This window comes from Desulfogranum aggregans (assembly GCF_055398265.1).
In genome coordinates, this window is sequence record NZ_AP042447.1 from 4,517,672 (window position 1) to 4,575,342 (window position 57,671).

General features: G+C 51.8%; 48 protein-coding genes, 1 tRNA gene and 1 pseudogene (2 of these 50 running past the window's edge). 41 read left to right on the plus strand and 9 right to left on the minus strand.

Annotation, left to right across the window (positions count from 1 at the left end):
• The 4 genes from ACZ52Z_RS19785 to ACZ52Z_RS19800 form a co-directional block, all read left to right on the plus strand.
• Positions 1-894 carry the 3' portion of a homoserine dehydrogenase gene (locus ACZ52Z_RS19785; protein ID WP_464268491.1) on the plus strand. Its footprint begins 417 nt before the window's first position, so the window shows 894 of its 1,311 coding nt (coding positions 418-1,311); the start codon falls outside the window, past its left edge; the stop codon is at positions 892-894.
• Between the two features lie 21 nt (positions 895-915).
• Positions 916-2,148 carry a cofactor-independent phosphoglycerate mutase gene (locus tag ACZ52Z_RS19790; protein WP_464268492.1) on the plus strand — a complete coding sequence of 411 codons (1,233 nt, stop codon included), beginning with the start codon at positions 916-918 and terminating at the stop codon, positions 2,146-2,148.
• Positions 2,141-2,599, plus strand: coding sequence for an acyl-CoA thioesterase (locus tag ACZ52Z_RS19795; RefSeq protein WP_464268493.1), 459 nt, complete (start codon positions 2,141-2,143; stop codon positions 2,597-2,599). Before ACZ52Z_RS19790 ends, ACZ52Z_RS19795 begins: the two co-directional genes overlap by 8 nt.
• Positions 2,600-2,652: 53 nt before the next feature.
• Positions 2,653-2,729, plus strand: a tRNA-Met gene (locus tag ACZ52Z_RS19800).
• Between the two features lie 483 nt (positions 2,730-3,212).
• Here the strand turns inward: ACZ52Z_RS19800 and ACZ52Z_RS19805 are convergent.
• Positions 3,213-6,473, minus strand: coding sequence for a PAS domain S-box protein (locus ACZ52Z_RS19805; protein ID WP_464268494.1), 3,261 nt, complete (start codon positions 6,471-6,473; stop codon positions 3,213-3,215).
• Positions 6,474-7,576: 1,103 nt separating this feature from the next.
• Here ACZ52Z_RS19805 and ACZ52Z_RS19810 point away from each other — a divergent pair.
• The 3 genes from ACZ52Z_RS19810 (at position 7,577) to hisJ (ending at position 11,313) form a co-directional block, all read left to right on the plus strand.
• On the plus strand, positions 7,577-8,905 hold the full coding sequence (locus ACZ52Z_RS19810) for an MBOAT family O-acyltransferase (RefSeq protein ID WP_464268495.1): 1,329 nt from the start codon (positions 7,577-7,579) through the stop codon (positions 8,903-8,905).
• Complete coding sequence (locus tag ACZ52Z_RS19815; RefSeq protein WP_464268496.1) at positions 8,880-9,908, plus strand: hypothetical protein; 1,029 nt, start codon at positions 8,880-8,882, stop codon at positions 9,906-9,908. The genes ACZ52Z_RS19810 and ACZ52Z_RS19815 overlap by 26 nt, the downstream gene beginning before the upstream one ends.
• Positions 9,909-10,527: 619 nt before the next feature.
• A complete protein-coding gene (hisJ, locus tag ACZ52Z_RS19820) occupies positions 10,528-11,313 on the plus strand; it encodes a histidinol-phosphatase HisJ (RefSeq protein ID WP_464268497.1) in 786 nt (261 codons plus the stop codon).
• 224 nt (positions 11,314-11,537) lie between these two features.
• On the opposite strand, the gene ACZ52Z_RS19825 is transcribed toward hisJ, so the two are convergent.
• The 6 genes from ACZ52Z_RS19825 to ACZ52Z_RS19850 form a co-directional block, all read right to left on the minus strand.
• Positions 11,538-11,999, minus strand: a complete 462-nt coding sequence (locus ACZ52Z_RS19825) for a universal stress protein (RefSeq protein ID WP_464268498.1) — start codon at positions 11,997-11,999, stop codon at positions 11,538-11,540.
• A 468-nt stretch (positions 12,000-12,467) separates the two neighbouring features.
• Positions 12,468-13,487, minus strand: coding sequence for a UDP-glucose 4-epimerase GalE (gene galE / locus ACZ52Z_RS19830; protein WP_464268499.1), 1,020 nt, complete (start codon positions 13,485-13,487; stop codon positions 12,468-12,470).
• An 801-nt stretch (positions 13,488-14,288) separates the two neighbouring features.
• A complete protein-coding gene (locus tag ACZ52Z_RS19835; RefSeq protein ID WP_464268500.1) occupies positions 14,289-15,293 on the minus strand; it encodes a hypothetical protein in 1,005 nt (334 codons plus the stop codon).
• On the minus strand, positions 15,290-15,979 hold the full coding sequence (locus tag ACZ52Z_RS19840) for an ABC transporter ATP-binding protein (RefSeq protein WP_464268501.1): 690 nt from the start codon (positions 15,977-15,979) through the stop codon (positions 15,290-15,292). Before ACZ52Z_RS19840 ends, ACZ52Z_RS19835 begins: the two co-directional genes overlap by 4 nt.
• A gap of 1 nt (position 15,980) precedes the next feature.
• A complete protein-coding gene (locus tag ACZ52Z_RS19845) occupies positions 15,981-17,150 on the minus strand; it encodes an ABC transporter permease (protein ID WP_464268502.1) in 1,170 nt (389 codons plus the stop codon).
• Positions 17,151-17,462: 312 nt separating this feature from the next.
• Positions 17,463-17,933: a nitrous oxide reductase accessory protein NosL gene (locus ACZ52Z_RS19850; protein WP_464268503.1), complete on the minus strand. Its 471-nt coding sequence runs from the start codon at positions 17,931-17,933 to the stop codon at positions 17,463-17,465.
• 387 nt (positions 17,934-18,320) lie between these two features.
• On the opposite strand from ACZ52Z_RS19850, the gene ACZ52Z_RS19855 reads away from it, so the two are divergent.
• From ACZ52Z_RS19855 to gspE, 13 genes are all read left to right on the plus strand, one after another.
• Complete coding sequence (locus ACZ52Z_RS19855) at positions 18,321-19,361, plus strand: molybdopterin-binding protein (protein ID WP_464268504.1); 1,041 nt, start codon at positions 18,321-18,323, stop codon at positions 19,359-19,361.
• Positions 19,362-19,453: 92 nt separating this feature from the next.
• Positions 19,454-22,168, plus strand: coding sequence for a delta-60 repeat domain-containing protein (locus tag ACZ52Z_RS19860; protein ID WP_464268505.1), 2,715 nt, complete (start codon positions 19,454-19,456; stop codon positions 22,166-22,168).
• 57 nt (positions 22,169-22,225) lie between these two features.
• The gene (gene gspG / locus ACZ52Z_RS19865) at positions 22,226-22,684 is read left to right on the plus strand and encodes a type II secretion system major pseudopilin GspG (protein WP_464268506.1); all 459 of its coding nucleotides are present in this window, start codon (positions 22,226-22,228) and stop codon (positions 22,682-22,684) included.
• Between the two features lie 15 nt (positions 22,685-22,699).
• Positions 22,700-23,251: a pilus assembly FimT family protein gene (locus tag ACZ52Z_RS19870; RefSeq protein ID WP_464270830.1), complete on the plus strand. Its 552-nt coding sequence runs from the start codon at positions 22,700-22,702 to the stop codon at positions 23,249-23,251.
• Positions 23,252-23,259: 8 nt separating this feature from the next.
• A complete protein-coding gene (locus ACZ52Z_RS19875; RefSeq protein ID WP_464268507.1) occupies positions 23,260-23,688 on the plus strand; it encodes a type IV pilus modification PilV family protein in 429 nt (142 codons plus the stop codon).
• A complete protein-coding gene (locus ACZ52Z_RS19880; RefSeq protein ID WP_464268508.1) occupies positions 23,669-24,352 on the plus strand; it encodes a PulJ/GspJ family protein in 684 nt (227 codons plus the stop codon). The genes ACZ52Z_RS19875 and ACZ52Z_RS19880 overlap by 20 nt, the downstream gene beginning before the upstream one ends.
• Positions 24,342-25,391 carry a type II secretion system minor pseudopilin GspK gene (gene gspK, locus ACZ52Z_RS19885; protein WP_464268509.1) on the plus strand — a complete coding sequence of 350 codons (1,050 nt, stop codon included), beginning with the start codon at positions 24,342-24,344 and terminating at the stop codon, positions 25,389-25,391. The genes ACZ52Z_RS19880 and gspK overlap by 11 nt, the downstream gene beginning before the upstream one ends.
• 24 nt (positions 25,392-25,415) lie before the next feature.
• Positions 25,416-26,885 carry a type II secretion system protein GspL gene (gene gspL / locus ACZ52Z_RS19890; protein ID WP_464268510.1) on the plus strand — a complete coding sequence of 490 codons (1,470 nt, stop codon included), beginning with the start codon at positions 25,416-25,418 and terminating at the stop codon, positions 26,883-26,885.
• Complete coding sequence (gene gspM / locus ACZ52Z_RS19895; RefSeq protein ID WP_464268511.1) at positions 26,885-27,427, plus strand: type II secretion system protein GspM; 543 nt, start codon at positions 26,885-26,887, stop codon at positions 27,425-27,427. The genes gspL and gspM overlap by 1 nt, the downstream gene beginning before the upstream one ends.
• Before the next feature lie 73 nt (positions 27,428-27,500).
• Entirely contained in the window at positions 27,501-28,433 is a 933-nt protein-coding gene (gspN, locus tag ACZ52Z_RS19900; RefSeq protein WP_464268512.1) for a type II secretion system protein GspN, read from the plus strand.
• Positions 28,409-29,215: a type II secretion system protein N gene (locus ACZ52Z_RS19905; RefSeq protein ID WP_464268513.1), complete on the plus strand. Its 807-nt coding sequence runs from the start codon at positions 28,409-28,411 to the stop codon at positions 29,213-29,215. Before gspN ends, ACZ52Z_RS19905 begins: the two co-directional genes overlap by 25 nt.
• Positions 29,216-29,327: 112 nt before the next feature.
• Complete coding sequence (gspD, locus tag ACZ52Z_RS19910; RefSeq protein WP_464268514.1) at positions 29,328-31,616, plus strand: type II secretion system secretin GspD; 2,289 nt, start codon at positions 29,328-29,330, stop codon at positions 31,614-31,616.
• A 45-nt stretch (positions 31,617-31,661) separates the two neighbouring features.
• A complete protein-coding gene (gspE, locus tag ACZ52Z_RS19915; RefSeq protein WP_464268515.1) occupies positions 31,662-33,356 on the plus strand; it encodes a type II secretion system ATPase GspE in 1,695 nt (564 codons plus the stop codon).
• Here the strand turns inward: gspE and gspF are convergent.
• A complete protein-coding gene (gene gspF / locus ACZ52Z_RS19920) occupies positions 33,346-34,572 on the minus strand; it encodes a type II secretion system inner membrane protein GspF (protein WP_464268516.1) in 1,227 nt (408 codons plus the stop codon). The two genes, gspE and gspF, sit on opposite strands and share 11 nt — an antisense overlap.
• Positions 34,573-34,764: 192 nt before the next feature.
• Here gspF and ACZ52Z_RS19925 point away from each other — a divergent pair.
• Positions 34,765-34,950: pseudogene (locus ACZ52Z_RS19925) on the plus strand (SelT/SelW/SelH family protein); the annotation flags it as partial.
• 33 nt (positions 34,951-34,983) lie between these two features.
• Here the strand turns inward: ACZ52Z_RS19925 and ACZ52Z_RS19930 are convergent.
• Positions 34,984-35,487, minus strand: a complete 504-nt coding sequence (locus ACZ52Z_RS19930) for a metal-dependent transcriptional regulator (protein WP_464268517.1) — start codon at positions 35,485-35,487, stop codon at positions 34,984-34,986.
• A gap of 268 nt (positions 35,488-35,755) precedes the next feature.
• Between ACZ52Z_RS19930 and recN the strand changes: the two genes are divergently transcribed.
• The 20 genes from recN to ACZ52Z_RS20030 form a co-directional block, all read left to right on the plus strand.
• A complete protein-coding gene (gene recN / locus ACZ52Z_RS19935) occupies positions 35,756-37,450 on the plus strand; it encodes a DNA repair protein RecN (RefSeq protein WP_464268518.1) in 1,695 nt (564 codons plus the stop codon).
• Positions 37,447-38,493: a thiamine biosynthesis protein gene (locus ACZ52Z_RS19940; protein ID WP_464268519.1), complete on the plus strand. Its 1,047-nt coding sequence runs from the start codon at positions 37,447-37,449 to the stop codon at positions 38,491-38,493. Before recN ends, ACZ52Z_RS19940 begins: the two co-directional genes overlap by 4 nt.
• Entirely contained in the window at positions 38,478-40,028 is a 1,551-nt protein-coding gene (locus tag ACZ52Z_RS19945) for a tRNA nucleotidyltransferase/poly(A) polymerase family protein (protein ID WP_464268520.1), read from the plus strand. Before ACZ52Z_RS19940 ends, ACZ52Z_RS19945 begins: the two co-directional genes overlap by 16 nt.
• Positions 40,016-40,660, plus strand: coding sequence for an SAM-dependent methyltransferase (locus tag ACZ52Z_RS19950; protein WP_464268521.1), 645 nt, complete (start codon positions 40,016-40,018; stop codon positions 40,658-40,660). The genes ACZ52Z_RS19945 and ACZ52Z_RS19950 overlap by 13 nt, the downstream gene beginning before the upstream one ends.
• A gap of 95 nt (positions 40,661-40,755) precedes the next feature.
• The gene (locus ACZ52Z_RS19955; RefSeq protein ID WP_464268522.1) at positions 40,756-41,505 is read left to right on the plus strand and encodes a YebC/PmpR family DNA-binding transcriptional regulator; all 750 of its coding nucleotides are present in this window, start codon (positions 40,756-40,758) and stop codon (positions 41,503-41,505) included.
• A 14-nt stretch (positions 41,506-41,519) separates the two neighbouring features.
• Entirely contained in the window at positions 41,520-42,005 is a 486-nt protein-coding gene (ruvC, locus tag ACZ52Z_RS19960; protein WP_464268523.1) for a crossover junction endodeoxyribonuclease RuvC, read from the plus strand.
• A gap of 111 nt (positions 42,006-42,116) precedes the next feature.
• The gene (ruvA, locus tag ACZ52Z_RS19965; RefSeq protein WP_464268524.1) at positions 42,117-42,740 is read left to right on the plus strand and encodes a Holliday junction branch migration protein RuvA; all 624 of its coding nucleotides are present in this window, start codon (positions 42,117-42,119) and stop codon (positions 42,738-42,740) included.
• A gap of 40 nt (positions 42,741-42,780) precedes the next feature.
• Complete coding sequence (gene ruvB / locus ACZ52Z_RS19970; protein WP_464268525.1) at positions 42,781-43,827, plus strand: Holliday junction branch migration DNA helicase RuvB; 1,047 nt, start codon at positions 42,781-42,783, stop codon at positions 43,825-43,827.
• Positions 43,828-44,242: 415 nt separating this feature from the next.
• Positions 44,243-44,782: a division/cell wall cluster transcriptional repressor MraZ gene (gene mraZ / locus ACZ52Z_RS19975; RefSeq protein ID WP_464268526.1), complete on the plus strand. Its 540-nt coding sequence runs from the start codon at positions 44,243-44,245 to the stop codon at positions 44,780-44,782.
• A 6-nt stretch (positions 44,783-44,788) separates the two neighbouring features.
• Positions 44,789-45,706: a 16S rRNA (cytosine(1402)-N(4))-methyltransferase RsmH gene (gene rsmH, locus ACZ52Z_RS19980; protein ID WP_464268527.1), complete on the plus strand. Its 918-nt coding sequence runs from the start codon at positions 44,789-44,791 to the stop codon at positions 45,704-45,706.
• A gap of 18 nt (positions 45,707-45,724) precedes the next feature.
• Positions 45,725-46,087: a hypothetical protein gene (locus ACZ52Z_RS19985; RefSeq protein ID WP_464268528.1), complete on the plus strand. Its 363-nt coding sequence runs from the start codon at positions 45,725-45,727 to the stop codon at positions 46,085-46,087.
• A gap of 15 nt (positions 46,088-46,102) precedes the next feature.
• Positions 46,103-47,944 carry a hypothetical protein gene (locus tag ACZ52Z_RS19990; protein WP_464268529.1) on the plus strand — a complete coding sequence of 614 codons (1,842 nt, stop codon included), beginning with the start codon at positions 46,103-46,105 and terminating at the stop codon, positions 47,942-47,944.
• 7 nt (positions 47,945-47,951) lie between these two features.
• Entirely contained in the window at positions 47,952-50,990 is a 3,039-nt protein-coding gene (locus tag ACZ52Z_RS19995) for a UDP-N-acetylmuramoyl-L-alanyl-D-glutamate--2,6-diaminopimelate ligase (RefSeq protein ID WP_464268530.1), read from the plus strand.
• Complete coding sequence (gene mraY / locus ACZ52Z_RS20000) at positions 50,980-52,059, plus strand: phospho-N-acetylmuramoyl-pentapeptide-transferase (protein ID WP_464268531.1); 1,080 nt, start codon at positions 50,980-50,982, stop codon at positions 52,057-52,059. Before ACZ52Z_RS19995 ends, mraY begins: the two co-directional genes overlap by 11 nt.
• 2 nt (positions 52,060-52,061) lie before the next feature.
• The gene (gene murD, locus ACZ52Z_RS20005) at positions 52,062-53,450 is read left to right on the plus strand and encodes a UDP-N-acetylmuramoyl-L-alanine--D-glutamate ligase (RefSeq protein ID WP_464268532.1); all 1,389 of its coding nucleotides are present in this window, start codon (positions 52,062-52,064) and stop codon (positions 53,448-53,450) included.
• Entirely contained in the window at positions 53,443-53,655 is a 213-nt protein-coding gene (locus ACZ52Z_RS20010; RefSeq protein WP_464268533.1) for a hypothetical protein, read from the plus strand. The genes murD and ACZ52Z_RS20010 overlap by 8 nt, the downstream gene beginning before the upstream one ends.
• Positions 53,646-54,740, plus strand: coding sequence for an undecaprenyldiphospho-muramoylpentapeptide beta-N-acetylglucosaminyltransferase (gene murG / locus ACZ52Z_RS20015; protein ID WP_464268534.1), 1,095 nt, complete (start codon positions 53,646-53,648; stop codon positions 54,738-54,740). The genes ACZ52Z_RS20010 and murG overlap by 10 nt, the downstream gene beginning before the upstream one ends.
• A 16-nt stretch (positions 54,741-54,756) precedes the next feature.
• Positions 54,757-56,139, plus strand: a complete 1,383-nt coding sequence (murC, locus tag ACZ52Z_RS20020; protein WP_464268535.1) for a UDP-N-acetylmuramate--L-alanine ligase — start codon at positions 54,757-54,759, stop codon at positions 56,137-56,139.
• A gap of 7 nt (positions 56,140-56,146) precedes the next feature.
• Complete coding sequence (gene murB, locus ACZ52Z_RS20025) at positions 56,147-57,076, plus strand: UDP-N-acetylmuramate dehydrogenase (RefSeq protein ID WP_464268536.1); 930 nt, start codon at positions 56,147-56,149, stop codon at positions 57,074-57,076.
• A 14-nt stretch (positions 57,077-57,090) separates the two neighbouring features.
• Positions 57,091-57,671, plus strand: the 5' portion of a protein-coding gene (locus tag ACZ52Z_RS20030) for a cell division protein FtsQ/DivIB (protein ID WP_464268537.1). The gene runs 370 nt beyond the window's last position; 581 of the gene's 951 nt are visible here — the first part of the coding sequence; the start codon lies at positions 57,091-57,093; its stop codon lies beyond the right edge, outside the window.

Sequence of the window (57,671 nt, forward strand, 5' to 3'; positions counted from 1 at the left end):
TCACTCAGGGAGGGGCTGGTGGCCAATAACATTCTCTCCATTATGGGGATTATGAACGGTACCGCCAACTATATTCTGACCAGGATGACGGAGGAAGGGGTGCCGTTTGATGAGGTGCTGAAGGACGCCCAGGAAAAAGGGTTTGCCGAAGCTGACCCCACCTATGATGTAGAGGGAATTGATACTGCTCACAAGCTAGCCATTCTGATGTGCATGGCCTACGGCATGAATATTACCCATAATGAGATCGTTACCGAAGGAATATCGCAGATAGAACCGCTGGATATTGAACTGGCGCGTGAATTCGGCTGTCGGATAAAGCTGCTCGCCATCAGTCGTAATCACGGCGATCACGTCGAGGCGAGAGTGCATCCGACCATGGTTCCGGAAAGCCACCTGCTGGCATCCATAAACGGTGCTTTCAACGCTATCCATTTTACCGGTGATACGGTAGGCGATGTACTGCTGTATGGTCTGGGCGCGGGCAAAGTGCCAACCGGAAGTGCGGTGGCGGCAGATGTTGCTGATATCGCAAGAAACATTGTTTCTGGTGCGGTCGGCAGGGTACCGCCGCTCGCTTATCTTCCCGAATATGTGCAGGAGCGGCGGGTTACCCCCATGGATGAACTGCTTGGGCCCTATTACTTTCGTTTCACTGTTCGTGATGAGCCGGGGGTACTTTCAGCTATCTCCGGCATCTTGGGAAAACACGGCATCAGTCTCGAGTCGGTGGTGCAGAAGGGAAGGGGCAAAGTGAATGCGGTGCCCCTGGTTATGCTTACCCACGATGCACAGGAATCGGCCGTCGAAGAGGCGCTGCGGGAAATTCGAGAGCTCGACGCGGTGGTTGCACCGGTGGTGAAAATTCGCCTGCTTGAAGATGAGCAGGCGTAACCAGGGAGGAGAATACTCGGTATGAAATATATTCTGCTGATCGGCGACGGCATGGGCGATGTTGCCGTGCCCCAGTTAAAGGGACAAACGCCCATGGAGGCAGCCGCAACCCCGATGATGGATCATCTGGCGCGCAACGGCGAGCTGCTGCTTGTGCGGACGGTACCAGAGGGGTATCCACCGGGAAGTGATGTCGCCAACCTCTCTTTGCTGGGGTATGAACCGGAAAAATACTATACCGGCAGGGCGCCCCTGGAAGCTGCCAGCATGGGAGTGGATATTGCCGAGGATGAATTGGCCTTTCGCTGCAACCTGGTTAATGTGGAGTGGCGTGACGACCGTTTGTTTATGATCGACTACAGTGCTGGCCATATTTCCACCGAGGAGAGCCGTGAGCTCATAGACGCTGTGCAGGCCAAATGCGGCACCGAGCAGCTGCGATTGTATCCCGGGATCAGTTATCGCCATCTTGCCGTGTATAAAGGGACCCTTCCCGAAAGTCTGCAGACTGTTCCGCCTCATGATCATATGGATCAGGACGTTACCGCTTTTTATATTGCTTACCAGCAGAACAATGCATTGTATCAGCTGATGCAGCAGGCCAGCGAGGTGCTGGCCGAACACCCGGTAAATCTTCGCCGTGCTGAGCAGGGAAAAGCCACGGCCAATGCGCTCTGGCTCTGGGGAGAGGGCAAACGACCGGCCATGGAGACCATCCCTGAGAGGTTTGCTGTAGAAGGCGGCATGATTTCAGCGGTAGACCTGCTGATGGGCTTGGGCGTGTTGAGCGGCCTGGAAGTGGTGCAAGTAGAGGGAGCGACCGGCTACCTGGACACCAACTATCAGGGCAAAGCACAGGCAGCGTTGGAGCTACTGAATCACAAGGACTTTGTCGTGGTCCATGTGGAGGCCCCCGACGAGACAGGTCACCAGGGATTGGTCGAAGGAAAGGTCCAGGCCATTGAAGATTTCGACCGTGAGATCGTCAGCCCAATAGTTGCGGAGATGGAAAGACGCGGTGAACCTTTTCGCGTCGTCGTCACCATGGATCACTACACGCCGCTGCACCGGCGCACCCATGAGGACTGGCCGGTCCCCATGGTACTTTACGATTCAAGGGGCGTGGAGTGCCCGTCACAGCGGCCCTATACGGAAAAGCAGGTACTTGAGGCAGTGGAAAAGAGTGGTCTGTGTCTGCCGTCTGGTGCGGCCTTTTTTCAACGGTTTATGGAGCGTGAGCCTGTCGATGAATAAGCGAATGACGATAACCCTCCGTGAACCGATCCATCGAACCACCTACCGGGTCATCTATGGAGATACCGATGCCGCCGGAGTGGTATACAACGCCAATTATCTTCGCTACTTCGAGATCGGCCGTACAGAGATGATGCGGGAGTGGGCCATTCCGTATAGCCGAATTGAAGAGATGGGCTATGTTCTGCCGATCACAGAGAGTTACCTTCGCTATAAGGCTCCGGCCCGTTACGATGATCTTTTGACCATTGCCACCTCCCTGGTGGAGGTGAAGAGTGTTTCCTGTCGTTTTCACTATGCGATTAACCGGGCGCAGAAGCAGGAAGGCGAGCAACTGCTGGTACGGGGCTTTACCACGTTAGCCTGTATTGACCGGCAGGGAAAGCTCACGCCTTTTCCGGAGTTACTCCGGGAAAAAATCACTGAATTGTCGAAGGAGGCGGATAAGTAATCATTTTGTAATTGACAATATCTCCAGCTATGGTACATTCTCTCGTCACGCGTCGCGGGGTGGAGCAGTTCGGTAGCTCGTCGGGCTCATAACCCGAAGGTCGGAGGTTCAAATCCTCCCCCCGCTACCAAGTACTTTCAAGGACTTAGTCAGTTTCTGGCTAAGTCCTTTTTTTTGGTTGTTAACATATTGTTAACTTTTTGCCGGTTACATCCTACTTTTTGGTTTATCCTGGGACGCTCTACAGTCCACTCGCACGGTCGCTTCTTCCTGCTTTCCGCAGTTATTTTCGCAACGGTACAACAAATATAATATCTTGTTTCAATAAGTTAGGCCTCGCGTCATACCTGGAAAAGGTATTGATTCGAGAATCTTCAATATCCGTTTTTGGATTTGGTTGATCAAGGCTTTCTCCACATGTGCCGGGCTCTTTCTTTTCCTTGCTGATCACGGGTGTACAGAGGGAGTATTAACTTCAAAGATTGATAGAATGTGAAGACCTTCTGTAGGGCAAAATTAAAGTTCTGCATAACTGGCTTACAATGAAAAATAGCGGAATTGTCAGTCCGAGTTGAGGCGATATTTTACCCCGACCAGTGACAAAAGTAGCATGTCAGCCCTCCAGGACTTCCCGCAGCTTCCTTGCCAGGTCCTTCATTGAAAAAGGTTTTTGAACGAAGTGCACGCCTTCGTCCAGCACGCCGTGGTGGGCGATGACGTTCGCTGTGTAGCCGGACATAAACAGACGTTTAAGATCCGGGTGATGGGAGAGAAGGTTTCCTGCTAACTCCCGGCCATTCATTTCTGGCATCACTACATCGGTCATCAACAGGTCGATCCGTCCCTGATATTCATAAGCCAGACGGATAGCCTCGCCAGGGGTAACGGCGGCTACCACTCTATATCCCAGCCTTTCCAGCATCGTGGTGGTCATTTCCAAAATAGCCGACTCATCCTCCACGAGGAGAATGGTCTCGTTTCCGTGTTCGGTGGGTAGTTCATGCGCATTTTCTGACGCTTCGGCTGATTTTGTACCATACACAGGTAAATAGATCTTAAATGTTGTTCCCTGGTCAGGTTCGCTATAGACGTTAATGAAACCGTTATTCTGCTTCACTATGCCATAAATCGATGCCAGCCCCAGACCGGTACCTAGGCCTTCTTCCTTGGTGGTAAAAAAAGGTTCAAAGATATGACTCAGAGTTTTTTTATCCATTCCGCAGCCGTCGTCGCTAACTGCGAGTAGCACGTAATTTCCAGGTTGAGATTCCAGGTGGTCATGGCAATAGTTCGTGTCAATGCCTTTTGCACCTGTTTCTATAGTGATCTTGCCCACTCCTTCAATGGCGTCTCGGGCGTTGACGCAGAGATTGGCGAGGAGCTGGTCGATCTGTGAGGGGTCGATCTTGACCGGCTGGAGGTTTCTGCCGGGGTGCCAGAACAGGTCGATATCCTCACCAATCAGCCGACGGAGCATAGTGAGCATCCCCTCCACTGTGTCGTTTATATCTATGACCTTGGGAGCAATGGTCTGCTTGCGGGCAAAGGCCAGCAGCTGTCGTGTCAGGTCGGCTGAACGCTCGCCGGCTTGGTGAATCCTTTGCAGGTCGGCATACAGTGGCGATGCGGGATCGATTTTCTCGAGGGCCAGCTCGGCATAGCCGAGAATTACGCCCAGCATGTTATTGAAGTCATGAGCCACGCCGCCGGCCAGACGGCCTACGGCTTCCATTTTCTGAGCCTGTTGAAGCTGGGCGCCGAGACGTTCGCGCTCTTCCTCGGCCTGCCTTAATTGCGTGATGTCTGTAATCATCGACAGCATCACCTGTTTGCCGGAAAGAATGACACTTTCGGCCGACCAGAGAGCGATGATAGTTTTTCCTGACTTGGTCTTGAATTGGATGGGCTCATCTCTGAAGCGGCCATTGGAATGAAGCTTGGCAACAATACGGTCGCGTTCTCCGGGATCGTCCCAAATGCCTACCTCCTTGGAAGTTCTACCGATTTGCTCCTCTCGAGTGAACTCAAGCATCTTGATCCAGCGGTCGTTGACATCGATAAATAAACCGTTATCGACTTCCGATAGAACCAGAGGTGCGGGGCTATATTGAAATGCGGTAGCGAAGCGCTTTTCACTCTCCCTCACCACCTGCTCGGCCCGCTTGCGTTCGGTCAGGTCCACGTCGATACAGAACATCTCCTTCTCGCCACGATGATTGGAGATCATGACGTGATTAGAGTAGACCTGAAGACGCTCGCCGCTCTTGTTAAGAAGTTCGATCTCGCCGGAGGGCATCACAACCTCCTGGTCGTGCCATCGCCGGGTCCCTTCTACTACTGCTTGTCGCGATTCTTCGGGAATGATCAGCTCCTCGAGAGTCCTGCCCAGGGCCTCGTCGTTCGTATAGCCATAAAGCTTCTCGCTGGCGGGATTCCAGAAGATGACACGGCGGTCCTTGTCATATCCCTGAATCGGGACGCCGTCCACCGAGTTGAATACCGCCTGCAAGCGCTGTTCGCTTTCGCGCAGGGCGAGTTCAGCCTTCTTGTTCTCGGTAATATCCTGAATCGTTCCAAGCAGACAATGGCCTGCCACCCCCTTTTTGGGTAAGGGTTCACATATTACATTGATCCATTTCTTTGATCCAGAAGGCAGCCTGAGGTGCAATTCGATGTTATAGGGTGTTCCGTCCTCTATCGCCCCAGAGATAGCGGAACTAAAGACTTCGAATTGCTCAGGGGAATAGATCTTGGGGTAGTCGGTCAGCGGAATTGGGCCAAGGGTTGGATCGCGCTCGTAGATCCGGAAAACCTCATCCGACCACTGCGGGACACCAACCATCGGGTCGAAAAACCAATTGCCAACCTTGGATATACGTTGCGCAAGTTGTAGCTCCGCAGCAACTCGTTTGAGTCTCTCTTGCACTTGCTGGCGCATGAAATATGCTCCGAGCATTTCCGCGGTCATCCAAAGCAGCGTGACCTCCGAATCCTGCCAATCGCGTGGATAGCGAGTTTCGTCGAAACCGATAAATCCCCACCATTTCCCATCAACAATGAGCGGAAGAACCAATATGGATAGGATTCCCTGGAATTCGAGGATTTCACGTTCGTCATTAGGGAAATCAGCCACGTGTCCCCGGATGTTGGTCCCGGCTGCCAAGGCTTCGACCCAGCGTTCGAAGCCTTGCGAGTAGACTACATGCTGTAAAACCGGGTTGTCGATCTCTGGCCTTATACCGGGTGCGCATACCTCAAAGACCTGCCTCGTACAAAGGCCGTCATTGGGGTCGTAAAAGTTTTCGAAGATATAGACCCTGGATACCCGAGTGGCTTCGAGAAGAGATGCCAGGGCTTTAGGGACTGCATATTCAGAGGTTTGTTCGCCTACAAGGCACGTTGATACTTTGGCGACGGCCTGTTCGAATCGTAATTGCCGCTTGAGTGCCTCTTCTGCCTGTTTGCGTTCGGTAAAATCACGCTCCACCGATAGAACGCATTTCTTTTCATCAATTTCAGTTAACTTGAGATTGACTTCCATCCAAAAAAGTTCACCGTTCTTTTTTTTACATTGCCATTTAAATAGTTGTGGATTTCCATCTGCTGCTTTTCTAATGTAATCTACAGCCTCTTTTTGAATATAAGGCGGTTCACCAGAGCTAAGCGTTCCTATATCCAAGTTTAAGATTTCTTCCTTAGTGTAACCCAACAGTTGGCAAACTATGGGATTAACCAAAATAATTTTTCCCGTTTTTATTTCGAAAACAATTATTGCATAGTTAATAGAGTTTATAATATTCTGGTGAAATAAAGCAGTTTTTTTTACAGCTTCAATCTCTTGTTTAAGCTCTTCATATGTGGATTTGGTAGACATGATAAAACCTATAATATTTCCATAAAAAAAGTTACAGATACTTACATTATTATTAATCGTAATAAAATACAAGTATAGCATAGATATTTTAAAGGCTATTAGAGGTAGCTCTCGGCCTGATTTTACTAGCGGGGGAGAATTGCAGAAGTATCAGTCAGTGGACGACTTGGTTTTTACCTTACTGGTCGTAGAATGAAGAAGCCACAATTAACTGAAATGGTTAGGTGTTTCTTGTCATGCCGAGATAAATCCGCAACCTCGGGAGTTCTCTGCTGGACAGAAATTGCTTATTACCAGCCAGTGGGTGCGTAGCTGCAGTGGATGCAAGTCCCACCTGCCCAAAGCTGAGCAAACAGGTCTGTAGAGAAACCTGTGGGTAAGCCCAGTTAAGTGAGTTCAAAACCAGATGGATCAAGGATGCAGGCTCTGTATTGAGCCCCGATAAATCTATTGTCGCGGCCTTGTGATAGCTTCCAGCAGTAAGGAGGTAAAAGCCGACGGTTTCAGTAAACCGGAAGGCAACAGACCTGTGGGCACCATGGCCAGTGTGCAGGTCGCCACCGGGATCAAAGACCAGGGCATGCATTAACAGGGGTAGTGTGGGAACTCTGGAGAGCCATTTGTATCTTTGTATAAATGACGGTGAGGGAGGCCGTGGAAACTTCCAGGCGCGTAAGACGAGAATACCCTGCCGCTTGTACGTGTTTTGACTATTTCAAGGAACACGAAAGTAGATGGGAGTGCAAGGTGCCGGGTGCGGAGAGCGAAAAAAGGACGATCTTGGGATTAGGCTGTTTTTCCCGGAGCCTTGCCCATGGATACTGGAGTATTCGCTGGAGTAAATGTGCGGAAGAATGTCGTTGAACATGGTAATCTGCAATGCAGATTGCCCGAGTGTTTTCACATATATTGAATGGGTACGCTCTATCGTGCGTTAAGGTCACATTGGCATCGAGTGAAAAATGAGGCCATACGGGAAGTAAGGAGATGTGGCGGAAGGTTGAGTCGCGCAGTATATGATATTTAACTCTTTAACATTTCTGTTTTTTTTTGCTGCAGTACATTGTGTCTATGCCCTTTTGCAATCCTGGGAAAAGCGGAAGGTGCATCTCTGGCTTTCCAGCTATATTTTTTATGCTGCCTGGAATCCACCCTTTGTTTTTTTGCTTTGGATTTCAACGCTCATTGACTGGTTTTGCGGGCAAAAAGTAGCCACGGCGGCAACAGCACGCCGAAAAAAGTTTTTCCTGGCCCTCAGTCTAGCTGTCAATCTCGGCATGCTGGGCTATTTCAAATATGGTGGTTTTCTGCTCGAAACGTTTGCTGCATTCCTTCAAGCGACAGGGTTGGACTATCAGCCTGCAGCACCTAATATCATTTTGCCTGTTGGTATTTCCTTTTATACCTTTCAGTCGCTTTCATATACGCTTGATATATATCGAGGCCGGTTGGAACCCTGGCCTAAATTTACCGATTTTGCCTTTTATGTAACCTTCTTTCCTCAACTCGTTGCCGGTCCCATCGTTCGGGCCGTTGATTTCCTGCCGCAGTGTCTGGAGCCAAAGAGGGCGACTCCCTATCAAATGGGTTGGGGCTTGTCGCTCCTGGTGGTAGGGCTTTTTGAAAAGGTGATCCTTGCCGATAAAGTGATGGCTCCGATTAGTGATACTGTATTTGGCAACCCAAAAGGCGCTGGGACCTTGGATGCCTGGAGCGGTGCTTTCAGCTTCGCCGGTCAGATCTTTTTTGATTTTTCCGGATATTCACTGTGTGCTATCGGAGTGGCTATGACTTTTGGTTTTGTCCTTCCCGACAATTTTCGCTTCCCTTATGCTGCTATTGGTTTTTCAGATTTCTGGCAGCGGTGGCATATTTCTTTATCTTCCTGGCTGCGAGATTATCTCTATATATCGCTTGGCGGAAATCGACGAGGCGACCTGCGTACGTTCGCTAACCTGATGACGACCATGCTGCTCGGTGGTTTATGGCACGGCGCTGCCTGGACCTTTGTGGCCTGGGGAGGATTGCAGGGGGTGTATTTGGTAGGGGAGCGGTATCTTGTGTCGATTTTAGGAGATATTGCCTTTTTCCAAACAACGGTTGCCAGGGCATTCCTTGGTTTGTTGACTTTTGTTTTGTTCTGTATCGGCATGGTGTTATTTCGTGCTCGCGAGTTTGGCGATGCCTTTACTCTGTTGTGGGCCATGTTTATTCACCATAAACAGCAACTACTTTCCCATGCCGAGACATTACAGGTGATGCTGCCTCTGGGGGTATTGCTCGTTGGCCAGGCGTTGATGCGTGACAGCAGTCTGGAAGAGGTAGCAGCCAATATACCTGGACCGCTGAGGTTTTTGCTTATGATGGGAGCTCTGTTGATCTTGAGTCTTCATTCCGGAGGGGAGCGTGCTTTCATCTACTTCCAATTCTAGCATTAGAGCCAGACACTATTTTGGCAAGTGGCACTGGTTAATCATCTGGCTGATGATTGCTTGTATTTATTTAGGCTGTATCGCTGGCTGGGAGATACACTGGCGTCTCCGCGGTTTCACTCCGAGCATTACAGATGATTGGCCAGTGTGGAGCCAGGTCCGGCGTCAGGCAAACCAACAGTCAAACTCCCTTGCTTTGATTGGTGCTTCGAGAATTTTGTTGGGCCTTGATCCCGAAATTGTTGAGGAGATGACTGACTATTCTGCTCATATGTTGGCGATTGACGGCAGTAACCCGCTTCCGGTTTTGGTTGAATTGAGCAATGATCCTGGTTTTATTGGCAAGGTTATCTGCTCCATCCCTTCCCTCTGGCTTGCCGGAGAGCTAAAAACAAAAGATGACAGGTCCGAAAAATGGTTACGTAAGTACAAAAAACAGTCATTGTCGTCAAAATTGGAAACGCGCTTGGCGCTGACGCTCCAGGGACAATTTGTTTTTCGCTACGGCGGTCTGGCCCCGGGACAATTGTGGGAGAAATGGCAGCAGGGCAGACCGGTCACTCCCCCTTATGCCCCTATGCGGGCAGACAGATTCCGGACAGCCGATTATTCCTTGGTTAATCTGCAATCATTACGTGATGCCAGGATTGAGCGCACCAGAGAATTACATCAGGAAGTACCCATGCTGGGACAGCAAGAGTTTATACAGCGTGTCGAAAGTATTCATAAAGCTGTAAAGCGTATTCGGCAAAGGGGGGGCGACGTTGCCTTTATCCGCTTTCCTTCCTGCGGAGAGGTGTGGGCCATTGAGGAAAAGACTGTTCCCCGCCAACGTTACTGGGATCTTTTGGCAAAGACGGTTACGACGCCTACAATACATTTTGCAGACTATGAAAAATTACAGGATTTCAGCTGTAACGATGGTTCACATCTCAGCTATAGTGATGCCCAAATATTTACCCGTGAAGTCATTACACTTTTACAGCGCCAATATTTCCTTTGATTTAAGTTGAGCTGCTGCAGACCATGTATTTTATTATTCACTTGAACTTGAAAGAGATAAATATTGCTAATGCATTCAAATAGTTGGAGATATTTTATCCTCGGGAAAGTACAGACTGTTCCATCAGCCCTCGACGCTCACCTCAGGTAAAAGCAGGAGCTGGCCGCTTTTTCCCGTGCTGCAGTCAGTAACCCGGACAACCCTGGAAAACGTGCATGTTCGGTTGTCAAAGTTCTGCTGCTGTGCGCGCTCTGTATGCAGGGCTATCCGTTCACCATTGCGAGGCGCGGTGATTCCTTCTTTGGCAGATGTCTTACAACAGAGTTCACTGGTATCCTGCCGCTGAGATTTCGCGCCTGATCAACCCGGTGAGATCGCTGAACCGATTATGCAGAGCTCGTCAAGGGTCAGGCCGAATTGGCTGGTGTACAGTTTGTCATCGGATTGTACTGAATGATTTGCTTCGTACATTCACCTCTTGAGTGAGTTTTTGCAGCAGGTGTAGATTCATATTTTTTGATATAAAGTAAGCCTATTGGCCACGTTTCATAGCATTTTTTTCTGATCAATCTTCACGGATTGAGGTTTCAGATTTCAACATCACTGAGGAGGGGGCAAATTGCAGATCGACATCCACAGCGATTATCATATGCACACAAGGTACTCCGACGGTACCGGCAGTATCGATGACATGGTTCATGCAGCCCTTTCCAAGAACCTTACCCAGATTACCATTACTGACCACATGCCGCTGCCCTTTCCCAATCGATATGCCATACAAGAACATGATATTGAGCAGTATCGGCTGGATACCCTTGTATTGCAAGAAAGATACGCGGAGGCGCTGCGCATCAATCTCGGCCTGGAAATGGAATTCATTCCTGGGTACAAAGCATGGATACATGATCTCGCCCATCGGAGTTGGGACTATTTGATTGTTTCAATACACCACTTGTCGGGAGGAGATGGATCCCTGAATCTGGTCAACGGTACTCGTGAAGAGTGTGAGGAGCTGATGTGTTGTTTCGACCATGACGGCAGGGCGTTGTGCCGGCAATACTATCAAACCCTTCAGGAAGCTGTGTCAACCGGCTGGTTTGATATCGTTGGCCACCTGGATGTGGTAAAAAAGCACAACCGCGGAAACCGCCTGTTTGATGAATCTTCCTCGTGGTACCGTCACCTGATCATTGATACCCTTGATATCATCAAGGAGCAGGGGATGAGCATGGAAATCAACACAGCAGGATTCAATCACGAGCCGGCAGAGCAGTATCCCAGCAGCTGGATAATCCGGGAGGCAATGCAGCGGGAGATAAAAATGGTTTTGGGTTCAGACTCTCATGTACCGGAAACGGTTGGTCAATGTTTTTCGGCGATCGGTACACTCGTCAACAGTGCATAGCGCTTGACTGTTTCACTACGTTTTAATCGAGATAATATGGAAATGAATGTACAGGGAGGGCTTATGCCTCCTTTTGTGCGAGTTCGCCCAAATATGCTGAAGGGACATTATCGAATGGATCATTTGCTGGTACGACAGGTGGTTTGTCAACGGGTGTGAAGAAGCAGGTTGCCAATAATCGTGACATCTAAGGGCTGCATTAATCCCCAGGAAGAGTCAGCGTGTCATGATGCATTACGCCCACTTGATCTCCCCTTCCAGTCCCTTGTTTCCATGCAACGTACCACCATCACGGTGCAGGTGGCATAGGCAACCACCCTTAGAGCGACACTGCCGATGGGACATTTCTCCGGGCGCGAATGGAAGGAACGGCGTCCAAGAACGATCAGATCAAGTTTTTCCGACTGCTGATACCTGATGATCTCTTCTGCTGCAGACTTTCCAAAAAATACGCGAACTTTTGCTCGGACTCCATGGCGCAACGCCACCTGCTGGTACGACCTGGCATGTCGAGTTGCCTCACGGAGGAGGGCCCCATCATTCTGGAGGCTGCTTTTGGATGCTTCACTATTTTCAGCAACGACCACAATGTCCATTTTCGCGTTTTGCTGCTTGGCAGTTTTGATGGCTTTTTTCAGGACAAAAGAAGCGTACTCAGATTGATCCAACGCAGCCATTATCTTCATAAATTGATTACCTGCAATCTGTTGCGGGAGCATTGACCTGGTTTCTCTTTTTTAGGTGTGTATGCATACCTCTCCCTCAACCACTCTCTTTCTGCTTGAGTGCAGGTTTTTGATCCAATTTAGTCGAGTGTAGAAAAACAATTATCAAGACCTGCCTGTGGGCGTATAAACAATGCGCTATAGATCGCACTCCATTGGCCGATTGACGCACCATCTGTATCGGAAGCCCGGTGTCAGGATTGGAAGAAGAGATGCTTCAATGGGCGAGTGTATCAATATGCTATTTCATTAAAATCAAGATATTGAATGCAATGTATTGCTGAAAACATGGGAGCGTACATATAGCAGGTCCCCCTTCTCTGCCACTGGAAGTTCAGGGCTTACTGCAGCAGGATTGGGTGCTGCTGCGGATCGACCGTCATCAGGAGGCCTTCAGAACAGCTGGGGCCTGTCCCAAGTGAAAAAAAGTTAAACGTCGCTATACCCTTGGGGGTTGTTGGATTGCCATTTCCAGGTATCCGCACACATTTCGTCAATGCCGTGCTCCGCGCTCCAGCCCAGTTCTTGTTTAGCAAGCCCAGGATTGGCAAAACACTGGGCAATGTCTCCAGCCCTTCGTGGGGCGATGCGGTAGGGCACCTTTTTGTTGCTTGCACGTTCAAAGGCCTTCACCATCTCCAGAACCGAATACCCATGGCCTGTGCCGAGGTTATAGGTTACCACCCCCGGGTTTTCAGCCAGTTTTTCCAACGCGCGTAGATGTCCGATTGCCAGGTCCACCACATGGATATAGTCCCGTACGCCCGTTCCGTCGGGGGTAGGATAGTCGTTGCCAAAAACCGAGAGTTCCTGCAACTTGCCAACAGCAACCTGCGAGATATAGGGCATCAGGTTGTTGGGAATACCGTTGGGGTCTTCACCAATAATGCCGCTTTTATGGGCACCTACGGGGTTAAAGTACCGAAGCAGCGCGATGTTCCACTGTGGGTCCGCCACTGCCAGGTCACGCAGAATTTCCTCTACCATTAATTTGGTGCGGCCATAGGGATTGGTACAGGAAAGCGGGAAGTCTTCGGTAATCGGTACAGAGGCGGGATCACCATAGACGGTGGCTGATGAGCTGAAGACTATATTTTTCATCCCAAAATCCGCCATGATCGAGCAGAGGTTGAGCGTGCCTGTGATGTTGTTGTGGTAATAGAGCAATGGTTTGTCCACTGACTCACCCACTGCTTTAAGGCCTGCAAAGTGGATAACAGCGTCGGCTTCTTTTACCTGGGCAAAGGTCTCTTTGAGGCTTTCTCGGTCAAGCAAATCGGTGACAAACAGGGAAATGGCTGTACCGGTTAATTGCTCGACTCGACGAACGGATTCCCGGTGAGCGTTGCTGAGGTTGTCGATGATGGTTACCCGGTGTCCGGCTTCAATTAATTCAAGACAGGTGTGGCTGCCAATATAACCCGCACCCCCTGTGACGATAATATGCATTAATAAGCTCCCAGAAACTGCAGAAGAACAGCAACACTGCCCATTTTTTCGCCTCCATCATTGTCTCAAGAACCAATTATGAGGAGAAGGTCAGGCAAGTGGTTGCCGGTGGTGATGATGGGGACCGTTTTTTCATGCTGAATCAGCATGGCATTATGTTTATTTTTTTTTGACTTTTTTTTCATCCTCTTTGTTGAAGGCGGTTTCTTTTTATCCCTGTCATAAGGATTGTCAACCTCATATTCGCATCCATCAAGAGACAGATCAAGATCTTCATCCTTTTCCAATGAAAAACGGAAGAGAAGATTTGGTGCTGGTTGATACCGGTTGAGCAAAGAATTTTTTGCTGATAGTGATCACCTCTTCGGAGGGTGAGGTCTATCTGGCTCTGCAGAGGGGGCTTCTCTTGGCGAGATGTGCATGGGAGAGAGCACGATGAGGCTGAAGGGTAGCGCCGTGAAGAAGGGCATTGAATGTTCCTGGGAGGTTGGTTCCAGGTTTTGTTTCAAGATAGCGTACTCGTTGAAGAGGAGCTTCCTAGCCTCTCTGGATTGAGTTGTATTCCTCAGATTGATGTGAGAACATTTCCCGCAGCAGCAGTCAAGTGGTTGCTTCTTTGGTGGAGAAAGGACTTTTCGTTCTGCGCTCTAAAATACGCTGTATGGGGGTGGAAACCGGTTTTCTGGCGTGCTGTTTTTTTCGCTTTGAATTCGTAATGATCACAGAACGCAGCGGGGTAAGGTGTTTGCTCTTACCTGTTAACCTGAACCGCTCTCAAGCGCTGTTTCCCCGATCCTGGCATCATGAAAATAGATTGAGCCGACTGTAGAATACGATGGCTGTTGCGAGCACGGTAAAACAAAAAAAGTGCAGCAAGCTTATGCCTACCCATTTGCGTGCCATTCTGTCGAGAATGGTCACCATATCAGGATAGTGGTTTAGGGGAAAGAAGAGCCCTGGTACGATGCCAAAAAAAACGCTGGAAAAAAGAAAAATATAGAGTGGGTAGCCAATAAAATGATATTCCCGTTGCAACATGTCGAACGGACACAGGTGGGTTGGTAGTTCGTAAATAGAGGGAGAAATAACAGATATCACTGTTATTAGGGCAACAAAGAGGTACGTTGCAGAGGAAAGAGACAGCACAATGCGCAGCAGCCGCTTCCTGCTGTACAGGCTCCATATCAGAAGCAAGAGGTGCAAGGCTGATGCAGCAATGAAGAGAAAAAGTATCGGTTTTGCCGGAAAGCCAGTTAAGGAGGCAATGGTTCTGTTGCTGGAACTGGCGAATAGAGAGCCGCAGCAAGATGTTATGATATCCGGCTGCAAACCGAGAAAGTAATTGAGCTGCAACCAGTAGTCCACAACGATACATGGCAGCAGCAGAAGTAGCAGGACGTATTTTAGTCTGACAAGCGGATAGCTGGGTGAGTATTGGTCTACGCCGTTAAGTTTCAGCCAGAAACCTGAGAGAAAAAAAAGTGCCAGCTTGGAAAGCAATGCATACCATCCCACAGGATTGGCATTAAGTGATCCGGTGGCGCACATAGCTCCAATGAAGAGGCGGTGTAAATCATCAGCGGTATAGACAAAAAGGATGGTCGATAACGCCTGTACTCCCAAAGAAAAGGCAGCGAGTGTGGAGATCAGGTAGGTTCTGCGCTCAAGCTTGACCTGTCTGGCTGAACTGCTTTCCCACTCCCACTGCCGGGCGATGGAAAGGCCAATGGCAGCAGCCAGTGTCAGGAGTGCCAGGGTAACGGAAGAGCCGATAAGCAGGGCGAGTATGCCGGGGTGAAGGATCACCTGGAAGAAACCTCTGCAACGCGACCGTTGCGCATGTGCACCGTTACCTCCACCAGTTCATGGGAAAACACCAGTGGGTCATGGGTAGCGATGATAACGGTCTTGCCCTGTTGCTGTAGCCTTCCGACTATCGACAAAAAGTTTTTGGCAAGACGTTCATCGAGGTGGGCGGTTGGTTCATCGGCAATAATAACCTGTGGTTCATTAATCAGTGCTCGTGCGATGGCGACCCGCTGCTGCTCCCCACCGGATAATTGTTTTACTGGCAGGCGAGCTTTGTGGTCAATATGCAAATTGACCAGGATGTTACCAGCCTTTTTTTTCATTTCAACAGGGCCAATATTGGTTGGATAGAGTGGTAACAGGACATTTTCCAGCACTGATAGATCCTTGAGAAGATGAAACTGCTGAAAAATAAAACCAAAACTTTCACGTCGCACTTTGGTCAGGAACCGCTCCGGCAGTTTGACCACATTTTGCCCGTCAATCGTTATTTTACCGGAAGTGGGACGGGCCATGCAGCCCACCAGGCTGAGTAGTGAGGTCTTGCCTGATCCACTCGGGCCGGTCAGAGCCACTACTTGCCCTCTGCTGATGGACAGGGAGATGTCTTTCAGGGCGACAGTCTCGTCGACCTTGTCTTGATTATAGATTTTTGTCACTGTTTCCAAGACAATATAGTTCACACTATTGACCTCTCATCACCGTGTCAGGATCAGTTACCGCGGTTTTCCAGATGGGTAGGACCGTGCAGGCCATATAGGGGGTAACCGTAAAAAAGAAAAGCAGTAGGACATGCAGCGGGTCAACGGTCGGGGTTAGGGCAAATGGGGGAAAGAGGACCGACCATCCTTTGAGGATCGCAGCAAGGAGCGGCGCACCAAAGACAAAGACATGGATGTACCCGATTATGATGCCGGTGAGCACTGCGCTAAGCGAAAGGAGCAATCCTTCCCAAAATTTAAGTACGATAACATCGCCAGTGTCCCACCCTATGGCCTTCAATATACCCATTTCCTTTTTTTCCTCTGCGCTAATACCGGTAGCCTTGTCCCAGGCAAGAATGCAGAAGGCGATGACCGCAGTACTGAAAACGGTAAGCATCATTCCGCTGCGCCAGTTGAAGACTGTGTCGTAGGTCCTCAGAATCTCTTGCTTTGTTATTGGCCGCGCATCAGGAAATAATCGTTTTACCTTGGCAGCTATGGTAGGCACTTCGCGACTGTTAGGTACCTGGACAGCTAGATCAGTCGCCATGCCCGGAGGGAAGGCAAAAAAATCGATGACAGCCTGGTCGGTGAGAACAACGAGGTCGTTGGTCAGTAAATTGGATGCGCTTTTGAAAATACCGCTGACATGGAAAAGTGTTCCCTGGTTGCGACTGTTGATCATGATTAGCTCTCCTGAGGTGCCGGCACCGCGAAGGGCCGCAACACCGCTGCCTATTGCACACTCCTCGGCGGATGTGGGAAGTTTTCCTTCGAGCAGGCGCAGTTCAGGGGGGCCTTCACCCGCTCCAATCAACGTGTAGTTGGCTTGTGCAAGCGCATCATAGTAGTATCCCCAGTATCGAGGCGACAGTTTGCTGACGCCAAGAATAGATTTTATTTCCTCCCCGTATGCTAACGGAATCAGTTCATGACGCCCTCCGGACAATCGTTGAACGACGAGGTCCGGGGTCGACTGCAAAATTGCGGCCGACTCCACGCGAAGCGAGTGGGTTGTGAAGAGAACCGAGGCAATGAGGGCAACAATTAGCACATAGGCGAACAGGATGGCTGCGCTTTTGTATCTACGGCGGACCAAGGAGGAGATGGCGAACTCAATGATGTTGATCTGCTTTTTCAACGGCGGCATCCTAAGGGGTTGATGGCGGTGCGATGATTGAACCTGCTGGAAAATGATCAAAGGCTGCCGGTGAATTTTGAAAGGCGGAGAAAAAATCAGCCTGGGAGGGATGCCTTGTGTAGCGTGCCTCGGTCCAGATGGCAAAATCGGTTAGCTGCAAGCGGGCAATAAGAACTTTTTTTTGTTTTAGGTCGGCTAGTTGTGAAGTTGGGAAGACAAAATTTTGACCATGGAGGGAAAGTATCAGCAGGAGAAAGAGTTCCATGCTAAGAGTGAGAATTACAATGATGCTTTTTCTCATGATGCGTTGGGCGGCTGCCTTTAACGAAGTGATCTAACCAATTCCACAGTAATTTGGTCAAAGGTGAGTATTTTTTCCCCGTTGTGGTCCGAGAAAAACTGTTGCGCTGCATCAAGGGTGGCAAAGGCGATAAATTCATGCCCCATGGGGCCTGTGACATCACTGCCAATGACAAAAACTGCTTTTCTGCCGTTTATCCATTGAAGCGTGTAATAATCTTTTACAAAGATACTGGCTAAAGACGTATCGGATTGGCCACCGTATTTTTTCGGTTCAAAGTAATAGGACAGCATATCTTTAATGCCGTCAAACATGACAATTTTCCCGTTAGGGTGCTCTATTTGGGTAATCCAGGCGGGATATTTGGCGACAAACATCCCGCAAACCGGACATTTTTCTCGTGGGGGGATATCGGTTACCGGTTCAGCGCAGACCTGGCTGCAAAAAAGGCTGCAGATCAGTATGAGGCCAAAGATACATTGACTGTACATAGTGGGCACCATTGTTGAAGCGGGAGAAACGCATGGTAAATCATGCAGGCTGCACGGACATAGGAATATCCGGGCTGGCCGCGCAAAGGTGTATCGCACCTATCATGCTGAATATACTGGTAGGATGGATTCTGTCAATACAGCTTTTTTCAAGGTTGAGGATTGTGAGGCGGAGTCAGAGAGGGCCAGCGATGGGCGGTGGCCGGTGAAGGCGTAGGACCGACCAGAAGGTGCTGACCTGCTGTCGGGAGTTGCTTTTTTTTCAGTAAGGGGTAGAGTTCTATGACCGCCGTCCGCTGACGGGTCGGGCACAAAAGAATATTGAACGAACAGGAGACCTCATCAGGCCGAAAAAGATGGTTGACTGCAGAGGATATTGATCGACAAATGGCAGATATATCACATAAACAATGTATTCCAGTGGACCAGGCTGTCGGGATGGTCCTCCCACATGATATTACGGAGATAGTTCGTGATGAATTCAAAGGGCGTGCTTTTAAAAAAGGGCATATCATCCGGCCAGAGGATGTGGCCCATCTTCGTCGCCTAGGGAAAGATCATATTTATGTTTTGCAGTTAACCGCCGAAGAGATACATGAGGACGAGGCCGCCCTTCTACTGGCAGAAGCACTGGCTGGTCCCGGCATTACTTTTGCAAGGGAAGTGGTGGAGGGGAAAATGTCGTTAAAAGCTGCTTGCGACGGTATCCTCTACATTAATCGCGATGCCCTGCTCCAGTTTAATATGCTCGGCGAGGTGATGTGCTCCACCCTGCAGTCCAATACCCCAGTCAGGTCAGGTGAGCAGGTTGCTGCCACCAGGTTGATTCCGTTGGTGGCCAGGAGAAGGCTGGTCAACAGGGCTGTTTCCATTGCCACCGTCGACCACGGGATAGTGCGAGTGGAGCCAATGCGAACCGTTCAGGCCGGTCTGGTGATAACCGGCAATGAAGTGTACTACGGACGGATAGAGGATAAATTTGAGCAGGTGCTGCGCGGAAAGATGGAAGCTCTCGGGTCTGCTGTCAGCAGCGTCGGGTTTGCACCGGATAATCCGCAACATATCGCGGCAGAAATACACAAACGGTTGGCTGACGGAGCAGAACTGATCATCACTTCCGGTGGAATGTCGGTCGATCCGGACGATGTGACACGGCAGGGAATTAAGGAAGCCGGGGCCTCAGATATGGTGTACGGAACTCCGGTTCTTCCCGGGGCGATGTTTTTGGTGGCCAGGATCGGTGAGGTGCCGGTCATAGGGCTACCGGCTTGCGGAATGTTTCATAATATTACCGTGCTGGATCTAGTGTTACCGCGCATTCTTGCCGGTGAGACCATCGGCCGAAGGGAGTTGGCGGAAATGGGGCATGGCGGCCTTTGCCGCAACTGCCGGCATTGCACCTATCCGGTGTGCAGTTTTGGTAAATAACTCGTTGTGTATTATATTTTCTCTAGTGTTTTGCTAAAGTATCAGAGCAACGGCATGATAACAGGAGAAGGTTTCCCAGGGAGACAGGTCTTATGTGGAACTTCAGACATATAGCATTGGTTGTCTTTTTGGCATGCGTACTGATTCTCAAGGTTGGCACCGTCGGAGGAGAAGGCTATTCTCTGGACAGGGGATTCGGGGATGACGGTCGGCTGGCTGAATCACCAGGCGGAATCAGCAGCCGCGGCTACACTGTCGTTTCCCAATCTGATGGCTCCATTTTGGTTGCCGGTTCACAGTCCAGTACCGCTGATCATGATTTTTCACTGATTCGCCTGCTTCCCGATGGAACCTACGACCCCACCTTCAACGGAGACGGCCGTGTGACAACCTCCATTGGCAGGGGAGATGATGAAATCTTCACCATCGGCCTGCTGAGCGATGGAAGGATCGTAGCTGGCGGTTACAGCCACAGTGGAAGTGACCGGGACTTTGCCATGGCCTGCTACATGCCCGATGGTACACCGGACATGGGCTTTGGTGAGCAGGGACAGGTGGTACTGCAGGTAGGAGCGAAAAACGAAGAAATTACCGCTCTGGTGGTCAGTGAGGAGGACCAGATTGTTTTTACCGGCGTTGCCGAGGGCACCAGTGGAAGAATCATGGTCCTCGGACGGATGAATGATGATGGAACGCTGGATGCAGGGTTCGGCGATCAGGGGCTGACACTGCTCGGCGTTGGAGAGGATGCCATTGCCGATGGAGTTCTCCTGCAGCAGAACGGACGAATAGTCGTATCCGGTTCCTCGCTGAATGAAGAGCGTTTGACTGCGGTATTGGTCGGTTTTTTCAGCGACGGTTCGCTGGACGATACCTTTGGGGTTGATGGCGTAGCCATCCCATCCGATGACTTTGAGGTTTCAGCAGGATACGGCATGGCCGAGGACGAGGAAGGAGAAATTTACCTGGCCGGTTCAGGGGGAACGGAGGATGGTCCCCGGGAGGCAGTACTATTCCGGTTTACCGAAGACGGGCAGCCTGATCAGACGTTTCATCAGACCGGCTACTCCGTCATCTACTCGGGCTCCGAAGATTCCGTTATGTATGACGTAGCCATTGTCGACAGTGGCAGCAGCGTGATGGTAACCGGTTTCGCCACTGATGCAGGAAAACGGAGTCTGCTGGTTGGTTCGTATAGCACTGCATCAGACGGACAATTATCAACGGTATCTCATGACGAGGCACCTTCGGTTGTACCTGTCAGTGTTTCCAGGCTGATGCTTGTGCCGGGAACGGTGGAAGAAGATTTTTCTCTTGAAGATGCCCCGGGGATTCAGATCCTTGATTCCTTTAAGGCTTTTAAGGCGCAATCCGTTACCGATGACGCCGTGCTGGAGCCAGGAGCGGCTGCCGTTTACCGTGGAAAGCGGACCCAGCAGGAGGAAAGCGATGGCGGGCTGTTTGCTCAGACCATTGAGCTGCTTGCATCGCTCTTTGTAAGTGAGGCCGTAGCAGCCGAGCTCGATAACGAGACGGTCGCTGAGGAGAGCGCCAATGTCGAAGTATTGATCTTGCCGGCAGGTGGGGACGCTGCCGGTAACGGCATTACCGTTCTTGAAAGTGGTGAGGTTATCGTTGTGGGGACAACCACCGACCAGAATGAGACCGATACCCTGACTGTGTCCAAGTTCGCTTCATCTGCAGTGGATAGCAGTACGATGGTGACCTCCCTTGCTGATGATGCGTCCCCTCTTATTCAGACAACCCTGGTGACCGAAATTACCCGCACCAGCGCCCTGACAGGCGGAACAATTCTTTCAGGCCTCGGGACGGTTACCCAGAAAGGGGTGGTCTTTAGTACTGCTCCCTATCCGCAATACAAAGGAGATGACGACAACGACGATTCGGATGACAGTGACGTTTTTTCAACAACAATCACCAATCCAGGAGAAAGCGAAACGCTGGAGAGCGGTAATTTTACCCTCTCAGCCAGCACTACCCTTACGAGTCAATGTGGGTACAGTGACAGCAACATCTCTTTTGAGCAGATGGCGTCTTTTTCTCAAACAGGCAGCACTGCCCATAGTACGTCACTCTCCCTTGAGGATGGTGATTACGTGTATTACGTCCGATGCCAAACATCTGATGGCGATGAGTCGGTGGATTCGGTTGCCTTTACGGTGGATATTGCGGGCATTGGACAAACAACCACGATGATGCGTGAAGCGCTGGAGGCGAGCGGGAATTTTTTTATCAGCAGTGCCATGGCGGAGGAGACTGATGAAGACGGCAACGGCCTGTTTCAATCTTCCAATGATACTTCTTTTGTTGAAGAAGGTGAGACAGATGACGGCAGCCGTACCGGACCGTATAGTTCCATTCTCAAGGATTTGAAGCCAGGGACCATCTTTTATGTCCGAGCCTATGCAATCGCTGGCGGAGCGGTCTATTATGGCAATCAACTGCAGTTCCGGACCAATGATTCCTGTTTCATAGCTACAGCCTCTTTTGGTTCCCTTTTTCATCCAGCGGTAAAGGTCCTGCGTGATTTTCGCGATCAGTACCTGATGAGCGCGGAGTGGGGACGCCGTTTTGTGAGCTTCTATTACGACGTTTCTCCGCCGATTGCCGATGTTATCAGGGCAAACGAGCTGCTGCGTTATTGGGTTCGAATGGCGTTGTTGCCATGGATTGGTTTTTCCTGGCTCGCACTGCATCTGGGACTGTGGCTGGCAGTTGCGGTGAGTGCCACTGTAGGATGCCTGGCCTGCTACGGTGGCTTTCACATGCATCGACGCGGGTACTGAAATTATTTTATAACGTTTTTTCGCCATTGAACGGCGCAATAATAAGGAGTTACACAGATGATGGAAAGGAAACAGGCTTGGCTTGTCAACACCAGCCAGGGCTTTACCCTTATAGAATTGATGGTGGTCATGGTCATTCTCGGGGTCCTGGCAGGGCTGATTGTTCCCCGGATTATGGACAGGCCGGAGGAAGCAAGGCGGACCAAGGCGGCCATCCAGGTTCGTTCATTGGAGCAGGCGCTCAAGCTCTACAAGCTGGATAATGGGCAGTACCCCTCTACAGAGCAGGGATTACAAGCCCTCGTTGAGGCGCCGTCAGTAGGAAGGCTGGCGAAAAAATGGCGGGATGGTGGTTATCTTGAGAAAGGAAAAGTGCCGCTTGATCCGTGGGAGAATGATTTTGTTTATATCAGTCCCGGTCTGCATGGTGATTTTGACCTGATCAGCTATGGACCGGATAATGAACCGGGTGGGGAAGGGATTGATGCTGATATCAACAATTGGGAATTGGAGTAACATACTCTGTCCCCTCTGTTTCGTTCACAGACCGCCGGTCGCTCGGGCGGCTTTACCATGTTGGAACTGGTTCTGGTCATGGTCCTGATCGGTATAACCATGGCCTTTGCCGTACCGCGTCTGTCGAGTTTTATTTTTGTCGATCCATTAAAGCAGACCGCACGCAGGCTCAACCTGCTTATTACCACCACTGCACAGTTGGCGGTGAGGACTGCTCAACCGTATCTGATAGAGTATGAGTCGGAGACCCGGCAGTTTCGGGTGACGGCTGTGGAAAAGGAAGAAGTGGAGAGCGGTTCGTTTCTCTGGGACGATGACACGTCGGATCTTCCTTCGCTGCAACTTCCTGATTCCGTCCTGCTCAAGGACATTCTTTTTGCCGACAGGGAGGTCTCGAGTACCAAGACCATTTCCCTGTGGCTGAGCGACAGGGGGTACCTGGAGCCCTGCCTCATTCATCTGCAGGATCTCGACGGCAAAGAGATGACCCTGGTGCTCTCCCCCTTTGCCGGCAGGATAACCCACCACGGGATCTATATTCCGCTCACGGAAGATACCTTTCGGTAGTCGCTCGCATGCAGCTTTCCACGCTTGTCAACAGGAACGGATTCACGCTGCTTGAAGTTATGATTGCGGTGGCAATTTTCGCCATAGCCTTGACAACCCTGCTCGGTGCGCAGTCGCAAAGTCTCACCATCGTCACCGATGCGCGGTTTGATACCATGGCCGCCTTTTTGGCTCAGGAAAAGCTCACAGATCTCCGGGGTACGAATTTTGATGACATCTATACCGATTCCGGCACCTTTGACGAGGACTTTTCCACCTACTCCTGGAATCTGGAGGTTTCTGAGCCTACTGAAGAGGACATCGGTGCAGAGGTCATCGATGGCATGCTGAAACACCTCATCCTGCGCATCGCCCTGGAGAATGATGCAACACGAACGTTTGTTGTCCAGACAACCCTGATGAAAAGGATTCCACCCCATGAGCAGGATGGGCAGTAGGGGCTTTACCCTGCTGGAGGTCCTACTGGCCGTCACCATCCTTGCGGTTGTGACGGCCATGGTGGGCTTTGCGCTGAGCAGTACCATCAGTGTGTTGGAGGCAACAGACAGACAAAAGTACATTTATCGTCAGGCACGGGTGACAATGGAGCGAATGCGTGAGGACCTCGCTGCAACTGTTGCCGATCCGGCCGTCGGTTTTAACGGGGAGGACAACGAGCGAAGCGGGTATCGGGCTGATAGCATCCGCTTCGGCTCCATGGCCGGTCTAGTTTTTTCCCGGGATACTGTAGCCAGGCGACCGGCGGCCATCACCTACACAACGGTGGAGGATGAACGTACCTCAGGGGCGCTGAAACTCCTCCGTTCCGAAATTTTTGCCCTGCAGGAGAGCGAGGGGGGGGAAGAAGCCGCATTTTTGTTATGCGATAGTCTGCGGTCAGTTACCATATCCTATCTTGATGCAGAGGGTCAAAAAAATGACACGTGGGGGTGGTTGCCTGAGGATGAAGAAGGGGAAGAGCGGGGGCGTACGTTGCCGGTAGCGGTATTTATTGTACTCGAATTTTGGCAGGATGAGGAACAGGAGGCGGTCATTTCCTTTCGCTCTGCTGTGTGGCTGCCGTCCGGTAGCATACAGCCGGAGACTGAAGATGAACAGTAGTCGCAAGCGCCTTGGCCAGCAGGGGGTCGCCCTGCTGATTGCACTCATGGCAATCACCTTTCTTGTGACCATGACGGTTCAGCTTATGGTGGATGTTGATGGGCAGGTGGAGGACGCCGCAGGACTAGGGGCCGCAGTGGCAGCGGAGAATGCCGTTACCACCGGCCTTTCCCTTGTGCAGGCGCTCCTGTACAGTGATCAGCAGACCGATACCTATGATTCTCTGCATGACGGCTGGGCCACTATCGAACCGGGGCAGTTTGCGTCCCTGACCGGTGATGTGTCCCTTTCTGTGGAAGTGGTTGACCTCTCCGGTCGGCTGCAGGTGAACGCGCTGCTGGAGGAAAATATTGCCGGTGAACAGGAGCAAAGCTCCGCAGAAGTACGAACAGCTGAGGCGCAGGAAAAGAAAATCGAGGCTATCCGGCAACTTTGGCAACGGCTGCTTCTTTCCGGTACATTTGCCATTGAGGATGAGCAGCAGGTTGATGAGCTATTGGATGCCATCAGGGACTGGATCGATGCTGATGATGATAGTCGTGCATTTGGCGCAGAAAATGCATATTACCAATCACTTGATCCACCGTATCAGTGCCGTAATCAGCAGATACTTGTCAAAGAGGAGTTGCTGCTGATTAAAGGGATGACACCGGCATTGTATTACGGCGATGAGGAGCATGAGGGGCTTGAGCAGTATATCACTGTTGCCGGCAATGATGGAAAACTCAACCTGAATACAGCTCCGGTGCCTGTCCTGCTGGCCCTGCATGCGGAATTAGAGAGTGATATGGTTAATCTGCTGACCGAATTCAGGGAAGAAGAGGATAACCGTGAACTACTGGCAGACCCCGCTTGGTATAAGGAGGTAGGTGGTTTCCCTGGAGACATTACGCTGGAGGAAGAACTCCTGACTACCACTGCCAAAGCTTTTTTGCTTACCATTACCGGTGAACGTCAAGGCATTCGCCGGCAAGGCATAGGAGTGTTACTGCGCAATGACAATCATGAGCAAAAACTCCAATACTGGGGGGTTCAGTGAATACAGAGAAGTGGTATAGCCCCAATGAATAAGCAGGTCCTAGGGCTCTATATCGGTGATGAGTCCATTGCCGGTGTCGTGATTGAGCAGCAGGGGCGGCATGGAAAGCTGGTCGCTTTTGCCTCGATTTCCTTCAATGAAGGCGGTCCTCTTTCCACTCCGCTTGATTCGTTTTTTGATCGTCTGCAATGGCAGGGGGGCGAATGTATTTGCGGCTTTTCTCTAGCCTTCACAAGTGTGCGTAACCTGGAGCTTCCTTTTGCTGACCGAAAAAATATTGCCCAGGCCCTGCCGTTCGAACTCGATGATCAGCTGATACACTCCAGCGATGAACTGATTACTGATTTCAGTATCCTGAACACCGAAGAAAACAGCAGTCAGATACTGGCCTTTGCGGTGGAAAAGGCATTGTTGGCCGGTATACTCGATCAAGCCAGGCGGCATGGTGTCGACCCGGTGGTAGTGGTTCCGGCAGCGGTCTCGGTGGCCGATGCCATTGGCCGGCGTCTTGGCAAGGAAGCTGTGATGATAATGCATGGCGGTGCCAATGGGGTCGAATTGATACTGCTTGGCAATGGTGGATGCAGGGCATGCCGGTATCTGCCGTATGCACTGCAGAACACCAGCAACCAAGAGTTGGATGTGTTGCCGGTAGAGGCCTTTCGGGTGGTGGGTGCGGGCACCTTGCAGACTCTTGGCTTCGCCCATGCCATGGGGATGGCGGCTGATACAGTTGACCGGGTGATTATTACCGGTGCGCTTGCGAGTAGCAGGACGGGGTGCGATGAGCTGTCGACCTTGCTGGGAATCAGGGTGGAAACTATTGACATCAACTCCCTGCTGGATATCGATCCGGGGGAATTAACAGAGGAGTCCCTTCGTGACCCGGTATATTCTCCAGCCCTCTGCCTGGCCCTTCATTCAAGCGGAAGAAAGGCGCCCTATAATTTTCGCCAGGGAAACTTTGCCTACAGGTCTTCCCTTCTGGCTTCCAGGAAACAGGTTATGGCCGCGGCAACAGCGGCCACAGTCCTGGTAAGCGCAATTGCAGGTTTTTTTCTGGTGGATCACAGCCGATTGACGGCTGAAAATAATCGCCTGCAGGAACGGATGGAGCAACTGTACCGATCGCAGTTTCCCAGTATAACCCGTGTGCAGGATCCGTATGTCCAAATGCAGGTTGCCCTGCGGGAGGTGCAGGCAACGGAAACAGAGGTGCCCATTTACGCCGGAAAGCAGCAAATGCTCGATGTCCTGGCCGATATTTCTGCCCGGATTCCCGAACGGGTAACTCTGCAGGTTTCCAGACTGGTGGCTGACCACAAGGGCGTGCGTATGCGCGGAGTGACCGAAACCTTTAACAATGTAAATGAAATAAAGGGGATGTTGTCCCGATCTCCCCGTTACAGTGCCGTGAAAATCGTCTCGGCAACAGCTGACGCGAAAACCAAAAAGATAAGGTTTGAATTGCAGCTGGATATACAGGAAAGCTGATGCAGTTGTCATCCAGAGAAAAAATTGCGGTCTCCATAGGAGGAACAAGCGTTGTCCTTTTTCTCCTGCTGCAGTTGTTTGTATTTCCCATGGTGGAAAGCAGGGAAAAGCTGCAGAAAAGCGTCATGACCCACGAGCAGCATCTGCTGGAGATGCAAGAGCTGCAGCAGCAGTACGCCGCGTTCAGCAAAAAAAACGACTCGATTGCCAAGGTGCTCGAAAAAAGGCCGGCAGGGTTCAACCTATTCGCTTTTTTAGAAAAGAATGCGGCTGAAAGCGAGGTAAAAGAACAAATAGCCTATATGAAACCCTCGGCGGTTACCGAGAATGAATTTCTCCAGCAGAGCATGGTGGAGATGAAGCTACAGGCCATCAGTATAAAGCAGCTTGTTGCTTTTCTTGAGCGAACAGAATCTCCGCAGAACCTGGTCGGGATTAAACGGTTATCCATCCAGGAAAATAGGAAGGAACTGGGAACGCTTGATGCCACGCTGCAGATTATCAGTGTGGATGACATGCTCGCAGGGAGAACTGTACAGTGAATGGGAGGTATCCGACAGGCTACCTTGCCAGGCAGCAAAACTTGCAGCAGGTGCGTTATGGGGGGAGTCTTCCATGAACAGGCGGCTAAATTGGGGGAAGAGCATTGTTTTGTACGCACTCTTTACGGCTGGAGTGACTGTATTGCTGTTATGGCTGCTGTTTCCTCGTGATTTTCTTCGTCAGTGGATCCCGGCATACCTTTCAGCCAGCTTACCGCAGGTAACGGGAAAAGTGGGAGCACTCGAATTGTCCATGCCCTGTAAACTGGTGTTGACCGACCTGGAATTCCATAGTTTCTCAACTGATCAGCAATTGTTGCGTATAGAAAGGGTCGATATCCAGCCTGATGTATCCAGCCTCATGAAATTGGAGCTTGCTGTGCATTTTACCGCCCGTCTGTATGAGGGAAGGGTATCAGGCCGGGTTAGATTTGACTCTCAGGACAAACGGTTTAGCATGGTTAGCGGAGAGATGACGGCCACAGACCTTGCTGATGTTTCCTTTTTACGGAAAACTCTCGATCGTGAGGTTAGCGGCCTGGCGTCCGGCCAGTACAGCGCTCGTATTAATCTGGAGGATAAAACGGTGGAAGGGGCACAAATCGACCTGGAAGTCAAGCAAGGGACTGTCGGCCTCAAAGAAGCCCTGCTGGGACACCGTGAGCTGCCCTTTTCGCGTACGTTTTGTCAATTGTCGCTACGAGGGGCGTTGGTTGAGATTGAAAACGGGGTGGTGGAATCCGAGTTGCTGCAGGGCACTTTTTCAGGAAAAATAGAGCCGGCGGCAGCGTTTGCCAATGCGCTGGTAAACGTTACTGGGAGCCTGCGACCACGACCGGAATTTTTCGTCCATGTGCAGGACCAAGCGCTTTTACAAACCCTCCGAGGCCGGTTGAATAATGAGGGAGTCATCTTTACGGTCAGCGGAACAGTAGCAAGTCCCGGATTGGAAATGGGTGAACTGGCACCTTTGCTGCAGGCATGGCAGAAGAGAACGGAGCAATAACGGTGGCCCGGATACTGATAACTTTACTGTGCCTTACCGGGCTCGTCTATGGCGGCGTATCGTTGTGGTACGATCGGGTACAGGAGCGAATGGCAGAGATTTTGCCGGTGTCGCAAAGTGATCAGGTGCCCCAGCGGGATTCGACCATTGAGCAGCCGTCAGGGGAGGCGGAGCAAAGCGGACCAGTGGATCACCAGATCATTGTGACACGGAATATTTTTCAAGCCGTGGTTGATATTGCAGGAGAAAAACAGCCTGTTGAAGCTGAGAGCCTTGAGGAGACTTCTTTGCAACTTGTTCTTTTGGGTACGGTTGTCGGGGACGAAGAAAATGCTCGGGCAATAATCGTCGATGAGAAAGAAAAGAAACAGGAGCTGTATCGCATCGGAGACAGCATTCAGAACGCCAAAATAGAGAAAATAGTTCGGGGGAAAGTCATTCTTGATGTCAATGGACAAACCGAAGCGCTGACGATAAAGGAACGAAAAAGTAATGGCAGGGCCGCCCCGGAGGTGTCAGACCAACAAAGGGCTTTGCAACGTACAGTGCCACAACGGCGTGTGCCGGTGGTCAGGCCAACGCGACGTATAAGTTTTCGTGAAGGGCTCCAGGCATCCCCAGATCTTCCTGAAGTGGTTGAAGAGCCCGAAGAACCGCTGGAAAATGAAGATGATGAAGAATATTTGGAAGAAACAGAAGATTTGGAGAGCGAGGAAAGTGCAGAAGAAGTAGACCAAGCTCCTGAGGCTGTGGATGAGGATTATATTTTTGGAGACCAGTAAGCAAGTGGCTAAGGCCCGACTGCAGCGGCAAGACCGACCGTACTGATAAGTACAAGTGAAAATCGTTGGTTGAAAAAGAAGCGCGGTAGGTGCGCCCGTGATGGATGAATAGATGGAGCGAGAGAGAGAAATGCGCAATAAGGTGTGGAATCCATGTCAAAATGTTTTGCAATGGATGGGGGTGCCCCTCATTGTTTTGTGTTGCCTCGGCCTGCTGGGAGCCACGTTCGAGCAAAGTTACGGAGCACCGCCAAAGGTAGTTGCCCAACGGTATGTGACCATTGACTTCAACGATGTCGATATTAATCTTTTTATTAAGTATATCAGTGAGCTGACTGGGAAAAATTTTATTGTTGACCGTGCTGTCAAAGGCAATGTCACCGTTATTTCCCCCACACGTATTTCAGAAGATGACGCCTATCGAGTTTTTGAATCAGTGCTGGAAGTGCACGGATTTACCACCATACCCAGTGGTTCGGTGACTAAAATCGTCCCTGCTGTACAGGCTCGCTCCAAAAATATAGCCACTCTCTTGCAGACTGACCCGGAGATGCCGGAAGATCGAGTGGTTACCCGAATTGTCCCTCTGGTCCATACCAACGCCGATGATCTGAAAAAGATACTTTCCCCTTTGATCTCAAAAACCAGTGTGCTGATCTCTCATGCCCAGTCAGGTATACTGATCATTACGGATGTTCAATCCAATATCAATCGGCTTATGGAAATCATTGAGGCTGTTGATGTACCCTCCATTGGCGAGGAGACCGTCACCATAACTCTGGAGCATGCCGATGCTACTACCGTGGCCAAGTCCCTGCGGGAGTTGTTCGCCCAGCGTACCGTCAAGGGGCGACGCACCAGTGAGACCGTCAAAATCATTCCCTATGAGCGCACAAATTCACTGATTGTTTTTGCCTCCCGGACCAATGTAGACAAAATTTTGAGTCTGCTCGAACAATTGGATCAGGAGATGCCTCGTGGGGAAGGTAAGGTACGGGTCTATTATCTCCAGCATGCCAATGCTGAAGAAATGGTCAAAGTGCTTACCAGCCTGCCAGGAAAAACTGATACCGCAGGAAAACAGACCGGCAACAGGGCTGTGGCGCCTGTCTTATCCTCGAATCTGAATGTTATGGCGGATCCAGAAACCAATGCCCTGATCATTACCGCCCCCAGGGAGGAATACCTGGTCCTGGAGGACGTTATCAAGCAGCTCGATATTCCCCGGCGCATGGTGTACATGGAAGCGCTGATCATGGAAGTGCAGGTCTCAAAAGACTTCACTATCGGAGTTGAGTGGGGAGGAAGCGGTACCTTTGACGATGAGACCGGCGAGCTTTTTGGTGGGTTTAGCGGAAGTCAGACCAATCCCTACGGCGTTCTTGGAGGTTTAACCAGCGATCCTGCTGTGCTACCAGGAGGATTTACCATGGGGGTATTAAAAAAGGGGATTGAAATAGGAGGGGTTTATTTTCCTGACCTTGGCGCCGTAATCAACGCATTTAAAAGCGATGACGAGATTAATATTATTGCGACGCCGCAAATTCTGACCATGGATAATAAAAAGGCTGCAATCAAAGTAGGCGAAAATGTGCCGTACATTACCAGCCAGAACACTACCACCGCCCAGCAGGATTACACCCAGTATGAGTACAAGGATGTGGCAACAACCCTCACCATCACCCCTCAGATCAACCAGGCCAATGTAGTTCGCCTGGAGATCGGTGTTGAGGTGATCAAGTTAAAAGTTACAACTGCGGACAGCTTTACGCCTACGACGTTTACACGGACCGCAGATACCACCGTTGTTGTTCATAATGAGGAGACGGTGGTGCTTGGCGGGATCATTGGTCAGGACACTACGGCCGGAGAATCAAAAGTACCCTTGCTTGGTGATATTCCACTTCTCGGCTGGTTGTTTAAATCAAGAAGTGAGAATGAGACCAAAACCAATCTTTTTATCTTCATTACTCCCCATATTGTCGAAAACCCGGCAGAGGTTGCTGAGCTGTATTACAAGAAACGCGACATTATGGAAGACGTACAGCCAGGATCCTCGGAGATACCTGATCGTTTTTTCAATAAAACGCCAAACCCCGAGCATGCGATTGCCCTGACTGATATGGGCTTTGGCAAGCTGCAGAACAGCCAGTTCGAGGAAGCCAAAGACTATTTTGTCCAGGCGCTTAAGATCGATCCGGATAATCCCTATGCCACGATCAACCTCGGTGTTGTGTATGAGCGTGAGGGGAACAGGGCTGCAGCCCGTACCATGTATGAGCGGGTATTGGAGCTCGACCCTGCTGATCGGCCGACAGCTGATGGTTGGCAGCAGGGGCCATATGAGGCTCTCAAAGAGCTTGCACGGGAAAATATCCGTCATCTGAACGCCCAAGAATAAAGTGACGTTGACGTGCAGCCACTGGAGCAGGAGAACAAAGTTACTATGCAACCGTTGGGGGAAATACTGGAGCAGCAGTTTGGAGTGTCTGCATCGGAAATTGACGCTGCCCTTGAGGTGCAAAAGGAAAAAGGCGGTCGGCTTGGTGAGATTCTGGTGCAGCAAAAGCAGCTTACCGAGGAAAGCCTCTTGGAGGCGAGAAGTCTGCAGAGTAACCTGGAGTTGATGCCTTTGCTCCCGCGGGAGATAGAGCCCTTTTTTGTTGAGCGTATTCCCATAGGGTACCTGAAACGGTTTAAAATGATCCCAGTGGCAACACGGGAGCGTTCGTTTATTGCCCTCGCAGAACCCTTGTATATCCAGCAGCTGGATGATTTGAAGCGCGAACTGCAGTGGGAGGGGGTGGAGACAGTGCTGGCGCCACAGAATGAGATTTTTGTGGCTATTAACAGCGCCTATGACATGACCAGCCAAGATGCTGCCGACCGAGTCATGCAGGATATGCATGAAGAAGACCCGGAATCCATCCTTTCGCAGATCGAGGAGACGGCTGATCTTCTTGACGACACCAGCGATGCCCCGGTTATCAAGCTGGTGAACCTCGTTCTTTCTCAAGCAGTGCGTGACGGTGCCAGCGATATTCACATAGAACCCTACAAGAATCGAGTGAAAATCCGCAAGCGGGTGGATGGGATCCTTTATGATATGTATTCACCGCCTCGCCATGTGCTCGGAAAGTTGATCTCGCGAGTCAAGATCATGGCCAAAATGGATATCGCTGAAAAGCGTTTGCCCCAGGATGGTCGGATAGAGATACGCATAGCTGATAAGAATGTCGATATTCGCGTCTCCACCTTGCCCACGGCCTTTGGTGAGCGGGTAGTCATGCGGCTGTTGGATAAATCCAGTGCCTACCTGCCGCTTGAAGACCTGGGGCTTGTAGCCCAGGATCTGGCACATTTTCTTCACCTGATCAAGGCTCCGCATGGAATTATTCTGGTCACCGGTCCCACTGGAAGCGGCAAAACAACCACCCTCTATTCAGCCCTGGGCATACTCAACAGCCCTGATGTAAATATCATTACCGTGGAAGACCCCATTGAGTACCAGATGGACGGGATCAGTCAGATGCAGGTTAACACCAAGATCGGCCTTTCCTTTGCCAACGGGCTGCGAACCATTGTACGCCAGGACCCGGATGTTATCCTTGTGGGAGAGATCAGAGATCTGGAAACTGCGGAGATAGCAATCCAGGCTGCTTTGACCGGGCATCTAGTTTTTTCAACGCTGCACACCAATGACTCTGCCAGTGCCATAACCCGGCTGATCGATATGGGAGTAGAGCCGTTTCTGGTTTCCTCATCGGTGAATGCCATCCTCGCTCAGCGCTTGGTTCGCCAGATCTGCCCTGACTGCAAGGAGTCTTTTGTTCCCACCAGGGAATATCTGGAAAAGGCGGGGTTGGATCCCGCTGAAATGACGAGCAAGGAACTGTTTCGTGGTAAAGGGTGTCCTGTCTGTTTTGAAACCGGCTACAAAGGAAGGATTGGTATTTTTGAACTGATGATCATGACCGATGAGCTGAAAGATTTCGTCCTGACGACCTCTGATGCCGGACAGATCAAAAACAAGGCCCTGTCGATGGGGGAAAGCGGAATGATCACCCTGCGTCAGGACGGGCTTCGCAAAGTCCTTGCAGGGCAGACAACCCTGGAAGAGGTGTATCGCGTTACCGGATAAGCTGATTCATCTCAAAAATCGGCAGCAGAATGGAAATCACGATAAAACTGACTGCCACGCCCATAACCAGGATCATGACCGGTTCAATCATTGAGGTCAGTGCCAGTATTTTTGCTTCAACCTCTTTTTCGTAGTTATCAGCTGCTTTTTCCAACATTTTTTCAAGTGCACCACTCTGTTCGCCAACGGCTATCATCTGCACCAGCATGGGGGGGAAGTAGCTGCTGCCCCGAAATGTCTGCGACAGGCTTTTCCCTTTTTCAAGCTCACTGCCGGCATGCTCAATTATTCCAGCAAGCAAAACATTGTTGACAATGTTTTTCACGATCTGCAGTGAGGTGATGAGGGGAACACCTGCGGCGAGCAGGCTGGCCAGGGTGCGGCCAAAGCGGGCTGCGGCAATTTTGGTGTTCAGGTCCCTGAGCCCAGGCAGGGTCAGTTTTCCTCTGTCCCAGAGCCGTCTTCCTTTGGGGCGGCGAAAAAAATAGGCAAGGCCGAAGATTACTAGGGTAATGGCAATGATCACCAGCCACCAGTATTGCTGTAGAAACGTGCTGGTAGTGATAAGCAACAGCGTCGGCAGGGGAAGGGCCTGTTGGGTGCCCTCAAAAACAGAGGTTATACTGGGGACGATAAAGACAATCAGCAGCACCAGCACCACAATGCCCACAATGGCCATAAACAGGGGATAGAGCAGTGCCGCCTTGATTCGGGAACGAAGAGCGGCTTGATTTTCACCGAACTCGGCCAGTCGCTCGAGCACTACATCCAGGGAACCGGATGCCTCTCCGGCGCGAACCATATTGATATATATTCGTGAAAAAAGGCGAGGGTGTTCTTCGAGCGCAGCTGTCAGAGAATTCCCCTCGTTGATAGCGTCTTTGATCTGGGCAATGGTTTTTTGAAAAAAACGATTAGTGGTTTGCTCGATCAGGCCGTCCAGGGCTTGGACCAACGGGATGCCCGCGCCAAGGAGGGTGGAGAGCTGGCGGGTGGCTACATGGATTTCCTGCTGCTTGATCTTACGACCAATATGCAGACTCAAGGAAGTGGATGCGGATGATTTTTTCGCCCTGGCTGTAGTCTCCTTCAATTCGACGGGGTAGGCTCCCTGGGCACGAATTTTCTGGCGCGCAGCGGTCAGAGAGTCGGCGTCGAGGATGCCTTTTGTTTTTTTACCCGAACTGTCAAGGGCGATGTATTCGTAAACGGGCATAGACGGTGGCTAAAAGAGGCGAAAGGGTGGGGGCTGCAAAGAAAAATAACACCCCGCAGGTCTTGCAGCCTTTTTGAGATGTGCTAAACTAGCCAGTGGTCTCGGCAGAAGCGACATCAATTTTCTTTATCTCCGGAAAGGTTAATCATGCAGGTTGCAGTTGAATATTGCGCACAGTGAAACTATAAACCGCGAGCTTCCAGTTTGAAAGCTGAAATTATCGAGGCGTTTCCCCAACTGGCTGAGGTTACCCTTGTCGCCGGTTCCAATGGTGTCTTTGAGGTGGTTCTCGATGGGAAATGTTTATTTTCAAAGAGGGCGGTCGGTCGATTTCCTGAAACTGGAGAGATTGTGGAATGTCTCCGGCAATGCATATAGAGCAGGTTGGCGTATAACCAGCATCTGTTTTCGTTATAGGTCTGCTTTTTTCCCGAGGCACTGAGAAATGCACTCAGCGCAGGTGTCCTTCGGTGCTCCCTTCTGGCAGAAATCTGCAAATCCTGCGATCAGCTCTTTGCCTCCTCGTGGGCAAATTTCCAGGAATTTAATAAACTGCACCATGCGGTGTATGATTTCCCTAGGGGCTGTGTGCTCGATTTTGCAGGCGCCGTCTTCGGCAAGATCGTGATCAAGCGCCAGCACAGCGGTGAAAAACTGTTTCAAGGCTTCGTGTCGCTCAATCACATCCTCCGCCACCTCACGTCCCTTTTCAGTCATGGTGATGACTTCATAGGGAACATAATTGATGAGCCCTTTTTTTGATAGGGCACGGAGGGCTTCGGTTACCGACGGACCGCTGACATCGAGCCGGGAAGAAATATCTTTACCACGGGCAACCTGCTTTTCCGTAACGATGTGATAGATTGCTTCGATATAGTCTTCAAGGCTGGCGCTAAGCTGGGGACTGGTAGACACGGTATCATCCTTTGTGGTAAATTGTTTGCATCGTCTTGAAAAATACTGCCAAGCGGGGGGACCGTCAAGGGGAATGATGTGCCTCCTTTGCGGCCGATGTCCGGCCTGCTACCCCGAATACTTTTTTTATCTCTTCGCAGGTATCTGTCTTCCAATACTTTAGGCAGATGGATTGCATTGCTTTTTTGAGACGAATCAGGCAAAGAACAACGCAAAAATATAACTATCCCATAACTATCCCACATCGGAGCGAATAAGGCTCAGAACAATGCTTCACGAACTTCGAGTACAGAATCTCGCCCTGGTTGATGCGCTGCAATTTGATGTGTCCGAGCGTGTCAACGGATTGATCGTGCTCACCGGCGAAACCGGGGCGGGGAAATCTATCATCTTGCAGGCGATTCATCTTCTCGGGGGCGGACGCAGCTCCTCCTCCTGGGTACGCAATGATTGCGAGCAGGCCTCTATCGAGGCGCTTTTTGAAATCGGTCCGGAGCAGAACGTTGTGCGTGAACTCCTTGATGAGCATGCCTTGCACAATGGATCGACCTGCATTGTACGAAGAATTATCACCCGGCAGGGCCGCAGTAAGGTTTTTATAAATGACAGGCTGGTTACGGCGCGTACCGCAAGGGAGCTTGCGGACGGGCTGGTTAATGTTGCCAGCCAGCACGATAACCAGGAACTCCTCTCCACCCGAAGTCATCTGGATTTTCTTGACACCTATGGCGAGCTCTGGTCACTGCGCAAGCAGTACACCCGGCTGTTTACCCAATGGCAGAGCTTGTCGAGCCAGATCAGGGAACTTCAGGAAAAGGAACAGGAAAAGGAACAGCACAAGGATTTTCTTTTTTTTCAGCTTGAGGAAATCGAGAGTGCCGGGTTAGTTCCCGGAGAGGACGAACAGTTGCAGCGGGAACGGGATACCCTGCAATCCTCAGCAACCCTGCTTCAGCTTGCCGATACTGCTCAACAACTCTTTTCTGGTTCCTTTCTGGAGAATCTGACGGGGGTCAGAAAGCAGTTGGAGCAGCTCAGTGCCTTGGATCCATCGGTTGCCGAACTGGCTGGTCGAGCGGTATCGACCTGTTATGAGATAGCTGATATCGATCAGGAGTTGGCACGCTATATTCAGACGGTTCCCACTGATCTTTCCAGGCTGGAGAGCATTGCTGAGAGGCTGGCACTGCTCAAACAACTGCAGAGGAAGTACGGTGCCACGGTGGAAGAGGTACTACGTTTTGCCGAAAAAACCCGTCAGGAGGTGGAAGAACTGGAGGGGCTGGAAGAACGTATCGAGGCCCTGGAACGTGAATTGGAAACTGTAAGCACCAGGGCATTGCTCAAGGCAACCGATCTTTCCGAGGCGAGAAAGGATGCTGCCCGCCACCTGGAAAAAGCCATGCAGGAAGAGTTGGCTTCCCTGAGCTTTCATCAAGCGGTTTTCCATGTGCAGATGACTGTTCCAGACGGGCTTGGTTTGGACGGGGTCCAGAGCAGTGGTCGGGATTTGGTTGAATTTCTGTTTTCCGCCAATCCCGGGGAGCCGCCCAAACCGCTGGCGAAGGTCGCCTCAGGGGGGGAATTGTCGAGGTTGATGTTGGCCATGAAATGTATTCTCGCCCGTCGGGACCGGGTGGACACGGTTATTTTCGATGAGGTGGATGCAGGTGTCAGCGGACAGGCTGCCGAGGCGGTGGCCGAAAAAATACGGGAACTGTCCGGACACCATCAGGTGTTCTGCATTACCCACTTGCCCCAGATAGCGGCAGGAGCGGATATTCATTTTAAGATTGAGAAACGGGTTGAGGAAGGGCGCACCAGAACGGTCATGTTTCGTTTGGATAGCCAGCAAAAAATCGGAGAGCTGGCACGGATGCTTGGCGGAGAAACACCGACAGATCAGACCCTGGCCTATGCACAGGAACTGGTAGAAAGGAATCGGCAAGGGAGAGAAGAGTGAAAAAAACGGTTGCGCTTGGCCTTTTTTCCGGGGGGCTCGATTCCATTCTTGCCTGCCGGGTTGTCGCTCGGCAGGGAATTAGGGTGATTGCCCTGAAGTTCGTGACTCCTTTCTTTGATTACGAGCTGCTGGAGAAAGAAGCGGCCTACCAGGCTGAAATGAAAGCCAAGTATGGGCTTGAAGTGGTGCTGGTTGACCTCAGCGATGGGTACCTGGAGCTCTTGCGGCACCCCCGGCACGGTTTTGGAAAGAACTTTAATCCCTGTATCGATTGCAAGGTGCTCATGTTGACAAGAGCGAGGGAACTCATGGAGCAGTTCCAGGCATCGTTTCTTATAACCGGTGAGGTAATGGGGCAACGGCCCATGTCTCAGCGAAAGGATACTTTACGGGTGATCGAGCGTGAGGCGGGATGTACAGGGGTGCTCTTACGCCCTCTGAGCGCCAAATTGCTTCCACCGACTAAAGCAGAGGAGGAAGGGCTGGTCGATCGCCGTCAGCTTTACGGTTTTTCCGGCCGTGGACGAAAACCGCAGATAGCACTGGCCAAAGAGCTGGGGATAAGCGAATACCCCAACCCGGCCGGTGGATGCATACTTACGGACCGCAACTTGGGCAGGAGAATTGAACAGTACTACGCCGGAGCCTACCCTACCGGAGAGCGTCCGCTTTCCGTGGATGATATTCAACTCCTGCTAACGGGACGCCAATTTTTCTTGTTTGGAAAATATTGGCTGATTGTGGGGCGGAATGAGACAGAGAATCTACGTATAGCCTCCTTCTATCGCTCCGGAGACTGGCTGCTGGAGATGCTTGTGCATCCCGGGCCCACAGCGCTGCTGCGTTACGCTGAGACGCAGGTTGAACCTGAGGAGCAGGAGGCTGTTATCCATGCTGCGGCTGGCCTTATCGTTTACTATGGGAAAAAGGTTGACGGGGAAAAGAGGCCGGCAATGGTGACTATCACAACAGGACAAGACAAAACGCAACAAACCTTTGAACCGGCTTCAGCTGAGGATTTCGCCCATTGGCAAATCGAGTAAAGGGAGCGCAAACCACGGGGATGGAGCCCCGTATCAGTCGGCAACAGCTAGCCACATTGCTGCCGCAGTGGTTGATCGACAGGCTGGCGAATTTGCGCGAGGAATATGGCCAGTCCGTCTACCTTGCCGGCGGGACTGTTCGCGATTTGTTGCTGGGAAGTCCTCCTGCAGACATCGATCTAACCGTTTCCGATGGAGCCCGGCAATGGGCAAGGTCTCTGGCGACGGCTACGGGAGGAACTTATATTCCCTTGGGGCGGAAAGAGGATGCTGCGAGAGTGGTGTACAGAGAAGTGGTGGTCGATTTTTCTGCTTTTCGCCAGGAGGCCGCTAGGTTTGACCAGGAGTTGAGAAAGCGGGATATTACCATTAATTCCATGGGGATATGTCTGGATGCTTTTTTGGGAGGCGGGAGCAGGCAGGGTGATGTTTTTTTCGATATCGTTGATCCAACCGGCGGACTGCAGGATCTTGTCAGGGGCGTAATTCGAGCATCCAGTCAGGATGCACTCTCGAGCGATCCGCTTCGTCTCCTGCGGGTGTATCGATTTGCCGCTGTTCTCGGATTTTCGGTTGAGCCGGTCACCCTGAGATGGATTCATGCCCTTGCCGGGCTGATTACAACCATCTCTCCAGAGAGAGTCAGTCATGAACTGGACCTAATACTGGCCACCCGGCAGGCAGCGGCATCATTTCGAGCCATGGCTGACAGCAATCTGTTATGGTCAGTTTTTCCTGAGCTGCGAGAAGGAATGAAGGGCCGGCAGCGGGCAAACCATCATCTGGACGTTGTCAATCATAACCTGGAAACCCTCCATCAGGCGGAGCAACTACTCGATTCTCCTGACAGCGGTTATGCCGGACAGAGCGCACACATGACAGCGTATTTTGCGGAGAGGAAAAACAGTGACGTCTGCAAGTGGGCCGCCCTCCTGCATGATGGGAGAAATTTACATACCCGCGTCGTTGATTCAGTCGGGGGACAAGGACGAAACACCTACAAGGAGGATCATACCAGAGCAGCTGTGGTCAGGGCAATCGGCCAAAGGCTGCGGTGGAGCAATCAGCGGATTGAGGGGGTGACAATGCTTGTTGTTCATTATATGTACCCTTTTCATCTGTTGAGCATGGCAGGAGGACAGGTCTCTTTTTCCACAAGAGCCTGTATACGCCTGATCACTACGTTGGGGGAGGCTCTGCCCGGAGTGTTTGTGCTGGCCATGGCCGGCGCCCTGGCCGGGCATGCAGATCCGCGATCAGGCGAGGTGGCGTCTGAGCTGGCCAGACTGTTTGACCGGGTGGAGAGGGTTCGATTGGAAAATGTTCTGCCTGTGCTCTGCGCGGCACCGCTAATTACGGGGCATGACTTGATCCAAGAGCTGGGGCTGCAGCCGGGACCGCAATTCAAGCGCATATTGGAAGCCGTGCGGGAGCGACAGATGGAACAAGTGATAACAACCCGAGATGAGGCACTGCGCTGGGCGAGGACCCTGGCTGCAAGAGAAAGAGAGGAAGAAAAACCGTGCGTAAGGTAAACGATTTTTATTTTAAAAAAGCCAAAAAAGAGAAGTATCCGGCTCGCTCGGTATACAAACTCGACGAGGTGCAACAGAAATACAGGTTTATGAAAAGAGGCCAGCGAATCATTGATTTCGGTTGCCACCCGGGAAGCTGGAGCCTGTATGCCGCGGAAGCGGCGGGGGAGCGAGGAATAGTTGTCGGGGTTGATCTACAGCCGACTGATATTCCCAGTCAAAAACCCAATGCTGAAATTCATTGGCTCTGTTATGATGTCTTCGCCGAAGATCTGGTCGAGCGGCTGCGCAGCCAGTGGCCTGGTTTTCACGTCGTATTAAGCGATATGGCGCCACGGACGACCGGAAGTCAGTATGCCGATCACCAGCAATCCATGCGCCTGGTTCGTCGGGTGTTGGAATTGGCCGTCTCCCTCCTGCACGAAAATGGAACCATGTATGTCAAGGCGTTTCAGGGCGAGGACTTTCCTGCTGTCGTACAGGAATGCAAACCTCTGTTTCAAACCGTTAAAGTGGTAAAGCCCCAGAGCTCGAGACGTGAAAGTCGGGAGGTGTTTATTCTGGGACGAGGCTTTCGTCCTCAGCCAGCTTGCCGATCAAGTGCTGCACCACCCAGTAATGCGATGAAGTGAGGGGGAGCGCAGAAAGTGGTCCTTATCAGGAGAGAGTATTGCGCCAACATTAGCTGTATGGTTTGAAAAAATAGAACAGTCAAGGGAGTTTATCAGTGTCAGGACATTCGAAATGGAGCACAATCAAACGAAAAAAAGGGGCAAATGATGCCAAGCGCGGCAAAATTTTCACCAAGTTGATCAAGGAAATCACCATTGCTGCCAAGATGGGCGGAGGCGATCCCGACGGCAACCCCCGCCTGCGAAGCGCGGTAACGGCGGCCAAAGCCGAGAATATGCCCAAGGATAACATCGAGCGGGCGATCAAGAAGGGGGCCGGTGATCTCGACGGTGCCAACTACGAAGAGATCCTCTATGAGGGGTATGGTCCGGGCGGAGTTGCGGTGCTGGTTGAGACCATGACCGATAACAAGAATCGAACTGTAGCTGATATTCGTCATTTTTTTGCCAAGAGTGGCGGCAACCTCGGTGAATCAGGATGCGTGGCCTGGATGTTTGATAAAAAAGGCTCCATCATGGTTGATAAGGAGGGCATCGACGAAGAGACGTTGATGGATATCGCCCTGGAAGCAGGGGCTGAGGATGTGATTGAGGAGGAGGAAGCTTTTCAGATCCTCACCGAGCCTGAGGAGTTTAGTGATGTGGTTGATGCTCTCGAGAAAAGTGAGGTCAAATGCTCGGAAGTTGCTGTTTCTATGATACCAAAAAACGTGGTAGAGGTGACTGAAGAAAAACCCGCTAAGTCACTGTTGAAACTGCTGGAAAACCTCGAGGATCATGATGACGTGCAGAAGGTGCATGCTAATTTTGATATTCCCGATGAGTTGATGGAGGTGCTTTCCTGAGCCGTGGGCACGAGGTGGTCCGTATCCTTGGCGTAGACCCCGGTTCAAGGGTTACAGGGTATGGCGTGATCGCCGCTCAAGGACAGGACATCGGTTTTATTGCCTGTGGAACCATCCGGACATCCCATGAGAAGGAGTTTTCCCGGCGGCTTGCTGTCATCTTTCATGGCTTGACCGAGGTGATCCAGACCCATAAACCCCAGGTTGCGGCAATTGAGGATGTTTTTGTTGATCGGAACCCGCGTTCGGCACTCAAGCTCGGTCATGCCCGAGGAGCGGCGATTGTCGCGATTATGCAGCATTCCCTGCCAACCTATGACTATACTGCCAGAAAAGTCAAACAGTCCATTTCCGGTTATGGGCAGGCAGACAAGGAGCAAGTGCAGCATATGGTTATGACGTTGCTGGAGCTTGAAAGACGCCCATCCAGCGATGCAGCCGATGCTTTGGCTGTGGCTATTTGCCATGCCAACTATATGGTGTTTGAGCAAAGGCTGTAAAGAAGTGGGCGTGTATTACCTGCAACTGATACCCCCTAAAGGAGGTTTAGTGGTCTATTTTCTGGTATGTGGGCGTCTTGAACGTGTGTCCGGCGGGAATGACCTGGTAACATGATTGCTTCACTCAGCGGGTTGCTCCGCCAGAAGAGTCCGGATTCGCTCGTGCTGGATGTACAGGGAGTCGGGTATGAGGTTTTTATTTCATCGCGAACGTACGACCATCTGCCGGTAGTCGGAGAAACGTGCTTTCTGTTGATTCATACCAACGTGCGCGAGGATGCGATTACCCTCTTTGGCTTTGAGCGTCAAGAATCCAAGGATCTTTTTCTTCTCCTGGTAAGTGTCTCCGGAGTCGGGCCGAAATTAGCACTGGCAATTCTCTCCGGTCTTGGCACCCGTGAGCTGACCACGGCTATCAGTATGGAAGACTTTAGTCGCCTTACCGCGATTCCGGGCGTTGGCAAGAAAACCGCCCAGCGATTATGTGTAGAGCTTGGGGAAAAGGTCGGAAAACTGACATCAAGCGCTGTGGAGGGCCCACCGCCGGCTACAGCCGGCGGGCAAGCTCCAGGCAATGTGGTGCAGGATGCGGTTTCCGCGCTTGTCAACCTGGGGTATCCCCAGCAGCAAGCCTGGCAAGCGGTACGCAGGGTGGAGAAACAAGAGAGTGATCACAGCACCGATGGGATAGCCGTGGAGGAACTCATTCGTCTAGCCCTGCAAGGGATGAGCTAGTGCACCGATACTGCCAGGCTGTCGAGGCAAGAGAAACGCAATGAATCATGAAGAGGAACTTACCGGGAAACGTCTTCTTTCCGGCGAGCAGCATTTGGGTGAAGGCCAGCCAGCAGTAGACCTGCGTCCGGATTTGCTGGAGCACTATATCGGTCAGGAGCAGTTGAAACAGAGTCTTCGTATTTTTATCGAAGCTGCGCGTAAGCGGGGTGAACCGCTCGACCATGTTCTTTTTCACGGATTTCCCGGCTTAGGCAAGACCACTTTAGCCTATATCATTGCCAATGAGATGAATGCCAGTATCAAGGTCACCTCTGGGCCGGTTATCGAGCGTCCTGGTGATCTTGCGGCAATCCTCACCAGCCTGCGGGAAGGGGATGTTCTGTTTATTGACGAGATCCATCGGCTAAATCATGTGGTGGAGGAAATTCTCTATCCCGCCATGGAGGATTATCAGCTTGACCTGGTTATCGGACAAGGACCGGGAGCGAGGTCGGTGAAGATGGATCTTCCCCGTTTTACACTGGTCGGGGCCACCACCAGAACTGGTTTGCTCACCCCGCCGTTGCGAGATCGCTTTGGGGTGATTCTGCGACTTGATTTTTATACTCCCGAAGAACTGAAAACGATTGTTCAACGGGCAGCCAGGCTTTTTGCTGTGGAGATAGATGATAAGGGGGCCATGGAACTGGGGCGACGTTCCCGGGGCACTCCACGGATAGCCAACAGGCTCCTGCGAAGAGTTCGTGACTTCTCAGAAGTTGTGGGACAGGGAATCATCACCGGCCCTGTTGCCGATAAAGCGCTGACCATGCTTAATGTCGACAGTCTCGGACTTGATGAAATGGACAGGCGTATTCTACTTACAATTATTGAAAAGTTTCAAGGGGGGCCAATTGGTCTGGAAACCCTTGCCACAGCGGTCTGCGAAGAGAAAAATACCCTCGAAGACGTCTACGAGCCTTTTTTGATACAGTCAGGTTTCCTCATTCGAACACCCCGCGGAAGAATGGTGACGGAAGCGGCCTATGCGCATTTTCATCGCACCGTTCCTCGCCCTGTACAGCAGTCACGCCTTTTTGATTAGCGCTGCCTGCGTTTTTCTTACCGGGCACCCCTGAAGGTCTTTTTTTGCGGAGTAATATCTCCTCATTTCTCTTCCCCCGATCCGGATGCTCTCTTGGTGTTTTGCCTTAAAAGGGAATGGTTTGTGGAAGCCGATAAATAAGCAGCATTTTTCCCCACTTTGCACCCCCTTTGCGTGCACGTCTGAATACCATCGCTCTGATATACTAATCCCCCTTCAAAAAAACTGATGTATTTCAATCGGATGGTTGTGGTCTAAATTGGAGGCGCTTGTCTCTGTTGACTTCAGTGGAAGATGTAAATCCCCCCCTTTTCTAGTAGTGTCACTTTTCGTAGATACCATATGTAGTGTCTCTTGTTTTTGGTCGACCGGGCAACCCTTTGATCTTGTGTGGAATATCTCTTGACGCACCCCTGTGCTTAGTATAAAAATGGGGTTAGGTGGTGAAGAGTGGTTTAAAAGGGTTGTCAGGTGGCTACGTGGTCCATTGAAAGAAAAGATCAAAGAATATAGGTTTCGCAGCCGTTCCGAGCATACCCTGGATAGTAAAGGGCGGCTGAACATCCCGACCAGATTTCGGGAAGTTCTGCGTGAAGTCTACACAGAGAACCTGATCGTGACCAACTGGCACAAATGCCTGCGGGCATACCCCGTCGCTGAGTGGGAGGAGCTTGAAGAAAAACTGATCAATACAGAGGGGATGCCGCCTGGATTTGATGATTTTGTAAGGTATATCATTTCCGGTGTTACCGAATGCACTGTGGACAAACAGGGACGAATACTCGTTCCCGGTACCTTGCGGACAGAATTCAATTTCGGCAAGGAAGTGGTGTTGAACGGTATGCTTCATCATTTTGAAATTTGGGATAAAAATGCCTGGGTTGAACAAACCAGAAAAACAAGAGACCGCTTTGCTGATTTCAGTTCAGGGCTCTCTTCCCTGGGTATTCTCTAGCAGCCCATGGCGACCGGAAGTGAAGCAATACATGTGCCAGTCCTTGCCGAAGAGGTTTTGCACTGGCTGGCCCCGCATCCGGGAGGGGTATATGTTGACGCGACCCTCGGTTTAGGGGGGCATACGGAAGCCTTGCTGCAGGGTGAGCCACGTATTGAAAAGGTGATAGGGTTTGAGTGGGATGGGCAGGCTGCTGAGTTGGCAACCGAGCGCCTGGCACGCTTTGGCAAACAATTTGTTTTGGTGCCAGCTTCATATGTAGAGTTGGAAACACAGTTGCACCGTCTCGGTATATCCGAGGTCAGTGGACTGGTTGCTGACCTGGGAGTGTCCTCTTTGCATCTCGATAACGCGGAGCGGGGATTCACCTTCAGGGAAGATGCACCACTTGATATGCGAATGAGCGAGCAGGTTGAAGTTCCGGCGTCAACCTTGGTTGAAAAGCTATCCGAGCAGGAACTTGCCGATATTTTTTACCACTACGGTGAAGAGCGACAAGCAAGAAGGATTGCACGGTTTATAGTGGAAGCCCGAGAAAAAACGCCAATACAAACAACCGGTCAACTGGCGGCGATTGTGGCCCATGCAGTGCCTGTAAAATACCACCCAAAAAAAATCCATGTCGCAACCAAGGTGTTTCAGGCCCTGCGCATCGCTGTGAATCACGAGTTTGAAAATATCAGCAGCTTGTTGCAGGCTGCGCCCCGAATGTTGGCAGAAGGCGCCAGGGTGTGCATCATCAGTTTTCACTCCATAGAAGACAGGGTAGTGAAACAGGCTTTTACAGCCAGTGATAGGTATCGTACGTTGATCAGGAAACCCGTTCAGGCTTCAAGGGAAGAAATTTTACGTAACCCAAGGGCACGCAGTGCGAAGTTACGAGTGGCAGAGATAGGCGGGAAAAGTCTTTCTGCAGCTGACTAAGAGCGAGGAGGTGGAAGCATGATAACTAATGTGAGTGTTCGACCGTACAGGCAGACCGGGTCAGTCGTTCGCAAGAGCAGCAGAGTGCGACGCAGTACGCCTTTGCTTGGCCAGCTCAGGCAGTTGCGAGGTCCAATTTTCTTTTTGCTTCTGGCAGTGATAATCCCCTTGGGGAGTGCGAGTCAGTTGCTCAGCTGGCAGATACAGCAAAAAAGCATGGTGCTTGAGCAGGAGAAGCAGGCGCTGCAAACACTTCAGGCTGAAAATATGGGCTTGCTCGCGCAACGGGCCCAATTGCGGTCGGCCTCCCATATCCAGGCCGTGGCAGGTGTCCGCTTGGATCTCTATGCCCCTGAAAGAGGGCAGGTACATAAGATGTAGACAACGATAGTGAGCATGGTTTCTCCACGAAAGATTCAGCAGCGAAAAAGGCGAAGGCTTAAGCTGGCTATAGCAATGGCCGTGCTGGTCCTGGGAGGCCTTGGATTGCATGGCCATTCGGGTGGCCTGTCCAATCTGCGAGCAGCTGGGGATAGCTTGCTGCAGAAGATGACTTGGATTTCAGCGGGCGATAAGCCCGCTGAATCTGTTTTAAGAGGGACGATCTATGATCGTTCGTTGCAGGAAATGGCTGTATCCTATCAGCTCTTTTCCCTGTATGTCAGCCCGGCTGAGATCAAAGATAAAAATGCTGCTGCCGCCTTTCTCGCTCCCCTGCTCGACGAATCCCAAAAGGAAATTGCCATACAGCTCGCCAATCGGCAACGCATGATTGAGCTAGCGGACAATCTTAATCAGGAGCAGGCTGAAACGATAAATAGCAAGGGTATTGCAGGGGTCTTTTGTAAGGCGCAGGAGGTTCGATTTTATCCCGCGCATACGGTGGCATCCCATGTGCTTGGTTTTGTAGGTGAAGGTATTGGTCTAGCAGGTATAGAAGGCCGGTACGATGCTGTCCTGCAGCCGGGGGCGTTCCTGAGTGAGGATGTTGCAGGAGTTGACTGGCAGGAGCAGCGGATTCTTGGCCGTATGGCAACCGACGTAGTCCTGACACTGGATATGGGGTTGCAGAAGCGGATTGAAAAACGATTCCGACGTTATCTCGAGCAGCAGGGGGCGGCAAAGGGTATGGGGGTGCTGATGGAGCCTTTTACCGGCAAAGTCCTGGCCCTCATGAATTATCCTTCGTTTAATCCCAACTATTTTTGGCAGGCGGATGAGTATGTTCGGCAGAATCGAATGTACAGGCACAACCTGCGTAAGGAGCTTATTCAACCGTTACTTTCCAGGACTGCTGCCATTACCAGAGAGGGGCTGGCTCTGGAAGAACTCCTTCCCCCAACCGTTGCTGCGCCCGGATACGGCGTCGACGATAGCGCTCTTGCCGCTTTGGAGCAGCAGCTATGTCTTTATGAACCGGTGATCGATCGGTGGGGGGCAAGCTCCATGGAGCCGCCCGACGGGCAGGTGAGAAAGGGACTCCATTCTGCCAAGACACTGACGGGTGCGCAGATGGGAGTGGCTTTGGCAAGTCTTGTCAATGGGGGGTGGCGTGTAGCTCCCTATATCCTCGACGGGGTGTATGATCATGCCACCAAAAAGAAATACCCCCGAAAAGAAAGCGAGGCTGAACGACGGCATGTGCTTGCTCCTGCAACAGGTATCATTCTCCGGAGAGAACTTTTTCGGCATGAGGGCACGACCAGTCCGGCGCAAAAAGAATTGATAAGTTTACAGCGCCGGTATGTTGATGTTGAGGTCAAAGACGGGGTTTCCCAGTATGTCTGGCAGGAATTATATGTAGGAATGACCCCGGTGAAGATGCCCCGCTACCTGTTGCTCATGGCTGTTGAGTACGACAACCTTTACCCGCTTCCACCTGGGAAGAAGACAGAAAAATTATCGGCTATCGGTGAAGATGCTCTGCAGCAGGCCACTGTACAAACGCCTCATATGGCAGACGCGGTTCCCGGGCAGAAAAGTACCGAAAATTTCCATCAGTTTTTCATCAGTAAACGATTGAATTTTCGGGAGCCTGCAACCATCCCTGAGGGGGAGCAGTCCCTTATGCCGGAGATCGTTGGTCTCAGCCTCCGTAAAGGATTGCAGCATATCACTCCTCATGGCCTACAGGTTCAATTTACCGGCTCAGGCGTGATAGTTGCCCAGGATCCAGCGCCTGGTACATCCCTTGCAAATGTTGATGTGTGCATGCTCACGCTCCGATCAGATATCTAACACCACTATGCGAAAACTTAAGACATTAATAGGAGCCCTACAGCCTACATGCAGCGTAGGCGCTGGAATCGACGGAGAAGTGCAGGCCACTCTGCTCACTGCCGATAGCAGGGCCGTCCGTCCAGGTGCCGTTTTTGTTGCGGTCAAGGGCGGGCATCATGATGGGCATGCGTTTATCGCAGAGGCTATGGGCAATGGCGCATCGATGATTGTCGCCCAGAACAGCAGCCTAGAATCCATGCAGTTACCTCCAGGATGCGAAAGCATACTGGTAATAGTGGAAAATTCCAGAGCGGCTTTGGCGGAATTGGCCGCGGCCTGGCATGGATATCCTGCCCGGGAAATGGTGGTTGTCGGTGTAACCGGCACCAATGGAAAGACGACCTGTACGTGGCTTCTGGAGCGGATATTGGTAGAAGCAGGGTTTGCACCCGGGGTTATTGGCACTGTTTCCTATCGTTACACCAAAGGGCGGCAGGTTGTTGTGCTGCAGGAAGCTCCGCTCACCACTCCAGAGCCGCTTACTCTGCAGCAAACAATGCGTACCATGATCGACAACGGAGTGACGCATTTGCTGATGGAGGTGTCTTCTCATGCACTGCACCAGCAGCGCCTGGGAAGTTTGCAGTTTCATGTAGCCGCCTTTACCAATCTCAGCCGGGATCATCTTGACTACCATACGGACTTGGGCGCCTATTTTGTAGCCAAACAGCGACTCTTTACCGACCACCTGCGCCCTGACGGGGTGGCAGTAATTGTCAAGGATGCCGAAGAAGGAGGGCAAGAGTGGGGCGGGAAGCTTATCGCCGCACTTGGCGACCATACCGTCTACCAGTGCGGACTGGGAAGGGAATGCGGTGTCAGGGCAGACGCAATCGAGCAGGATCGGCAGGGCACTCGCTGTAAACTGATCATTATGGGCCAAGATGTAAGGGTGGTGTCACGCCTGACCGGCAGATTCAATGTGTTCAATATGCTGGTGGCTGCAGGAGTCAGTCATGCTGTCGGGATTTCGCCACAGGTGATTGCGGCAGGGTTGGCGGCCCTGGATGGTGTTCCCGGAAGAATGGAGCAGGTGTCCCTTGGCCAAAGCGCTACCTATGATCAACCGACGGTAATCGTTGACTATGCCCACACGCCTGATGCACTGGACAATGTACTAAAGGCCGTACGACCGCTCTGCCGGGGGCGGCTGGTGTGCGTGTTCGGATGTGGAGGTGATCGGGACCGGGGAAAGAGAGCGGAGATGGGAGGAGTGGCTGCACGCCGAGCTGACCTAACTGTTGTGACCTCTGACAACCCCAGAACCGAAGAACCGCTGGCGATACTAGAAGATATTGTTCCCGGTGTAGAGAGGGAAAGCGTCCGGCAGGTTGCACCATATTCTCTTTTTTCTGAAGAAGACACCCGTGCCTACACGGTCATCGCCGATCGGCGGCAGGCAATAACCCTTGCCTGCAGCCACGCCACCGGAAAAGACTGGGTAGTTATTGCCGGGAAAGGACATGAGACCTATCAGCTGGTTGGGCGACAAAGATTGCATTTTGATGACCGGCAGGAAGCGATGGAGGGGCTCATCGCATGGTCTCCCCGACATCTCCTGACAGCCACGGGTGGGCGAATTGTTTCAGGACAGGCCACCGTCCCTTTGGCAGGGGTCTCTACTGATACCAGGAATATCGGACCGGGGGATATTTTCCTTGCCCTTCGCGGTGATCGTGTTGACGGCCACGCCTATCTGGCAGCGGCAGTGGAGAAAGGGGCTGGGGCGCTGATTGTCGATAGGGATGTAGCCTCGATCGAAGAAAAGGTGCTTGTACTCAGGGTGGATGACACCCTGGCCGCGCTTGGTGATCTGGCAAGGTATCGGCGCCAACTGCTCGGAAAAAGGCTGCTGGTCACTGCTGTAACCGGAAGCTCAGGAAAGACCACTGTCAAGGAGATGGTGGCTGCAATTTTCGTCCATCAATGGAAAGCGGAAAACGATCAGGCGTCCAAGGTGCTTAAGACCAAGGGCAATTTCAACAATCTTGTCGGCCTTCCCCTTTCGCTGCTGCCGGTTACTCCGTTTCAACAAGCAGCCATCCTGGAGATGGGGATGAACAGTTTCGGCGAGATTGCACGGCTTACGGAAATTGCCGATCCTGATGTCGGCTGCATTAATAACATACAGCCAGCCCACCTCCTTGGTTTGGGAAGCATTGAGGGCGTAGCTCAGGCAAAGGGTGAACTTTTTGCGGGAATGCGGCCGGATGCTGTACGGGTGGTGAACTACGACGATCCCTTTATCCGCCGGATGGCAAGGGACGGTTGGAAAAATAGCGTTGGTTTTGCAACCTCTCCGACAGGCCGGCGGTACAAACCTATGGTACAGGTTACACGCTCGTATTCTTTAGGGCAAGAAGGGACGAGATTCAGCCTGCATATAGGCGGGGAAAAGGCGCGAGTGTGGTTGAAAGTTCCCGGCCAGCACAATGTGAGCAATGCTGCGGCAGCTGCAGCCATTGCTACTGCAGCTGGAGTTACTCTAGAGAAAGTTGTGCGAGGCCTGGAAGAATACAGTGCAGTAGATAAACGGATGGCGGTTACTGTTTTGCCGGGCGGGCTGCAGGTTCTCAATGATACCTACAATGCCAATCCAGCTTCCATGGAAGCTGCCTTGCGCACGGTGGCTGCGTTTCGGCAGGTTGGAAAACGGATAGCTGTCCTTGGAGACATGCTTGAGCTCGGTTCTTCTGCAACAGCGGCCCATCAGCGCATTGGCCGCATCGCAGCAGAACTTGACTTCCACCTGCTCGCCGTTACCGGGGAGCATGCCGATGCGGTTCGTTCCGGTGCATTGGAGGCGGGATTGGCTGAGGGGGATGTGCATATCTTTCATGGTCCCCAGGCAATAGCGTCTTGGCTTTATCAGCTGATAGCCAATGGAGTGGTTACCGGCGGTGATTGGCTGCTGGTGAAAGGATCGAGAGGCATGCGTATGGAAACCGTTATTGAATCTCTGCAAAGGCAGTTGCAACCTAACCGGGAACGCCATGCTGTATAATTTTCTTTATCCTTTTCATGTCGATTACAGTTGGTTGAACGTTTTTCGTTATATCACCTTTCGTTCGATAGGCAGTTCAATTACGGCCTTTTTGATAGTGATCGTTTTTGGTCCGCTTTTTATTGATTGGCTGAAGAGAAAGCAGATCGGACAAGTCATACGTTCAGACGGACCGGCCTCGCATTTTTCCAAACAGGGTGTTCCGACTATGGGGGGCATGCTCATTTTGGGTGCAATGACTTTTTCGACCCTCATCTGGGCAGATCTCACCAATGGCTTGGTATGGCTGCTGCTGGGGATCAGCATCTTTTTTGGAGCTATCGGTTCGGTTGATGACTGGAAAAAAATTCGTAAGGGGAATTCCCGGGGACTGACCCCCAGGGAAAAGCTCGCGCTTCAGGTGCTGGGAGCATCGTTCGTCGGGTTATACCTCATTCTCCATCCAGTGTATGACGGAGTGCTGAGTTTGCCTTTTTTCAAAGGCATCCTGCCGGATTTGGGTTGGTGGTACATACCGTTTGCGGTGATGGTCATTGTGGGGGCATCCAATGCGGTGAACCTCACCGACGGGCTGGATGGTCTGGCTGCTGGGCCGGTGGTGATCACCGGTTCCGTGTACCTGGTCTTTTCTTACGTGGCCGGGAATATGATTGTTGCCCAGTACCTGCAGATACCATATGTGCAGGGAGCAGGAGAAGTAGCCGTTTTTTGCGGTACCCTCATCGGTGCCTGTCTGGGATTCTTATGGTTCAATACCTATCCTGCCCAGATATTCATGGGCGATGTCGGCTCCCTTTCCCTGGGCGGCACCCTTGGCGCAGTTTCGATTATCACCAAGCAGGAGCTATTATTGGCCATTGTCGGCGGGATTTTTGTCGTTGAGGCCCTTTCGGTCATTTTGCAGGTCGGCTTTTTTAAAATGACCGGCGGCAAACGGATTTTCCTCATGGCCCCTATACATCATCATTTTGAAAAAAAAGGATGGGTAGAGCCTAAAGTGGTGATCCGGTTTTGGATTATTTCTATCATTCTCGGGCTTATCGGCCTTGCAACATTGAAGTTGAGGTAACGGTGCGCCATTTTTCAGGGAAAACAGGAGTTGTAGTCGGTTGTGGCAAGGCGGGACTCTCCGTGGTCAGGTTTCTCCTGGATCGAGGAGCCGATGTTAGGGTTTCAGAGGGGAGAGCCCTGGAACAGCTTGACCCTGCACTGGTAGATCAATTGCGGTCAGCAGGTGTAGAGCTTGAATGCGGTGGCCACACTCGTGGATTTATAGCAGCAGGTGATTTTGTTGTGGTCAGCCCAGGAATCTCACTGGATCAGCCGGCCGTGCACGCGGCTCGGGCGCAGGGCATCCCGTTGTATGGCGAACTGGCGCTGGCTGCCGATGGATTCAAGGTGCCGGTTATTGCTGTTACCGGCTCAAACGGAAAGACCACGGTGACAAGTCTGCTGGGAGAAATTCTTGGCCGTGATCGCATGGTTTTTGTCGGGGGAAATATAGGGACCCCGCTGTTGGACTATTTTCTTGAGCCCCCGAGTTATAGGGCTGTCGTGTTGGAGCTGTCCAGTTTTCAGTTGGAGCTGGTGGGTTCGTTTAGGCCGGATATCGCCCTGTTCCTTAATATTTCTCCTGATCACCTTGATCGACACCATACCCTGGAAGAATATGCCAGGGCCAAGTGGAACCTGACGCTCAATCAACGACAGGGAGATCAGCTTGTTCTCGGAGGAGATGACCCTCTGCTTGCTACGGGCAAGGTGCCTCAGGGAGTCAGTGTCACCAGGTTCGGTATCGATCGTCGGTGTGAGGCGAGAATTGACGATACCGTGATCAGCCTGCACCTGGAGGCAGGCGAAGGACCCATTGTTGAATGCTATCCTCTGGACAATACAGCCCTGGTATCGCCGGTCAACCGTTTGAATGCGGCTGCGGCTGTCCTTGCCGCGAGACTTGCCGGATGCGGCAGCACCCAGATAGCACAAGGGTTGGAGAATTTCCAGCCCCCGATGCATCGCATGACCGAAGTGGCGGTGATTGACGGAGTTCGCTACATCAACGATTCCAAAGCGACAAATCTCGGAGCGTTGGAGGCTGCGCTTCTCGGGAGTGAGGTGCCGGTTGTCCTCATTGCGGGTGGCCGGGGAAAAGGTACTGACCTGAAAGTACTCGAGGAGCTTGTCGAAAAAAAGGTCCGTAGACTGATCCTTATCGGTGAAGCTGCGGATATGATGCAAAAGGCATGGGGAGAGCGGGTACCGTCAACTGTTGCCGGATCTATGGAAGAAGCAGTGCAGGCTGCACATCTATGGGCACGAGCAGGGGACCAGGTGCTACTTGCACCAGGGTGTGCCAGTTATGACATGTTTCCCAACTATGAGAAGCGGGGAGAAGCTTTCATGGAGAGCGTGCGTCGGCTTGAGCGGGTCGGAGAACAAAAGCAGGTGAACAATGGTTAAGATTTGTTGTGTATGTAACCGTGTCGAACAGGCGGGATCTTGGACCTATAATGGTTACTATTACGAAGACGTACGTACGACCCATGGATACTGCCCGTCCTGCTTCAATGAGGCAATGGCGGAAATAGAGCGTTATGTTGCCGCTCGGCATGATAAGGCGACCCGGCTTGAGTTGCCTATGGTACAGTGTGCAGCATGCGTCTAATTGTGACAGGCGGAGGAACAGGCGGCCACCTTTTTCCAGGCTTGGCTTTAGCTCAAGCGATGCTCGAGGCTCGGCCTGATACCGTGGTCTTGTTTATCGGTACAGCCAGGGCGGTGGACCAACAGGTCTTTGCGGGGACCGATATGGAAACGGTAGCCCTTCACTGCAGCGGTCTCAAGGGGACCTCAATCGGAGAAAAGGTGTTTAGTCTGCTTCAACAGCCGAAAGCCATCTTTGCAGCATGGCGCATCATTCGTACCTTTCGGGCCGATCTGGTGTTTGCTGTTGGCGGCTATGTGACCGGGCCGGTTATGGTGGCAGCACGAATGCTCGGGGTGCCGATATGCATTCATGAACAGAATTCGGTTCCTGGATTGACCAACAGGTTGGCTGGAAAAATAGCCGCCACTATCTGTACGTCCATACCGTGCGGTAGTAGTTTTCCCGAGCATAAAGTGGTGCAGACAGGCAATCCTGTGCGTCGGGAAATAGTGGCGATCGGACAGAAGAGAAAAAAGTGGAAGGCGCCGTTTACTATCCTCGTTCTCGGCGGCAGCCAGGGGGCGCATCGCATTAATCAGCTGGTTATGGCGAGTGCACGGGAGCTGGTGGAAAAAGGGCACAGGTTTCGCCTGATTCATCAAACCGGAGTGCAGGACCATGCCCAGGTTGCAGGAGCCTATGCAAAACTGGGAATTGAGACGGTCGTTCAACCCTTCTTTCAGGATATGGCTGCGTTGTACAGTGATGCGCATATGGTGGTGTCAAGAGCAGGGGCAACCACACTGGCCGAATTGGCGGTGGCAGGATTACCGGCTGTTTTGATCCCTTACCCGTTTGCTGCTGATGATCACCAGCAGACCAATGCGGAGTATTACGCCCGAGGAGGCGGGTGCTGTATCAGGTCGGAGGCTGATCTGACGAGTCAGGAGTTAAGTAGACTGCTCGAAAAACTGTTGGTAAACGGAGAGCACAGGTTGCCGGATATGGCCGCAGCGATGCGGGAGATGGCGATACCCGAGGCCGCTGACCGTATCGTGCGACAGTGCCTTCAACTGGTGGACAAAGATAATTCGGTCAATTGAACCGCTGCGAGACCAAATGTACAGAAGAACCAAACATATTCATTTTGTCGGAATTGGCGGGATAGGCATGTCCGGCATTGCCGAACTCCTGCTGAATCTCGGATATTCGGTGAGCGGCTCTGATCTGCAGGAGACGGATATTACCCGACGCCTGCAGCAGCTGGGGGCCAAAGTGTACAAGGGGCATGAGCGGCAGTGGGTTGGCAATGCCGAGGTGGTGGTCACCTCAACTGCGGTTGGCCCCGACAATCCGGAAGTGCTCCAGGCGCAGGAAGAACATATCCCGGTTATTCAGCGTGCGGAAATGCTGGCAGAACTGATGCGGTTAAAGCGCTACGGTATTGCCATAGCCGGTAGCCACGGAAAGACATCAACCACCTCCCTTGTCGCCAGTATCCTGGGTGAAGCAGGGCTTGATCCGACGGTGGTGGTGGGCGGCAAAGTGGCAAGTCTCGGAGGAAATGCCAGGTTGGGAGAAGGAGAATTTCTTGTTGCCGAAGCAGATGAGAGTGATGGGTCCTTTCTCAAGTTGTCTCCGGTGATTGAAGTGGTAACCAACATTGATCTGGAGCATCTCGATTACTATCGCGATCTGGAGCACCTGCAATCGGTTTTTCTGGAATTCATCAACCGGTTGCCCTTTTATGGCGTTGCTATTGTTTGTTTTGATGATGTGAACATCGCCAAGATTTTGCCGCTGATCCATAAGCGAACCATCACTTACGGATTGACAGAGCAGGCGGATATTTATGCCACCCGTATAGAGACCCACGCAGGAGTTACCCGTTTCACGGTAAAGAACAGGCAGGAAGAGCTGGGAGTCATAACGCTCCACCGGCCTGGAAGGCATAACATCTACAACAGTCTGGCAAGTATAGCTGTTGCTCTTGAACTGGAGATAGATTTTGCTGATATTGCCACGGCCCTTAAGGCTTTTGAAGGGGTTGAACGTCGGCTTGAAGTCAAGGGAGAGGCTTCCGGTGTACTGGTAGTTGATGATTACGGGCACCATCCCACCGAGATCCGGGCAACTCTTGACGCAATACGTGAAGCCTGGCCGGAGAGGCGACTGGTGGTCGCGTTTCAGCCGCATCGATACAGCCGCACCCAGGGGCTGTTTGATGATTTTGTAACAGCTTTTCATCGGGCGGATGTGTTGATTATCACTGACATATATCCGGCGAGTGAAGCACCCATTGCAGGGGTGACTGGCCAGGCCTTGCAGGAGGCCATCAAACAGCATGGCCAGCGCGGTACCAGCTACGTGGCCGAGCTTATTGATTCTCCTTCAGCATTGGTACCGTATCTCCGGGAAAATGACCTGCTGCTTACCCTTGGCGCAGGAAACATCGTGTACACTGGAGAGCAGGTGCTGCGATTACTAAAGGAGACCGGCTGACAGGGACATGACCGACAGGCAGCGAAAAGAGCTGGCCCAACTCGTTAAGCAGGTTGAATGGGATGTGGATATGGGACTCCACTCAACTTTCCGAACAGGGGGACGGGCGGATGCACTGGTCGGGGTAGAGACAGTGGCTGAGTTGTGCGGGGTGCTCGCCTGGGCAACAGCCGAGGGGGTGAAAAACCACGTGCTTGGCGGTGGTTCCAACATACTGGTTGTCGGGCCGCGCTTTACCGGAATGTTTATCCAACTGACCGGGGCACTGGCACAGCTCAGTCTTGCAGATGCGGCACAACCGCAACAAACTGCTCTTCACTGCGGTGCCGGTTGCCGGCTTGGACAGGTAGTGGCCTTCTGTATTCAGCATGCGCTCACCGGCATGGAGTGGGCCATCGGTATACCCGGTACGCTGGGAGGCGCTGTGCGAATGAATGCCGGAGCCCATGGCCAAGAGATAGCCGATGTCGTGGGACGGGTGGAACTGGTATCCCGAGAGGGGGAGCTGCTGACGTTTGCAGCTGAAGACATTATTTTCGGGTATCGCTCCAGTACCTTTCCCGGGGAAGCGGAAAGAGGGGGATACATCTATACCGGTACTGTCCTTTGGCTGGTGCCTGGACCAGTGGAACAGATTCAGGCGAAGTGCAGGCAATATTCCCGCTGGCGGCGAGCTCATCAACCAGGCGGTGCAGGAACTGCCGGCTCGTTTTTCAAGAACCCGCTGGGGGAATCGGCCGGTCGCCTCATTGAGGCTGCTGGCCTCAAAGGTTTCTGTCGCGGAGGAGCGCAGGTCTCCCCTCAACATGCAAATTTTATCGTCAATACGGGTAGTGCCGAACCAAGAGATATCCTGGAGTTGAAGGATATAGTGCAACAAAAGGTGCAGGCTGAGACAGGCATTTGGCTTGAACCGGAAGTACACATCTACGAATAGGGGCAGGTTACGGTATGGTTGCTTACACCCCAGGTGGTTTTTCTCCTCGGTCAACGGAACAACGAAAGAGAAGCAGGGTTGTGCGCCTCCTGCAGGGCATGCGGCAACGGCTGCTGCCAGGAAACAGGCAAGGTGAAAGACCGTTCTCCGGCGGAAGGACTATTCCAGGTGTGCAGCGTGAAAAAAAAACGAGGTGGCACCCACAAGCGCTGGTGGTGGTCCTGCTGTTTGGTATAATTACAGGGCTCATGGGATGGGGGGTGCACAAAATCGTTGTTCGCTCTGATGTGTTTCGGTTGACGGAGGTGGAAGTTCACGGCAATATGGTGACCACCACCCAGCAGCTGCTCGATACGGGTGCAATCGAACAGGGGCAAAGTCTGGTCGCCGTTGACTGCGGCGAGGTTGCCGGAGCAATTGCCCGTTTACCGTGGATTGACAAGGTAAAGGTGAAGAAGCACTGGCCCTCCGCGCTTGAAATCAGCGTCAAAGAGCATAGACCGCTGGCGCTGGTCCACCATGCTTCCCCGCAGGGTAGCAACCTCTACTATGCCAACAGCAGAGGCGAGTTGTTTGCTCGCTTGCAGGCCGGGCA

Coding starts and splice junctions, on each gene's coding strand:
- ACZ52Z_RS19790 (WP_464268492.1), top strand. CDS start 916: ATGAAATATATTCTGCTGATCGGCGACGGCATGGGCGATGTTGCCGTG.
- ACZ52Z_RS19795 (WP_464268493.1), top strand. CDS start 2,141: ATGAATAAGCGAATGACGATAACCCTCCGTGAACCGATCCATCGAACC.
- ACZ52Z_RS19805 (WP_464268494.1), bottom strand. CDS start 6,473: ATGTCTACCAAATCCACATATGAAGAGCTTAAACAAGAGATTGAAGCT.
- ACZ52Z_RS19825 (WP_464268498.1), bottom strand. CDS start 11,999: ATGAAGATAATGGCTGCGTTGGATCAATCTGAGTACGCTTCTTTTGTC.
- galE (WP_464268499.1), bottom strand. CDS start 13,487: ATGCATATTATCGTCACAGGGGGTGCGGGTTATATTGGCAGCCACACC.
- ACZ52Z_RS19845 (WP_464268502.1), bottom strand. CDS start 17,150: ATGCCGCCGTTGAAAAAGCAGATCAACATCATTGAGTTCGCCATCTCC.
- ACZ52Z_RS19850 (WP_464268503.1), bottom strand. CDS start 17,933: ATGTACAGTCAATGTATCTTTGGCCTCATACTGATCTGCAGCCTTTTT.
- ACZ52Z_RS19855 (WP_464268504.1), top strand. CDS start 18,321: ATGGCAGATATATCACATAAACAATGTATTCCAGTGGACCAGGCTGTC.
- ACZ52Z_RS19860 (WP_464268505.1), top strand. CDS start 19,454: ATGTGGAACTTCAGACATATAGCATTGGTTGTCTTTTTGGCATGCGTA.
- gspG (WP_464268506.1), top strand. CDS start 22,226: ATGATGGAAAGGAAACAGGCTTGGCTTGTCAACACCAGCCAGGGCTTT.
- ACZ52Z_RS19875 (WP_464268507.1), top strand. CDS start 23,260: ATGCAGCTTTCCACGCTTGTCAACAGGAACGGATTCACGCTGCTTGAA.
- ACZ52Z_RS19880 (WP_464268508.1), top strand. CDS start 23,669: ATGAGCAGGATGGGCAGTAGGGGCTTTACCCTGCTGGAGGTCCTACTG.
- gspK (WP_464268509.1), top strand. CDS start 24,342: ATGAACAGTAGTCGCAAGCGCCTTGGCCAGCAGGGGGTCGCCCTGCTG.
- gspL (WP_464268510.1), top strand. CDS start 25,416: ATGAATAAGCAGGTCCTAGGGCTCTATATCGGTGATGAGTCCATTGCC.
- gspM (WP_464268511.1), top strand. CDS start 26,885: ATGCAGTTGTCATCCAGAGAAAAAATTGCGGTCTCCATAGGAGGAACA.
- gspN (WP_464268512.1), top strand. CDS start 27,501: ATGAACAGGCGGCTAAATTGGGGGAAGAGCATTGTTTTGTACGCACTC.
- ACZ52Z_RS19905 (WP_464268513.1), top strand. CDS start 28,409: ATGGCAGAAGAGAACGGAGCAATAACGGTGGCCCGGATACTGATAACT.
- gspD (WP_464268514.1), top strand. CDS start 29,328: ATGGAGCGAGAGAGAGAAATGCGCAATAAGGTGTGGAATCCATGTCAA.
- gspE (WP_464268515.1), top strand. CDS start 31,662: ATGCAACCGTTGGGGGAAATACTGGAGCAGCAGTTTGGAGTGTCTGCA.
- gspF (WP_464268516.1), bottom strand. CDS start 34,572: ATGCCCGTTTACGAATACATCGCCCTTGACAGTTCGGGTAAAAAAACA.
- recN (WP_464268518.1), top strand. CDS start 35,756: ATGCTTCACGAACTTCGAGTACAGAATCTCGCCCTGGTTGATGCGCTG.
- ruvA (WP_464268524.1), top strand. CDS start 42,117: ATGATTGCTTCACTCAGCGGGTTGCTCCGCCAGAAGAGTCCGGATTCG.
- ruvB (WP_464268525.1), top strand. CDS start 42,781: ATGAATCATGAAGAGGAACTTACCGGGAAACGTCTTCTTTCCGGCGAG.
- rsmH (WP_464268527.1), top strand. CDS start 44,789: ATGGCGACCGGAAGTGAAGCAATACATGTGCCAGTCCTTGCCGAAGAG.
- ACZ52Z_RS19985 (WP_464268528.1), top strand. CDS start 45,725: ATGATAACTAATGTGAGTGTTCGACCGTACAGGCAGACCGGGTCAGTC.
- ACZ52Z_RS19990 (WP_464268529.1), top strand. CDS start 46,103: ATGGTTTCTCCACGAAAGATTCAGCAGCGAAAAAGGCGAAGGCTTAAG.
- ACZ52Z_RS19995 (WP_464268530.1), top strand. CDS start 47,952: ATGCGAAAACTTAAGACATTAATAGGAGCCCTACAGCCTACATGCAGC.
- mraY (WP_464268531.1), top strand. CDS start 50,980: ATGCTGTATAATTTTCTTTATCCTTTTCATGTCGATTACAGTTGGTTG.
- ACZ52Z_RS20010 (WP_464268533.1), top strand. CDS start 53,443: ATGGTTAAGATTTGTTGTGTATGTAACCGTGTCGAACAGGCGGGATCT.
- murG (WP_464268534.1), top strand. CDS start 53,646: ATGCGTCTAATTGTGACAGGCGGAGGAACAGGCGGCCACCTTTTTCCA.
- murC (WP_464268535.1), top strand. CDS start 54,757: ATGTACAGAAGAACCAAACATATTCATTTTGTCGGAATTGGCGGGATA.
- murB (WP_464268536.1), top strand. CDS start 56,147: ATGACCGACAGGCAGCGAAAAGAGCTGGCCCAACTCGTTAAGCAGGTT.